A 57,671-nucleotide genomic window follows, 5' to 3' on the forward strand; every position below is an offset into this window, starting at 1 on the left:
ATAATCATCTAAATTCATCAGCATATCGGAATCCAGAAAGCTGGAGTAATTGATCTCCCCGCCGATCCCGATGATGTCTGGCGCGTCCTCCCGGATAAAACGGGTCTTTAAGATTGTCATGGCGTCATTGGGAGAATCAATGTTTAAGCGGATATTATCATGGGTGGCATTGAATTTTTCTTCCAGTTCCTCGAAGATATCCACGGCCTCCATTTTATATTGAACCATATCAATTTGGACCACCTGACTGTCAGCGCCGGCCGCGCCGCAGCCAGCCGTCAGTGCGGCTGTTCCGGCCACTGTGAGCAGCAGATTTCGTTTCCAGCTCTTTTTCATAATACAGGCTCCTTTCTGAGCAAAACCATCATGGCCTCATAGGGACGGAGGAGTTCTGACGGGCGGCTGTCAGGGTAATTGGATATCAGCACTTCGCCGTTTTCCCATTCCCCTGCAAAGGGAACGCCGCAGGGTTCTTCCCGGAAATTGCATAATACCAGAAGCCGGCTCGTCTCATTTTCCCGGATATAGGCAAAAAGGGAATCATCATCTTCCATCAGTGGATAGAAGGCGCCGTCAATCAGTACCGGCTCCTCTTTGCGCAGGGCGATCAGCTTTTGATAGTAATGGAAGACGGAATCCTGGTTGACCAATTCCTCCGCGGCATTGATCATAGTATAATTCGGGTTACAGCGAAGCCACGGTGCGGCAGTACTGAACCCCGCGTTGGCGCTCTCGTCCCACTGCATGGGAGTCCGGGCGTTATCACGGCCTTTGGCATAGATGGAATGCATGATACTGTCTTCCGGACAGCCTTTTTCCTTCCGCTCCCGGTACATGTTGAGAAGTTCAATATCCCGGTATTCTTCGATGTCAAACCGCACGTTTGTCATTCCCAGTTCCTCCCCCTGGTAGATATAAGGGGTTCCCTGCATGCCGTGGAGGACCGTTGCCAGCATCTTGGCTGACTCCACCCGGTATTTCCCGTCATTTCCAAAGTGGGAGACGGCTCTTGGCAGATCGTGGTTGTTGAAGAAGAGGCTGTTCCAGCCCTTGTTGTAGAGAGCCTGCTGCCATTTGGTGAATACTTTTTTAAATGTTACAAACGGCAGCGGCGCTAAATCCCACTTTTCTTTTCCCTCCTGCTGGTCCAGCATCATATGCTCAAACTGGAATACCATGGAAAGCTCGGACCCATCCGGGTTACTGTAAAGCATGGCCCGTTCCGGAGTCGCGCTCCAAGCCTCGCCCACAGTCACAAGGTCGGCTGTCTGAAAGGTCTGGCGGCTCATCTCTTTGATAAAAGGATGAAGCATAGGGCCTTCCTGCATCTGCATGCGGTCCACGTCTTTGCCGATTAAATCAATCACATCCAGCCGGAAACCGCCTACGCCGCGCTTGATCCACCAGTTAATCATATCGTAGATGGCCTGTCGCAGCGCCGGATTCTCCCAGTTTAAATCCGGCTGTTTCACCGAAAACTGGTGTAAGTAGTACTGGCCGCATTCGGGAACCCATTCCCAGGCCGGACCGCAGAACGCGGAGGTCAGTTCATTGGGGTAGACGCCTTCTACTCCGTCCCGCCATACGTAAAAGTCATGGTAAGGATTTTCCCTGCTCTTTTTCGCCTCCAAAAACCAGGGATGCTCGTCGGAACTGTGATTTAACACCAGATCCATGATGATGCGGATTCCCCTATCCATTGCCCTGGCAATCAGTTCATCCATATCAGCCAAAGTGCCAAAAATCGGGTCAATGTCCTGATAGTCAGAGATATCGTAGCCGTTGTCGTCCTGGGGGGAGCGGAACACAGGAGAAAGCCATATAGCGTCCACGCCCAGCGTTTCCAAATAGTCTAATTTTTGGATAATCCCCTGTAAGTCCCCAATTCCGTCCCCGTTGCTGTCATAGAAGCTTCTCGGATAAATCTGGTAGATAACGGCTTTCTTCCACCAGGTTTCGGTCAGTTCTTTCTTCATACATGAATCCTCCTAACATTTCGCAAATCATCTTGTGTGGTTCTTATCTAAAAGGATAGTTGGTTTTGTGAGGTTTTCCAATAAGTAACGGAATAAACCAATAAACTGCATAAAAAAGCCGCCTGTGATTGTACAATCTGCACAATCACAGGCGGTTAAAAGGAACCGATGTTCCTGACGCTTTCCCGCACAATCAGTTCCGTGGGAAGCTGCACCGTATGAAGTGGTTCTTCCTCCCCGCGGATTCGCTGCATCAGCAGTTTGACGGCCATCCGTCCTTTGTCTGTGGGAGACTGCCGGATGGTGGTCAGCATAGGTCTGGAGAGGCGGGCGTAAATGTTGTCGTCAAACCCGGTCACGGATAATTCATCAGGCACGTGAAGCCCCTGGGAGAAGAAAATGTTTATACTCTCATTGGCATAGAAGTCCGAAGTGAAAAACGCGGCCGTGTAACGTTTCCTGGATTTTCTGGCAAACTGCCGCAGAACCTCAAAGCGCAGATTTTTGTCGGACGGAAGGAAGTAGTAGTCCTCGTCCGAAAATGTGATTCCGGACCCAGCCAGGGTATCGCAAAACCCGCGGAAGCGTTCCCCGCTGCTGGCGATGGGCGGTTTCTGGTCGCAGAAAAAAGCGATGGAACGGTGCCCCAGCTTCAGTAAATAGGAGGTCATTTCACAGGCGCCCTCATAATCCTGAAGCCCAATATTGTCATAGCTTTCCTCCCCGTCTCCAAAATAGGAATCAATAAAGACAAGGGGCTTGGAGATTCGTCTCTGCAAAGCCCTGCATTTATCCGGTTCATAGCCTAAAAGAATGCCGCCGCGAACATTCCAGGGAGAAAAAAGACGGTACAGGTCTTCGTCCTCATGTTCGTTGGGCACATCGTAGATCAGGCGGCATCCCGATGCTTTCAGTTCCTGTTCGATGGCGCCAAGCAGTTCTCCGCAGAAGGGGTCCATAAGGACATTCCGGTACCCGCCCATATAAAATGCGGCGGCGACCAGCGTTTCCTCTGAGGTACTGCTGCTGGTTTTTAATGGAATTTCATAATGGTTCTGCCACAGGGCTTCCTCGATCCGCTGTCTCGTTTCCGCCGACATTTTCCCGGCGCGCCCGTTGATTACATTGGATACGGTGGTCGGGCTGACTCCCAGCATATCCGCAATCTGTTTCAAGGTAACCATATGCGCCCCCCTTTTTTGGCCAACTGGTCTTATTTCTTCATTATAACAGACGGGGGATGAATTCGCAAAGACTTATCCAGCGGGAAATGGTAATAGTTGACAAAGAATTTCCAGAAAGTTATAATGATTACGATTCTATTGTTTCGCAGTGAAAGAAAAAGTTGAGGTACGGCATTATGGGAAAACCGTCGATACAGACGATTGAAGAATACATCAGCCAGTTCCCGGACGAGATGCAGCTGAAGCTGAACCGGCTGAGGAAGATTATCAACCAGACAGCGCCATCCGCCGATGAGAGGCTGGCCTGGGGAGTTCCCACTTACTATCAGAGGGGATTTCTGGTGGAGTTTGCGGCATTTAAGAACCATATCGGATTCTACTGCACGCCGTCCACCCTGGAGCATTTTAAAAAGGAACTGGAGCCCTACAAGACAAATACGAAAAACACCATCCAGATTCATATGGACCAGCCTCTGCCGGAGGAGCTGATTGAGAAGCTGGTGCGTTTCCGGTTGAAAGAAAACGGAAGCTGATTCGATTTTGTTCCCATGTCTGTCTGCAGTCACGAATCGCCTGTGACTTGCAGACGGACTTTTGTTTTGTTACAGAGAATGTAATATTGTGAAACAACCCATTCCTGACAGGAAAATGCTGCCTTGCAGAACAGTTCCTGTTACAGGGAAATGCCTCCGAATAAGAAAGGAAACTATAATGACTAGAAGAAAGACCTGCATAACTGTTGCAATGACAATGATGGCGTTAAGCCTTGCCGGCTGCGCCGCGAAAAACACAGGAAACGAAGCTCCGGCTGCCACCCAGGAGGCGGCCATGACAGAAAACAATACCGATACCCAGGCATCTGAAGCTGTCCAGGAAACAGTGGTGGCGGACCAGACGGGGGCTGATACGGCCGCCAATGCCGCCATCACCTTCACCGACGGTCTCGGCAGCCAGGTATCCGTGGAGCCCACGGACCATGCCGCCGTTCTTTCCGGCAGTTTCGCCCAGGCATGGATGCTGGCCGGCGGGCAGCTGGATGCGGTGACCGAGGATGTATACAGTGAGCGGGATGTGGAAATCCCGGACACGGTGGTTGACTTGGGAATGCTGAAATCGCCTAATGTGGAAGCCCTCATCGGCAGTGGCGCAACATTTGCAATATTATCTGCAAATATTGAGGAACATATTGCGCTGCGTGACACGCTGGAGAAGGCCGGGATTACCACCGCCTACTTTGATGTGGAGACCTTTGAGGACTATCTGGGCATGATGAAGATATGCACGGACATCACCGGGCGGGCCGATTTATATGAGGAACAGGGCGCCGGTCTGGAGGCTCAGATCAAGGAGCAGATTGCCCGGGCGGACGGCAGCCATCCGACGGTGCTGTTTCTGAGAGCATTTTCAACCGGGGTGAAGGCCAAGGGGAGCGACAATATGACGGGTCAGATGTTGAAGGACCTGGGCTGTGTCAATATTGCGGACAGCGACAAGGCGCTGCTGGACGATTTGAGCATGGAGTCCATCATTGCCCAGGACCCGGATTACATCTTTGTGACCACCATGGGAAGTTCCGATGAGGCGGCCATGAAATCCGTGGAGGACATGCTGCTCTCCAATCCCGCCTGGAAGGAACTGTCGGCGGTGAAGAATGACAGATACCACGTGCTTCCAAAAGCGCTGTTCCACAACAAGCCAAATAACCGCTGGGGAGAAAGCTATCAGATGTTAGCTGACATATTATATGGAGAAAATAAGAGCGAATCGAACTAAATTGATATTGGGACTGCTGGCAGGCGCCATCCTGCTGTTTCTCGTCAGTGTGAAGCTGGGGGCGGTGAATATCTCCCTGTCCCAGATGGCGGACATTCTGCTGAGGGGCGAACAATCACCCCAGCAGAGAATTCTTCTCTATGTGAGAATTCCCAGGACCTTTGCGGCGGCTCTGGCGGGGATGGGACTGGCGGTGTCCGGCGCCGTGATTCAGACGGTGCTTGGCAATTCCCTGGCCGGCCCCAACATTATCGGCGTCAACGCCGGCGCGGGATTTGCCGTGGTGCTCTGCGGCTCCCTGCTTCCCGGTATGTACGGGATGCTGCCCCTGGCCGCCTTTGTGGGGGCGTTTATCACCGTTATCTTTGTCTACTTCCTGGCCCGCTACACCGGCTCGTCCAAAATCACCCTGGTCCTGTCGGGCGTGGCGGTGAACAGCCTGTTAAATGCGGCCACGGATACGATTTACACCTTTGACGCCGATTCTCTGGTGCGAAGCAGCGGCTTTCGCATCGGGGGACTGAGCGGCGTCAATACCTCCGTGCTGGTTCCGGCCGGGATTGCCATCGTGATTGCGGTGGCGGTGACGGCCAGCCTCCACAATGAGATGGAGATTCTGTCTTTGGGGGACGCGTCCGCCAAGACACTGGGGCTTCCGGTCACCGCCTTCCGGTTCCTGTTTCTGGCGCTGGCGGCGGTGCTGGCCGGGGCCAGTGTCAGCTTTGCGGGGCTGCTGGGATTTGTGGGATTGATTGTGCCCCACATGGCCAGAATGATGGTGGGAGACGAGTGTAAATACTTTATCGTCACCTCCGCCCTGCTGGGGGCCCTGCTGGTGATGGGCTGCGATTTGGCGGCCCGGATGGTGCTGGCGCCCTACGAGCTGCCGGTGGGAATCGTGCTGTCCTTTATCGGAGCGCCGTTCTTCATCTGGCTGTTAATCCATCAGAGAAGGAGGGGCAGCCATGATTGAGTTAAAACATGTGGACGCCGGATATGGCAAACAGGTCCGGGTTCACGGCGTGGATGTGGTGTTCCGCCAGGGTGAGCTGACCGCCGTGGTCGGCCCCAACGGCTCCGGCAAGAGCACCATGATTAAATCCGTGGTGGGGCTCAGCCATATCTTTTCCGGGACCGTACTGATACAGGGGGAAGATGCGGACGTTCTGGGCAATAAAAAGATTGCCAGACTGGTGTCCTATCTGCCCCAGAACCGGAACCTGCCCGCCATCACGGCGCAGAAAATGGTTCTCCACGGCCGGTTCCCCTACCAGTCCTATCCGCGGCATTACACCGACGAGGACAGGCAGTATGTGAAGGACGCCATGGAAAAACTGGGCATCTGGGAACTGCGCCATCAGTATATGGCCAATCTCTCCGGCGGGGAGCGGCAGAAGGTGTATCTTGCCATGGCTCTGGCCGGCGACACGAAGGGATTTCTGCTGGACGAGCCTACTACCTGGCTAGATATCTGCTATCAGATAGAATTTATGAATATCCTGAAGGAACTGCGAAATGAAGGCAGAACCATAGCGGTGGTTCTCCACGATTTGAACGCCGCCCTTCAGTTTGCGGACAGAATCGTGGTGATGGAGCAGGGGAGAGCCGTGGCTGTGGACACGCCGGAGCGCATCTATGAGAGCCGGATTCTGGAGCGGGTGTTCCACATTGACTCCCGCTGTTTCCATGATGAGGACGGGAAATCCTATTATTATTTTCACTAAATTCACGCAAGACAGCTGGCGAAGGCCGGCGGCGCCAGCGATAAAAAAGCTGGGCCGCCGGCCTTTTTGGTAAATTTTTCTAATTTTCCCGAAAGATACGCTTGACATTTTCCGAAAGTTAGCGTATGATAACTATGAAAATGATAACCAATCTCAATAAGAAAAATTGGTTCAAAGGTAATTTAAGTAAAAAATTTAAATAAAAAAATAGAAAGGATGCGATGAGTATGCCGTTAGCGATGGTACTGGAAGGCGAGACGAGGACAATCAAAGATTTCAGAGGTGCGGAGGATATGAAACGACATCTTCAGGACCTTGGGTTTATCAAAGGCGAGAAGGTACGTGTTGCAGGTGAGAACGCCAGTGGGATGATTCTGATGGTGAAGGGTGTCAAGATTGCCCTGAACCGGGGACTGGCAAGTAAAATCATGGTGGAAGACTAGTCGCAGCCGGAGGAGGAAACGCATGACATTAAAAGAATTGAAACCAGGCCAGCAGGGAAAAGTGACATCTGTCGGAGCCACAGGCCCCATGAAACGGCGAATCATGGACATGGGAGTGACCCCGGGAGTGGAGATTAAGGTCATCAAGGTCGCCCCGCTTGGAGACCCGGTAGAGGTGAACGTCAGGGGATATGAGTTGAGCCTGAGAAAAGAAGAAGCAGCCCAGATTCAGATGGAAATGTAGAGAAAAGGGAGCTGCTTTCCTTTTAAATATTGAGTTAGCAGTAACTAACTATGAGGAGAATGAAGAAGATGAGCATAACAATCGCATTAGCAGGCAATCCAAACTGCGGAAAAACCACATTATTTAACGAGATTACCGGTTCCAAACAGCACGTGGGCAACTGGCCCGGCGTCACCGTGGACAAAAAGGACGGCATTTACAAAAAGGACAGAGACGTGACGATTCTGGATCTGCCGGGAACCTATTCCCTGTCGCCCTACTCGGCGGAGGAGATTGTGGCCAGAGATTATCTGGTAAAAGAGCGTCCCGACGCCGTGATTAATATCGTGGACGGAACCAGCATTGAGAGAAATCTTTATCTGACCCTCCAGATAGCGGAGACCCAGATACCCATGGTGGTAGCCATGAACATGATGGATGAGGTGGAGAGCCGGGGAGATAAGATTGATTGCGGGAAATTGTCCGAGGAGCTGGGCGTTCCGGTGGTTCCCATTGTGGCCCGTACCGGAAAAGGTCTGAAGGAGCTGATGGACGCCGCCATAGAAACGGCTAAATCCGGGCGGAAGCCGAAAAAACTGGATGTGTTCGACCCTGAGTTAGCCAATGCTATCTCCGCCATCGCCGATGTGCTGGGCGGGGCCAATGAGGAGAACAACTGGAAAGCCATCAAGCTGGTGGAAAATGATGAGGTTGTCAGGAAAACATTGTCGGAGCGGGAAATAACCTCCGTCGATACCCTGGTAAAAGCGGCCAACAAAAATGCCGACGGCGACGCGGAAGCCAAAATTGCCGACTATCGCTACCAGTACATAGCCGGGATTGTGAAAAACTGTGTAAGGAAGGGAAGAAAAGGACACCAGGAGACCACCTCCGACAAGCTGGATAAGATTCTCACCAACCGTATCCTGGCCCTGCCTGTCTTTGCCGGTATCATGTATCTGCTGTTTGCCTGCACCTTCAGCGAGAATTTCCTGTTCATTGAGGGGCTTCCCAGCCCGGGCGTGTGGCTGGCCGGCATCGTGGAAGAACTTTGGGGCTTCCTCACCGGATTGGTGGAGGGGCTGCTGACGGCGGCCGGCGCTTCCGAGTGGGCATTTTCCCTTGTGATTGACGGCGTGATGGCCGGTATCGGTGCGGTGGCCGGATTCCTGCCGCTGGTGCTGGTGCTGTTTTTGCTGCTTTCCTTCCTGGAGGACAGTGGCTATATGGCCAGAGTTGCCTTTGTGATGGACCGGATTTTCCGCCATTTTGGGCTGTCCGGGCGTTCCTTCATTCCCATGCTGATGGGCTTTGGCTGTTCCGTGCCGGCGCTTATGGCCTCCAGAACCTTGGAGAGCGACAAGGACAGAAAGATCACCATGATGATTACCCCATTTATGTCCTGTGGCGCCAAACTGCCCATCTATGCCATGTTTGCGGTGACCCTGTTTGCGGACAGCAATCAGACGGCCATTGTTTTCTCGGTTTACATGTTAGGAATTGTGGTGGCTATCATCAGCGCCTTGCTGTTAAATAAATTTGCATTTAAGAGTGAAACCTCCAATTTCATCATGGAGCTTCCCCAGTACCGCATCCCCACGTTGAAGAGCGTGCTGATTCACGCGTGGGAGAAGGTCAAAGGATTTGCTATTAAGGCCGGAACCGTTATCTTTGTGTCCACCGTGCTCATCTGGCTGCTGTCCAACTTTAACTTTGGCGGTATGTGCGATATGGAAGAGAGCTTTTTGGCTTCCATTGGAAATGCCATCAAGTGGATATTTGCACCGCTGGGGTTTGCCGACTGGAGAGCCAGCGTAGGCGTGGTAACCGGATGGATTGCAAAAGAAAATATTGTCGCTACGTTTGGACAGCTGTTCGGCGGCGTCAGCGAGGAGACCATCGAGGCTATCTCCGCGGGCGAGCAGGCTCTGCCGGCCATCGGAGAGGTGTTCAACAAGGTATCCGCCTACTCCTACATGGCGTTTAACCTGCTGTGTATGCCATGTTTCGCAGCCGTAGGCGCCATGAAGAGAGAGTACGGCTCCTGGAAATGGACGCTGCGGGCCGTTGGCTTCCAGATGGCAACCGCTTATGTGGTGGCATTGATCATCAATGTTGTCGGAAATCTGATTTTTTAACAAGCAGTCAGAACTACCTGAAAGGAGAGGACTTATGTCAACCCAAGAGAAAAAGAGCTACATTTTACACGAGTTAAAACGGCACGGGTGCAGAATCACCAGTCAGAGACAGATACTGATCGACATCATTTTGCAGGATGAATGCTGCACCTGCAAGGAAATCTACTATCAGGCAGTCAAATCGGACCCCACGATGGGAATGGCCACGGTCTACCGCATGGTGCGGACTCTGGAGGAGGCAGGACTGATAAAGAGGAAGAATCTCTACCAGATTCAGTGCGGGGAACGCTCCGCCTGACAGGACGGCCGGAATGCACCTGGTTTTTCAGTGAAATCCCCACCCTTTTGGGAAATTTCGAAGAAGATGTTGACAATGGGGCGAAAATGCGCCTCGCTCAGGAGTTTCTCAATCACAGTGCTGGACGTAATCCTGATTTTGGGTTACAATAGAACGTAGCAGTGTGCAAGGCGGGAGGGTGAACCATGTACGAATCAGGAGAAAATTATCTGGAGACCATACTGATGTTGAAAGAGCAGCAGGGAACTGTCCGTTCCATTGATATAGCGAGAACCTTGAATTTCAGCAAGCCCAGCGTCAGCCGGGCGGTGAGTATTCTGAAGGAAGACGGATATATCACCATGGAAGCGGGCGGCGATATCGAACTGACGGAGAAGGGGAGAGAGAAGGCGGCGGCCATCTATGAGAGGCATAAACTGCTGACTTCGTTTCTTCAGAAGGTGGCAGGTGTGCCGGAGGAAGTGGCGGAGGACGACGCCTGCCGGATGGAGCATATCATCAGCGACGAGGTATTCCAGGGGATTAAACGGTTTATGAATGAATCATGACGAACAGGGAGGCGGCGCCAGGATGACTGGCAGCCGCCTTCCATTTTGGCCGGATACGGTCATCCGGGAACAGAAATTTCAGGGTTCCTGTATAAGCGGTTGGGAAATGGCACATATTGACAACAAAGGGAGTTTGTGACACAATAGACAATTAGGAAAGAAGGTAGAAAAGCATGACAAAGATAGATATTATTTCAGGATTCCTGGGAGCAGGAAAGACTACATTTATTAAGAAACTGCTGGAGGAAGCCATCGCAGGCGAGCAGGTGGTGCTGATTGAAAATGAATTCGGTGAGATTGGAATTGACGGAGGCTTTTTGAAGGACTCCGGCATTGAAATCCGGGAAATGAATTCGGGATGCATCTGCTGTTCTCTGGTGGGAGATTTTGGAACCTCTCTGGCGGAGGTGCTGACCAAATACCATCCGGACCGGGTGATTATCGAGCCGTCCGGCGTGGGCAAGCTGTCTGACGTGATGAAGGCCGTGCGTGACGTGGCGGCGGAGATTGAGGTGACGCTCAACAGCGCCGTGACGATTGTGGACGCGGCGAAGTGCAAGATGTACATGAAGAATTTTGGTGAATTTTTTAACAATCAGATTGAAAATGCCGGAACCATCGTGATGAGCCGGACCGATGTGGTGGCGGCGGACAAGGTGCAGAAGGCAGTGGAGCTGCTGCGGGAGCACAATGCAAAGGCCGCGATTATCACCACGCCGTGCAGCCAGCTGACCGGCGCCCAGCTTCTGGAGATTATTGAGAAGCCGGATACCATGGAGGAGGACTTGCTGAAAGAAGTGATGGAGCGCCATGAGCATGAGCACGAGCATCACCATGAGCACCACGGACCTCACCACCACGACCATGACGGCGAGTGCGGCTGCGGAGAGCATGGACACGAGCATGAGCACCACGGACCTCACCACCACGACCATGACGGCGAGTGTGGCTGTGGAGAGCATGGACATGATCACGAGCACCATGGACCTCACCACCACGACCATGACCACGCCCACGGTGACGCCTGCGGCTGTGGCTGCGGTCACGACCATGAGGGCCATCACCACGCCGACGAAGTATTCACCAGCTGGGGCGCCGAGCATGTGGCTCCGATTCAGAAAGAGGAACTGGATGCCATTCTGGACGAACTGGCCAACGGCGACGAGTACGGCGAAGTGCTCCGTGCCAAGGGTATGGTACCGGCGGAAGGCAGCGGTGAATGGTTCTACTTTGATCTGGTTCCGGACGAGTATGAAATCCGCACCGGCCAGCCGGAGTACACCGGCAAGGTGTGCGTCATCGGCGCCAACTTAAACGAAGAAGCACTGAAAAATGCATTTGTCAGGAGTTAAAACATGGGACCAGAGATAGAAGACGATATGATGCCGTTGTTTCTGATAAACGGCTTTTTGGAAGCAGGAAAGACGCAGTTTCTCCAGTTCACAATGGAGCAGGATTATTTCCGGACAGAGGGAAAGACACTGCTCATTGTCTGTGAGGAGGGCGATACCGAGTACGATGAGCAGCTGTTAAAAGAGACCAGGACCGCTATCGTATATATTGACAGTCTGGCCGATTTGACGCCGGCGAAGCTGGAAGAACTGGAGCTGTTGTACAACCCGGAGCGGGTGCTGATGGAGTGGAACGGCATGTGGAACCAGGATGATTTACGCCTGCCGAAAGACTGGATCGTCTACCAGCAGGTGACCATCATAGACGGCTCCACCTTCGACCTTTATTTAAAGAACATGAAGCCCTTACTGGGAGCCATGGTGCGAAACTCCGAATTAATCATCTGCAACCGCTGTGACGGCATTGAGGATTTGGAGAGCTACCGCAGGACTCTAAAGGCCATGAATAACCGCTGTGAGATTGTATTTGAGGACGAGGAAGGCGAGATAGAGGAGGTGTCCGAGGCGGACCTTCCATACGACATGTCTGCGGACGTCATCGAGATTGCGCCCAGGGATTACGGCATCTGGTACATCGACACGATGGATAAACCGGACCGCTACCGTGGAAAAGTGGTGGAATTTACCGCCATGGTGTTGAAAAGTCCCAACTTCCCCAAAAACTATTTCGTTCCGGGAAGAATGGCCATGACCTGCTGTGAAGCCGACATGACCTTCTTGGGCTACATCTGCAAAGCCAGGGAAGCTAGAAAACTGGAGACCAAAGAGTGGGTCCGCGTCCGCGCCAGAATCGAATACGAGGAATGGCCCGACTATCAGGGAACCGGCCCGGTACTCTACGCGGAGACCGTGGAGCCGGCGGAGCCAATCAACGAGATCGTGCAGTTTTGATTGAGATTGTGCAGTTCCAATAACAAAATAAAACCGGGAGCATGCCCATGGTTTCAACACCATCCCGCAGCTCCCGGTTTTCTATTTCAGGTCTCATTCAGGTCTCAGCCCCCACCCATAGGCGGCACCGGCGTCGGCCTGTCCTGATCGAACACCTCATTCACATCAAACAAATCATTCAGCTTTAATTTCGATTCATCCGTCTCAATCATATCGTAGTACATCCGATACCCATCCAGATTCCGCCGTCCTTGGCGCAGATGGTCCTCCCCAATCTGAATCCAGTATTTGCTGGAATCCACATTACAGAAATACCGGAATCCCTTGGACTTCAGATAATTGAACCGGTCATTGGTGGACGAATAGGGATGCCAGTCCCCGATATCACTGCCAAAGGGGAACAGAATAATATCCGTAGGCCCAATCAGGGACTCCACCTCCGCCTCCCATTTATCCGTATCCCTCTTAAAATCGGCAAAATCAATGGTTCCCATATTCCGGTGTCCCCAGCTGTGGGAGGCCAGCTCCCAGCCGTTATCCCTCAGACACTGGGCCACGGCCGCCGCCGTTTCCCGGTCCTGCTGGTAGGTCGGTTTGTCGCTGTAAGATTCCGCCGTCCGGTACCCGAGAATTCCGTTGTACCCGGTAAATGCAATCACAGCCCTTGCCCCCTTGTAGGAAAAATCCGGGTGGGACTGGATAAAATTCTCCAGAATGGGAACCAAATCATAATCCCCAACCACAGTGCTGCCATCCTCCAGTTCCATCTCGCAGACCGGTTTCCCGTCCTCCCCGATAATCATCCTGGTGGCAAATCCGTCCCCCTTCATATATTCATAGTAACACACGTCGTCCTGGGACATGACAAAGGCCTTCTTGCCCTCCGGCAGCAGAATGGAATTCTTCACAAATTTGGCATTGCCATTCTCGTCCGTCACCTCATAGGCCAAATCGTGGAGACGCACCAGCACATAACCCCTGTCATACATAGACTGGAGAATCTTCTCGAACTCACTTTTCGTTGTCATCATCTGATTATAGCCGCCTGCTTTACTGTCACCGTCAAAGGCTTTGGAATTGTCCATAATCAGCGTGTGGAAAAACACGTGGGTCACCTGGTTGATATCGTACTCCACTAAAGACGCCTTCGTCTGTTCGTACCCGGTGACAGCCTCCGTAATCCTGGTGTCCAGCCCGTAGATGGGAGCATTCTGAAGGTGTTCTATCGCCCCATCATAATCATACCCGGCCGCGATATCCGCCGCCTCGGCCAGCAGCGTTTCCACCTGGGCATTCAACGCCTGGGCCGCCGCTTCCGCCGCTGAGCTTTCCTGAAATGCCGCATCCTCGGAGGCATCCGCCGCCCTGCCACCCGTCTGTTCCGTGCCGGACGCCGTCACACTGATGGGCATACTGCCTTCCTGTCTCCATTTGCTTCCAAAATAAAAAATGCCGCCCCCAATCGCTCCGACCGTCACGGTCCCGACCAACAAAAACGGAACATTTCTCTTAAACCAGGCTATTCTTCGCTGGCGAATCCGTCGTTTATAATCTGATTTACTCATCTATCTGCACCCACCCTGAATTGAATTAATTTTTAATGATTTACTTTACATAAACCAAAGACTATTTTAGCATATAATTCCATGAAAAGTAAGACAGGAGATGATATTTCAGAATAAATTATGGAAAATGTAATATATAGTAGATTCTCCCTTATATATTAATAAGAGATGAAAGTATGTGAGGGATGTTATGAAGCGAATCATAGGTTTACTGTGTACCTGTTCGATGGTCTTCACCAGCCCGGCCATGTCCGTGCTGGCCGAGGAACCTGCCATGGTGGTGAGCAGTCAGATGATAGTGGGCCAGCAGTCAGAAAATGGAGCTGCTGCCGCCAATACCGAAGGAGAAGAACTGGATGCCGCCAAAGTAGGCGAGGCGGTGGAGACGGAGGCGCCAGTCGCCACCGGAGGAGGTCCCCAGATCGCGGCCCCGTCCGCGGTCCTGATGGAAGCCTCCACCGGCCAGGTGATTTTCGAAAAAGATGCGGACACCAAGCGGAGCCCGGCCAGCGTCACCAAAGTCATGACCCTGATTCTGATATTCGACGCCCTGGAATCCGGCAAAATCAAGATGACGGACGAGGTGGTGACAAGCGCCCACGCCAAGTCTATGGGCGGCTCCCAGGTCTTTCTGGAGGAGGGGGAGGTCCAGACCGTGGAAACGCTCATCAAGTGTATCGTGGTGGCCTCCGGCAATGACGCCTCCGTGGCCATGGCCGAGTATATCGCCGGCGGGGAGCCGGAATTTGTAGCCATGATGAACGAGCGGGCCAAGGGACTTGGCATGACCAACACCAACTTTGAGGACTGCTGCGGCCTCACCGAGTCCCCCACCCACGTGACCACGGCCAGGGATATTGCCATCATGTCCAGGGAGCTTATCAACCGATACCCGCAGATACATAATTATTCAACCATCTGGATGGAAAATATTACCCATGTCACCAAACAGGGCACCAAGGAATTCGGTCTGTCCAACACCAACAAGCTGCTGAAAATGGCCACCAACTTTACGGTGACCGGCCTAAAAACCGGCTCCACCTCCATCGCTAAATACTGTCTGTCCGCCACCGCCGAGAAGGACGGCGTCCGCCTCATCGCTACCGTCATGGCGGCCCCCGACTACAAAGTCCGGTTCGCCGACGCCCAGACCATGTTGAACTATGGCTACGCCAACTGCAAACTCTACGAGGACAAAGAAAAACTTCCCCTGCCGGAAATGCAGGTCAAGAACGGCGTGGAGGAAACCGTCCCCCTGAAATACGACGGAAACTTCTCCTATCTGAGCCTAAACGGCGATGATTTATCCGCCATCCAAAAAGAACTGGCCCTGGAGGAAATGATAGAAGCCCCCATCGAGCCCGGCATGAAAGCCGGCGTCCTGAAATACAGCCTGAACGGAAAACCCCTGGGCGAAGTCCCCATTCTCACCGACGGAACCGTCCGGGAAGCCGGCTTCAAGGATTACCTGAAGAAACTCCTAAACGCCTGGTGGATGGGAAGCGCGGCGGCAAAGGAGAAGACCGGAACGATACCTTCGAACCAGGCCCCGGCAGAAACCGCGGGGGAATCGGACCAGATATCCGAGACACGGCCGGAAGCGAAAAAAGCATCCTAAAACAGACTTAATATTTCCAGAACCAGCAGACCACATTACCATTATCCGGAAGAATTTATGCATAACCATAAACTCTTCCGGATTTTTATGCACTTTTTGTATCTGCCATAAAGACAATCGTCTTTTCCATTCGGACAAAAATTTGGAAAAATATTTCCAAACTCTTGACCAGCCCTGTATTTTAAGGTAAAATAACCCGTACGTATGCTTTTATGTAAAGGAAAAAGTAAAAGGAAAGTCACGAAAGCATAAAGCGAAAATAGAAAAGTAGGATGTGAAGTTTATGGGTAAGTATTTTGTAAAGAGATTGGCAATGGCACTGGTTACCATCTTCCTAGTGACCTGTGTGACATTCCTTTTGATGAACGCGGTTCCCGGAAGCCCATGGCTGAGTGAGAAAACCCCGTCCGCGGCCACTCTGGCGGCACTGAACGCCAAGTACGGTCTGGATAAGCCGGTTATCGTCCAGCTGGGGAAATATCTGGAGAATCTGCTTCACGGTGATTTTGGCGTTTCCTTAAAGATGCAGAAGAACCGCCAGGTTTTGAGCATTATCCTGGAGATGTTCCCGGTTTCCGCAAAAATCGGTGCCATCGCTCTGGGATGGGCTGTGCTGGTGGGCGTTCCTCTGGGATGTCTGGCGGCGTTTAAGCGCGGCAAGGCGACGGACAGCATTCTGCGGGTGGTGTGTACCCTGGGTATTTCCACACCCAGCTTTGTTGTGGCCTCCGTTCTGCTGGTAAGCTTTGCGGGTGGTATCGCGTCACTGAAGATATTCCCGACGATTTTTGACCCTGCCCTTGGGTGGAGGTCCTATGTGTTACCCTGTTTTTCACTGGGATTCTATCCCATGTGCTATACGGCGAGACAGACCCGTTCCGCCATGCTGGATTCCTTAAACCAGGAATACATAAAGACGGCCCGCGCCAAGGGCCTTAAGAATGGCAAGATTATCTTTAAACACGCCCTGAGAAATGCTCTGATTCCGGTTATTACCTATTTAGGACCGCAGGTGGCATTTACTCTGTGTGGCGGCTTCGTTGTGGAGAGCGTATTTTCCATCCCCGGACTGGGACGTTATCTGGTGCAGTCAATCCAGAACAGAGACTACCCGGTTATCATGGGAACCACGGTGTTCCTGGCCAGCTTCATCATCCTGATGAACATGGTGGTGGATATTCTGTACAAGGTGGCTGACCCGAGAATCAACTTAGCGAAAGGTGGAGAGTAGACGTGAGTGAAGATAAGAAGATTAAGCGCTGTATCGTCTCCCTGCAGCCTGATGTGGAGTCCATTCTGGACTGGAACAGTTTGACAGACGAAGATTTTGCTCCGGCCAGCCAGGCGGAGAAGGATAACTTCATGGAGGACCGCCAGAGCGTGTCCTACTGGAAGGACGCGTGGCGCCGGTTAAAGAAGAACACGGTGGCTATGGTTGCGCTGGGCGTGGTGATATTCCTGTTCCTGTTCGCATTTGCGGGACCGCTGTTTATCCCTTACGGATATGAGCAGTTCAACACGGGAGCGGAGGATTTATATCCCTATCACTATTCCAACGAGGACCAGAAACGCCTGGATGATGAGATTGCGGCCCGCACCGCCACGGAAGTGCTGGATGTGGACGCCATGATTGCCAAGGCCGAGGAGGAAGCTGCCGCCAAGGGCGAGAAGCTGTCGCCGGTTGACCGGGCGAAAATCAAGGCCCAGGCCAAGGTGGCATCCCAGAATGCCTCCAAGAAATCCGAAGAACTGGATGTGAAGGCTCTGAGAAAAGAGCTTGGTATTAAGAAGAAACTGTTTGGCTATTCCCCTGCGGAGCTTGACCGGAAAGCGGCCGGGGAGAAGGTATTTCCACATATCTTTGGTACGGATATGTATGGGCGTGATATTCTGGTCCGCGTGATGTACGGGGCGAGAGTGTCCATGACCGTCGGTATCTGCGCGGCCCTGCTGGTGCTTGTCATCGGCGCGCTTTACGGCTCCATCTCCGGTTACTGCGGAGGGAAAGTGGACGCTGTGATGCAGCGGATTGTGGAACTGATTTACGCCGTTCCGGAAATGCTGGTGGTGCTGCTGATTGCCACCGCTTTAAAACCGATTCTGACCGAGTATGTAAACTCGGGAAGCGGCCCCTTAAAGTCCTTTGTGGGCGTGCTGGGACCGAACCTGATATCCCTGTTTATTGCGTTTGGACTTCTCTACTGGGTGACCATGAGCCGTATTATCCGCGGACAGGTGCTCCAGCTGAAGGAGCAGGAGTACGTGACCGCGGCGAAAGCCTTAGGAGCGTCCGGCAGCCGGATTATCCGCCGCCATCTGCTTCCTAACTGTATCGGACAGATTGTTGTGACCACCTGTTTACAGATTCCGTCCGCAATCTTCCTGGAGTCCTTCTTATCCTATCTGGGTGTCGGTGTTTCCGCGCCGCTTCCTAGTCTTGGCTCCATGGCGACGGACGCCCTCAGCGGAATGTATACCTACACCTACCGCCTGATTATTCCGGCTGTGGTGCTGAGTGTGATGATTCTGGCGTTCAACCTCTTTGGCGATGGCCTTAGAGATGCGTTAGACCCGAAATTAAAGAAATAGAAAGGAGGAGGCTATATGGCTGAGAAGTTATTGGAAGTAAAAGATTTGCATGTCTCCTTCTTCACTCCTGCCGGCGAGGTAAAGGCAGTGGGAGGCATCTCTTATGATTTAAATTACGGCGAAGTGATGGGCGTGGTTGGCGAGTCCGGTTCCGGAAAGAGCGTGGAAGCCTACTCCATCATGGGACTGTTGCAGTCCCCAGGCAAAGTGGTGGGCGGTTCCATCACCTTCGAGGGACAGGATGTACTTAGCTTTTCTAAGGAGGAGATGACTAACCTTAGGGGCAACAAGATTGCCATGATATTCCAGAACCCCATGACCTGTTTAAACCCGGTTTACACCGTTGGAAACCAGCTTGTGGAGGCGCTGCGGGCCCACGACAAGAAAATCTCCGCCGAGGACGCGAAAAAGCGTGCCATGGAAATGATGGAGATGGTGGGTATCAACAACGTGGAGAAACGTATGAAACAGTATCCACACGAGTTTTCCGGCGGTATGCGCCAGCGTGTGATGATTGCCATGGGATTAATCTGTCATCCCCAGCTGCTGATTGCCGATGAGCCGACCACGGCTCTGGATGTGACCATCCAGGCGCAGATTCTGGAACTGATGAAGGAACTTCAGAAGAAGACCAACATGGGTATCATTTTCATCACCCACAACTTAGGGGTGGTGGCCGATATCTGTGATAAAGTATCCGTTATGTATGCAGGCAGAATGGTGGAGCAGGGACCGGTGGATGACATTTTCTACCATCCGGCACACCCGTACACCCTGGGGCTTCTCCGCTCTATGCCGCGTGTGGACGCCGAGGAGTATGAGAGACTGATTCCCATCGAGGGAACCCCGGTTGATATGCTGAATCCGCCGGAAGGCTGTCCTTTCGCCCCAAGATGTGAGCATTGCATGAAAATCTGCTTGGAAAAAATGCCGCCCTACGTATACCTGGGGGGGGGTAATCACCGCTCCGCGTGCTGGCTTAGAGTACAGGAACAGTTAAACGAAAAGAAAACATCAGGCAAGGAGGAAGCTATCCATGAATAAAGACGAGAAGATACTCCTTGAGATTAAGAATTTGAGAAAATATTTCCCCGTCAAGGGGATGAAAGGGCCGGGAGTACAGGCGGTTCAGGATGTCTCCTTCTTTATCAGAAAGGGAGAGACCCTGGGACTGGTAGGAGAGTCAGGCTGTGGCAAGACCACCCTGGGAAGAACCATTTTAAGACTCCACGAGCCAACCGGCGGAACCATCATCTATGATGGGGAGCCAATCTATGATAACCCGCTTGACAGCGAGGGAAAACCGGTGGGCAAGGCCGTGATGGCCAACATGCTGCCTTACCGGCGGAAGATGCAGATTATCTTCCAGGACCCCTCCGCCTCCCTGGACCCGCGTATGACGGTCAGCGAGATTATCGGGGAAGCCATTGATATCCACAAGCTGGCGTCCAGCAAGGGCGACCGGGCCGATATGATAAAAGAACTGCTGCGGAAGGTGGGGCTGAACACGGAGCATGGAAACCGTTATCCCCACGAGTTCTCCGGCGGACAGCAGCAGCGTGTGGGCATTGCCCGCGCCCTGGCGGTGAAACCGGAATTCATTGTCTGTGATGAGCCAATCTCGGCGCTGGATGTGTCGATTCAGTCCCAGGTGGTGAACATGCTGGAGGATATGCAGGAGGAGATGGGGCTGACTTACCTCTTCATCGCCCACGATTTGTCGGTGGTGCGGCACATTTCCAACCGAATCGGTGTGATGTATTTAGGTTCTCTGGTGGAGCTTGGCGAGAGCTACGAGCTGAACCGGAACCCGATTCACCCCTATACCAAGACTCTGTTGTCGGCTGTGCCGGTGCCGGATCCGGAACTTTCCAGAACCCGCCAGAGAATCGTGCTGGAGGGCGATATTCCAAGTCCGATTAATCCGCCGAGCGGATGCCGGTTCCACACCAGATGTCCTTACGCCACGGAGAAATGCTCCATGGAGACACCCGTATTTAAGGAGCATGAGCCCGGACACTGGGCGGCCTGCCACCTGTTGGATGAGGGAAAGCTGTAACAAGCGGTATCATTTTCCGAAAGGGAATGTAAGATACAACACATCCGGTGGGGAATTGCTTCAGGGCGCAGGTTTTGGAGTGAAGGGAGCCTGCCGGAAAACAAGGAAAGAAAAGGAGGAATAAGTATTATGAGAAACATGAAAAAAGTACTGTCTCTGACGCTTGCTTCCGCTATGGTACTGTCTCTGGCAGCCTGTGGCGGTAAGACTGCTGCACCGGAGACAACAGCCGCACCTGACGCGGCGACAACCGCAGCTGACGAGACAACGGCTGCTGAGACAAAAGAGGCATCAGGTACCTTTGACATCGCCGTATGTCTGGCATCCGAGCCACAGTCTATCGACCCGGCGTTGAACTCCGCGGTAGATGGCGGTATTATGATTAACCATTTCTTCGAAGGTCTTGCAAAGAGAGTGGATGACGGCAATGGCAACGCGATTCTGGCTCCAGGCCAGGCAGAGTCTTGGGAGAAGAAGCCAAATGATGACGGAACCGTTACCTACACCTTCAAGATGCGTGATGGCATCAAATGGTCCGACGGTAAGCCTGTAACAGCCGGTGATTTCGTATACAGCTGGCAGCGTCTGGCAAAACCGGAGACAACAGCCGATTATACATACATGATTGATATGGTAAAGGGTTATGCAGAGATTGCTGCCGGTGAGGCAGATGCTTCCACCCTGGCCGTAACAGCCATCGACGACAAGACTCTTGAGGTTGTTTTAACCTATGACTGCCCATATTTTGAGGAAGTTCTCGCGTTCCCGGCTACCTATCCAGTACGTGAAGATATGGCAGAGGGCAACGACCAGTGGACTTACGATGTCAACACCTACATCGGCAATGGTCCGTACAAGATGTCCGAATGGTCCCACAATGCTTACATTATGGGCGTGAAGAACGAAGAGTACTATGACTATGACAAGTTAGGTCCGGACAGCATCAAGTTTACGCTGTTAGATGACGCTAACGCAATCCTGGCAGCTTACAAGAGCGGCGAGATTGACTTCATCGAGGAAGTTCCTACCGATGAGATTCCAAACTACTTGGCATCCGGCGAGTTAACCATTGTAGATTACATTGGTACTTACTATGCATGCTTTAACACCGAGGATGAGATTTTCAAAGACCCGTTAGTGCGTAAGGCATTTACTCTGGCTATCGACCGTAACTATATCGTTGACAGCGTTACACAGACCGGCCAGGTTCCGGCTACCGGATTCGTTCCTTCCGGTACTGCTGACGCAGAGGGCGCTTCCGGCGATGATTTCCGTACCGTAGGCGGCGAGTATTACAGCGTGAAACCGGAAGACTATGAGAAGAACTGTGAAGAGGCGCGTGCCCTGCTTGCAGAGGCTGGCTATCCGAACGGTGAGGGCTTCCCAACCGTTGAGTACTTATACAACACCAATGACCAGCATAAGGCCGTAGGTGAGGCATTACAGAACATGTGGCAGGAAGTACTGGGCGTAACCGTAACCCTGAACAACCAGGACTGGAACGTATTCTTAGAGAACCGTAAACAGGGTAACTACCAGATCTCCCGTAACGGCTGGATTGCAGACTACAACGACCCGATCACCTTCCTTGATATGTGGTATACCGATGGCGGTAACAACGATGCACAGTACTCCAGAGCAGAGTATGACGCAGCGATTGACGCGGCTAAGGCAACCTCCGTACCGGCAGAGCGTATGAAAGCTATGCACGAGGCTGAGGATATCCTGATGAAGGAAGACAACGTTCTCTGCCCACTGTACTTCTACACCCAGAAGTATATGTTAAACGACAGAGTTGACGGTATGTACTATACACCACTTGGATTCTTCTACTTTGGAAACTGTACTGAGAAATAAATAGAATTCAAAATGAGATAGAGTTCGCTTGGAAATGAGCGGCTCCGCCTGATTGATGGCGGGGCCGCTTTTTTAATGTCCGCATTATGTCCGTATTCTGTCTGCATGAACCAATACGGTTACATGCCGCTTATCATTTTTTTCATGAAATCAATATTCTCCGCATATCGCAGAGCTGTCTCTTCCGTGATTTTCCCCTCCCGGAACAGCTTTAAGATGCTCTGGTCCATGGTCATCATGCCCTCCGAGGCGGAGGAGGAGATGGCGTTGCTCAACTGGTAGGATTTGGATTCCCGTATCATGGTCCGGATGGCGCTGTTGGACTTCATGATTTCGAAGGCGGGAACCTGGCCGTTGTCCACGGAGGGCATCAGCTTCTGGGAGACCACCCCTTCCAAAACCATGGCCAGCTGGGTCCTTACCGGCTGTTGCTGCTGTGGAGGGAAGGTGTCCACGATACGGTCCACCGTGTTGGCGGCGCCGATGGTGTGGAGGGTGGAGATGACCAGATGGCCGGTCTCCGCCGCTGTCACCGCGGCGCTGATGGTCTCGGCGTCCCGCATTTCCCCCAGGAGAATGATATCGGGTACTTCTCTTAAGGCGGCCCGGAGAGCCACGTGGTAGGACTGGGTGTCCGTGTAAAGCTCCCGCTGGATTACTACGCTCTTTTTGTGGGAGTGGAGGTACTCAATGGGGTCCTCGATGGTGATGATATGGGCTTCCCTGGTGGAGTTGATGGCGTCCACCATGCAGGCCAGGGTGGTGGTTTTGCCGCTCCCCGCAGGGCCGGTGACCAGCACCAGGCCGTGGCGTTTCGACGCAAAGTCCATGACCTCCTGTGGAATGTGGAGGCTGGACGCGTCCGGCAGACCGAAGGAGATCACCCGGATGACAAGTCCCAGAGAACCTCTCTGCCGCAGGGCGTTGGCCCGGAAACGGCAGATGCCGGGCAGGGAGAAGGAGAAATCATCGTCCCCCCGCTCAATCAGTGAGACGATATCCCGCCCTGCCAGACTGTACAGCGATTTGGTCAGCGCGCTGGTGTGTTCCGGGTAGAGTTTGTCCCCCAGCCGCTCCAGCTTGCCGCCGATTTTAAATGACACAGGCATGCCTGCGATGATGAGAATATCCGACGCGTCATGCTGCGCGGCGTATTCCAGTATTTCCTGCAATTCCATAAGGTACCTCCAACGTTTTTAGTCCGGTATGATAATCCCCTCCGCTCCGTCGGAAACCACGTTCCAGGACAGAATCTTCAGGGAAGAATCTTCATTTCTTGTGACATGGACGGACAGAGACTGCCGCTTGGTCATGGGAACCGTGAAAGCCAGTTCCGGTTTCCCGCTGATATCGAACGCCTGAATCTGGCGCACCGCGCTGGTATCGGCCTCATAGTAGGCGGACACCGTGTCGGCATTGATCCGGGACAGGGACAAATCGGCCCTGGCCGAGATAAAGGTGAGAATGGAGAACACGGCCAGCACCAGCACCAGCAGCACGGTAAGCAGGGTCAAAAGCCCGGTTCCCACAGGGGATGCGTTTGATTTCTCACTCATAGGACGCCACCTCCTTCAGGGTATAGACCACGGTCTCCCCTTTTAAGACGGAGATTTCGCAGACAGACAGCCCGTCCTTTTGTTCCAGCGGGGTAATGCTGACGGTATAGCCGTCCTCCCCGGCGGTGGGCTGGCCGCCGGCCTTCCACACCTCGGCGGCGGACTGGGCCAGATAGACGGCCCGGGTCAGTTCCGTGCTCTCATTGCTCATCTGCCTGGCTTTTGCCAGGAAACTTAAGCAGACCAGGGCGCAGAGAACCAGGATGGAGAAGCTGCCTAACAGCTCCAGTATGAGAAGTCGAAATCTGGTAGATGTATTCATAAGCCGTAATCCTCCTTGATCCCGCATCTTGGCGCCAGTGAAACCTGGCGGGTAGCGCCCTGCTCCGGCAGTGTGACAGTCAGTGTCATCACGCCGTCACAGGCGGTGACGGACAGACCGTCGAGAGGCAGCAGCGGCGTTCCGTCGCCGGGCTGAAGCCCGGTGCCTTCCTCCATAAACAGCTCCCGCAGCTGGCCGTCGTAGCAGTACAGCAGGGTCAGAAAACTGCCCCCCTCCAGCTGCTCCCGGATACAGACCGCGTCCTGGCCGCCAAAGCTTGTGACGGCGATGCCGCCATCCGCCCGGTCCCCCTGCCGTATCTGGTTGACCAGGTAGGAGAGGGCGGTGCGGCTCTGGTAGTTGACGCTGCCGGCGTCTGCGGTCTGGGCGTAAAGCCGGCCGCCGCTTAAAGTCAGCGTGGCGCAGAGAAGAAAAAACATGGCGCACAGCAGCAGGGCCATCATATTTTTTATTTTTGTAAAGTCGTGAATGTCAGTCATAACACTCTCCTTCTTCCTGTCAGGATTGTGGCAGTACGGTGATGTCAGGCATTAAGTTGGATGCCAGATAGGTGTAGTCCACGTAATAGAGCTCGCTGTCGTAGGCGACGCCGTAGCGCTGCTTAAGATAGGAGATATCTTCCGGGTAGGCGCCTTCCAGGGCGTAGCACTGCACGGCTCCCCGGCGGATGGACTGCTCCAGGATGGACAGACTTTCCCCGCTGACACGGCGCTCTAAGGGGCCTGCGGCGAGATAGAGGGCCAGCAGAGCCAGGATAAGGATGGATGGCAGTATCATTTTCTTCATAAAAAGACCTCCGAAACGGTTATGTTCAGCCTCCAAGGGAAGCAAGCATCTGAAGCAGCGGCAGCATCACGGTCAGCAGCATGCCGCCCACGGTGACGCAGAGCAGAATCACCAGCCCGTACTCAAAACGGTTCAGGGACTGGTTTAACCGCACGTCCGCGTTTAGCTGGCTTCTTCTGGCCAGTTCCTCCATCACGTTCTCCATGGTGCCGGTGCGAAATCCCATGGTCAGCATCCCGGCCTCCATCCCGGAGAAAATGCCGGAGCCGGTCACGGCCTCGGTAAAGGGGGCGCCATCGTTTACCCGCTTCTGGCAGTCTGCGCACATGGAAGCCAGGGGCGTCTCCTCCAGAAGTTTTCCGGTCTGTTCCAGGGCCTCGTCCATTCCGAGTCCACTGGAAATCATCAGCGACATGGCGGAAGCAAACCGGGCCCGCCCGATGGCCGCCGAGGACTTTCCCCTGGAAAATGCCGCCAGCCCCCACCGGCTGTGAAACAGGATAAGGGCCAGAACCGCCACCAGAAACAGGGCCACGGCGGCGCCTGTCAGGATGGCAAGACCGGCAGGATTTTGTCCCAGCAGAAACGAAGCCGCGGGGGACATTCCGCTGTCAAACAGGGAAAATACCTGTGAGAAGATGGGGAAGATCCGCCGGAGCAGAATCAGAAAAATCAGGGCGGTCAGGGCCGTCATGACGCAGGGGTAGGTCACTGCCCGCTGAATGGTCTCGTTTAAGGCGTGCTCCCGCTTGTAGTAGTCGGAGAGGGCGGCTAAAACGGTGTCCAGCCGTCCGGTCAGCTCCCCGATTTCCAGCATGTGGATGCAGTAGGAGGGGAACAGTTCCGTCGCTTGTAAGACGGCGGTGAAGGAACTGCCATCAGTCGTCTTCAGGCGGAGCGCTTCCAGGGCCAGACGGATGCGTCTGGATGGGTTATCGCTCAGCAGAAGAGAGGCGCTCTCCGTCCAGGAGATACCGGACTGGTTTAACTGGGACAGTTCATAGCAGAGGACAGACAATTCTTCGTCTGTCAGCATATCACGGGTTCGTTTCGTTGTTGTAGAGGCCATAGGGCAATCTCCTTTTTTATGATTTGTATGTGTCAATAGGCATATTTTTGAGTGTAATTGTCAGCGTTGGTCACAAAATTCTTGGCGGCCTTGCTGCGCCCGCCGCTGGACAGGGTGGTGGGGTCCATCAGGGTCCAGGTTTTGCCGTCGAAGTAGATGAACTTGTCCACCCAGCCTTTTCCGCTGACATAGACATTGATCCATGCGTGGTAGGTGGTGCCGGCGTATCCGACCACCAGCTTGCAGGGAATGTTCTGGCTTCGAAGCATGGCGGCCATGACGGCGGCGTAGTCGAAGCAGATGCCGGTCTGTTTTTTCAGCACCTGGTCCAGATTGGGAATGTATCCGCTCTCGGCCGTGGCGGCCAGGGTGTCGTCGTAGGAAATATGATCTACCACATAATCAAAGACGGCGCTGATTTTTTCCAGGTCATCCTTCTTGTTCTCCGTCAGCTCTTTGGCCAGCTCCACGGCTTTGGTATCCTCCGTGTAGTTGACGAACTGATTGGGGTGGAGGAAGGGGGCGAAGCTGTTTGACAGGGCGACTTCCACGGAGACCGAGCAGGCCACAGAGTACCGGTTGCCGGAGACATTTTCCAGAACCTTGACGGAGTAGGTGCCATCCCCTTCCGTCAGCGGGAAGGTCTCGTAGGTGCCGCTGTTGTTTAGATTGTAGGTGTAGATGGTCTTGTCGTCCTTTGTGATCTGCACCTTGATTTTCACCTGTTTGCCGCCGGTGTAACGGATTTTCAGGATGCCCTCGGAGACCTGGGAAATGTCGACGGCAGCCTTGGAATTGGAGAGAATACCGGAGGAAGCGGCCCACGCAGGAAAGTTCCCCATGGACAGCCACAGGGCGGCCCACAGGAAACTGGTGAGTACGATCAGAATTAAGTTGTGTTTTCGCTTGGTTCGAAGCAGCAGCTTCATTTCCGGTGTCCTCCAAAAGTCAGCATAAAACGTGCTCATAAGTACTTTGATTATACCTTTTATTTTGGGAAAAAGAAAGTTTCAATTTTCTTAAGCTGAGTAAGCTGAAAAGCTGGGCCGCATGACCGGTTCGACCGGTTGGCGTCATGACGGTTTATTTGGCCGCCGTCTTGGCAAACTCCGTGGTGACCAGATTCTCATAAGGCACGCGGGTCTCCAGTTCTCCGGCTTCCTCCAGGATGTTCTGGAGCAGTTCAAAGCTTTCTTTCTCAAAGACGGTGTCGTCCTTCCAGGTATCCTGCTGTTTATATCGGTCTACAATCAGCGTGATTTTCTCCAAATCCGTCTCCTTAAACTGGGGCTGGATGGTCTTTGCAATCTCCTCCGCGCTGTGTGAGTTTACATAATCCATGCCCTTCTGGATGGCGTTGGTGAACTTCTGAATCAGCTCCGGGTTTTTCTCCATATAACTCTTCTTTGCGCAGTAGGCGGTGTATGGCACGTAGCCGGATTCCTCGCCCAGGGAGGCCACCACATAACCGCTGCCTTCCACCTCAAGCCCGGTGGCAAACGGCTCAAACTCCACGGTGTAATCCGCGTCGTCGCTGGTAAATGCCGCCGCTGTCAACCCAAAGTTAATGCTCTGGTCGATGGTCAAATCCGTCTTGGGGTCGAGACCATTTTTCTTTAAAATATACTCGAAGACCATCTGGGGCATGCCGCCGGCTCTGCCGCCAAGGACCTTCTTGCCGGCCAGGCTGGACCACTGGAAATTCTCTTCCGGCTGGCGTCCCACCAGGAAGTTGCCGGCCCGCTGGGTCAGCTGGGCGAAGTTGACGGCGTAGTCCTCGGCCCCGTTCATATAAGTATAGATACTGGCTTCCGAGCCCATAAAACCGATATCGGCGTCCCCGGACACCAGAGCAGTCATCACCTTGTCGGCGCCGGCCCCATTGACCAGCGTCAAATCAATGCCCTCGTCCTTAAAATATCCCAGCTCGATAGCCGCATACTGGGGCGCATAGAAAATCGAATGGGCCACTTCGTTTAAGGTGACAGGCGTCAGACTGCTGCCACTGTCCGTCTTCTGGCATCCGGCAAGTGACAGGCAGACCATGGCGGCCGCCGTGGCCATGCATATTAATTTTTTCATGAAAACCTCCTGATTTTGCTTCTAATACTATCATGATATTAAAAAACGGGGAGGGAGTGCCTGGTTCAGTTCGATTTTTTTGGATTATCATATCGGGAATAGAAAAATTATGTTATAATAGGGAACATATGATACAATATCAGATTCAAGGAGATACTATGGACTATCAGATACTGGTGCTGGATTTGGACGGCACGCTGACAAACCGGGATAAAATCATTACCCCGAAGACGAAGATGGCGTTGATGGAGCTGCAAAAGCAGGGAAAGAAAGTGGTGCTGGCCAGCGGCCGTCCCACCTACGGCGTTTTGCCGCTGGCGAAGGAACTGGAGCTGGAGGTATACGGCGGGTACATTTTATCCTACAACGGGGGCGTCATTATGGACTGTAAAACCGGCGAGACCGTGTTCAGCCGCTGCATTCCCGTGGAGTACAATGCCGCCATCATCCGCCTGGCCGTTGATCAGGGGGTTAATATTCTGACCTATGAGGGGGATAAGATTATCACGCTGGACGGCGCCTGCCCTTATGTGGCGAAGGAGTCGGCCATCAACAAACTGGAGGTGGAGGCGCGGGCGGACATGGAGTCCTACGTCACCTTCCAGGTGCCCAAATTCCTGATGCTGGACGACGGCGACTATCTGGCGCTGGTGGAGGCCCAGGTGAAGGCGAAACTCGGCAAGCCCTTCAGCATTTACCGCTCGGAGCCATACTTTCTGGAGATTATGCCAAGGGGCATCGACAAGGCCCAGTCCCTGGGGCGTCTGCTGGAAAGCATCGGCTTAAGCCGGGAGCAGATGATTGCCTGCGGTGACGGCTACAACGATTTGACCATGATTCAGTACGCCGGTCTGGGAGTCGCCATGGAAAATGCTATTCTGCCGCTGAAACAGGCGGCCGGCTACGTGACGTTGTCCAACAATGATGACGGAATCGCCCATGTGGTGGAAAAATTTATGCTTTCTTAAGATTAGAAGGTATGGACTTTAAAAGGTTAATGTGCTAAAATGGGGAAGAGTAAAGGGGATTACGTCATGAATAAAAAGATTAAGACAGATGCAGTAGACCATCTATTTCAGGCCATACTGACATTGAAAGATGCGGACGAATGTTATTCGTTCTTCGAGGATGTGTGCACGGTGAACGAGCTGTTGTCACTGTCACAGCGCTACGAGGTAGCCAGGATGCTTCGGGAGAACAACACCTATCTGGAGATTGCCGAGAAGACAGGCGCATCCACTGCTACTATCAGCCGTGTCAACCGTTCTTTAAATTATGGAAACGATGGCTATGACATGGTATTCGAACGTTTACAGGCGGAGAAATAGAAAGCAGCCATCACGGCTGCTTCCTTTTTTTCCCGGCATTGGGATGTTCTTCACGAATCTGGTCAATCAACAGTTCCATGGTCTGCTTCTTTAGGTAGACATCAAAGCCCAGTTCACAGATGAAGGCAAACAGCTGGAGATAATCCCTGTCTTCGCCCTCACGCTCCGGGAAGGTCTCGGTGGAAGCCTGGTACTTCTGGACAATGTCCTCCTTTAACCGCTCCATCTGCTCCTTCTCCATGGAGAATATCTCCTCATAGATATCCTGCAGGGATAAATCCTCCCCTTCATTAAAATGTACTTCGGTGACAGGGCGGAACAGTTCCTCGATATCGTTGAAAGAGAGCATATTTTTAAAGTAATAGATAAATATCAGTAACAGAATATGCTGTCTGGAATATTTCTTTTTATTAGGGGGCGGAAGCAGGTTGTTCTTGGCATAGTTGTTGATCATGGTTTTTGTCAAAACCTTGTCATCCGGGTAACGCTTGGTTTTCACCAAATGTTCATCCATGAAGGTGGTGACCTGGTCCATGTACAAATCAATGTTGGGAATGCGTTCCGGCTTTACATAAGAGAGAGTATCCAGTCTTGCCAGGATTTCCTGTAACCGTTCTTCGTTGCTTTTCATAATTTCACCTCACCACCTATTATATAGTATTCAATACTAGATGACAAGAGGTAAATGTGGCTTTCTGAAGAAAATGATAGAAAATCTATAATAGTGATTGAAATTTTATCAAAAGTTATGTATAATGGGTGCTACGACAGATTCAAGAAAAAGAGAGGGGAAATTACTATGAAGAAAGTATTTGCAACAGACAATGCACCAGCAGCGATCGGACCTTATTCCCAGGCAGTTCAGGGCGGAGATTACGTATACGTATCCGGCCAGCTTCCTATCGACCCGGCTACCGGCCAGTTTGCAGGGGATGACATCGCGTCACAGACGAGACAGTCACTGACCAACATCAAGAGCATTTTAGAGAGTGAAGGACTTTCCATGGATAACGTGGTAAAGACGACCGTACTGTTAGATTCCATCGCTGATTTTGGGGCGATGAACGAAGTGTACGCAACCTTCTTCACCGGCGCATGTCCGGCCAGAGCCGCATTTGAGGTGGCAGCGCTTCCGAAGGCAGCTCTTGTGGAAATCGAGGCAGTTGCTTACTGCGGAAAATAAGCAGACATCACTGCCCAGATAGGGCAGAACGTTTCAGAGAATAGTCAGACAAGGAGTATGCAGTATGAGATATGAGATGAGACCACAGAATGTATGTCCGTCCAAAATCAGTTTTGATTTGAATGGAAATATTGTTACCAATGTAGAATTTACCAACGGCTGTAATGGCAATCTGAAGGCTATCAGCAAAGTAGTAGATGGGATGACCGTGGACCAGATAGAGGGATTCTTCAAGGGAAACACCTGCGGGCCCAAGCCTACGTCCTGTGCGGACCAGTTAGCCAGGTGCGTGCGGAAAGCATACGACGAGTCGAATCAGCAGTAAAAGCCAAAGGGGGATGCAATTTATTATGTTGCAGCCCCCTTTTATTTTGTGTATAATGCTTACTATGGAATAAAATGCCCTGCGGGGCGGGCTGCGTTTTCGCAGACAAAGGATGAGTAAAGGCGGTAACATAATGAGTGCATATGATTCTTTAAATCCCAATCAGAAAGAGGCGGTATTCTGTACGGAGGGACCCCTTCTGGTGCTGGCGGGGGCCGGTTCCGGGAAAACCAGGGTGCTGACACACCGGATTGCCTATCTGATTGAAGAAAAAGGGGTGAACCCGTGGAATATCATGGCGATTACCTTCACCAACAAGGCGGCGGGGGAAATGCGGGAGAGAGTGGATAAGCAGGTGGGCTTTGGCTCCGAGAGTATCTGGGTCAGCACCTTTCACTCCACCTGTGTCCGGATCCTGCGGCGGCACATTGAGAATCTGGGTTACAGCACCAATTTTACCATCTATGACTCGGATGACCAGAAGACACTGCTGAAGCAGATACTGAAGAAGCTGGACATCGACACGAAGATGTACAAGGAGCGGGCGGTGGCTGGGAAAATATCCAGCGCTAAGGATGAGCTGGTGACGCCGGAGGAATTTCTGCTGAATGCAGGCGGGGATTTCCGGGAGCAGAAGGTGGGGCAGATTTACGAGGAGTATCAGAACCAGTTAAAGAAGAACAATGCCCTGGATTTTGACGATTTGATTGTGAAGACGGTGGAGTTGTTTCAGAACTGTCCGGAGGTGCTTGACTACTATCAGGAGCGTTTTCGGTATATCATGGTGGATGAGTACCAGGATACCAACACGGCCCAGTTTAAACTGATCAGCCTGCTGGCCGGGAAATATAAAAACCTCTGCGTGGTGGGTGATGATGACCAGTCCATCTACAAATTCCGCGGCGCCAACATCGGGAATATCCTGAATTTTGAGGAGTCCTATCCGGGCGCCAAAGTGATAAAGCTGGAGCAGAATTACCGCTCCACCCAGAACATCCTGGATTCGGCCAACGCGGTGATTCGCAACAATAAGGGAAGAAAAGACAAGACGCTGTGGACGGCCAACGGGGAGGGCGGGAAGATTCGCTTCTGCCAGTTTGACCAGGCTTACGAGGAAGCGGATTTTATTGTCAAAGACATCCGGGAAAATGAGTACCCCTACGAGGACTGCGTGGTGCTGTACCGGACCAACGCCCAGTCCCGTCTTTTAGAGGAGAAATGCATCGCCTACAACGTGCCTTACCGGCTGGTGGGCGGGGTGAATTTCTATCAGAGAAAAGAGATCAAGGATATTCTGGCGTACTTAAAGACCATTGCCAATGGGGTGGATGATATTGCCGTTTCGCGTATTCTCAACGTGCCGAAGCGGGGAATCGGGCTGACCACACTGGGGCGGGCCACTATGTTCGCCTCGGCCAACGGGATGAGTCTATATGATGCCCTGCTCCGTGCCAGAGTCATTCCCGGCATGGGAAAGACGGCGGAGAAAATTGGCCGGTTTACGGATTTGATTGAGGAATTCCGAAGAAAGATAAACGAGGAGGGCTGTTCCATCCGGGACTTGATTGAGGCCATCCTGGAGGATACGGGCTACCGGGCGGAACTGGAGGACGAAGGCGAAGTGGAGTCCCAGACCAGACTGGAAAATATCGAGGAATTGATCAACAAGGCGGTCAGCTATACGGAGGACAGCGAGCATCCCACTCTGGATGAATTTCTGGAGGAGGTGGCTCTGGTGGCGGACATCGACCGGATGGACGAATCGGAGAGCCGGGTGACGTTAATGACCCTTCACAGCGCCAAGGGACTGGAATTCCCGCGGGTGTACTTAAGCGGTATGGACGACGGACTGTTTCCGGGAATGATGTCCATCTCCTCCGATGACCCGGCGGAGCTGGAGGAGGAGCGGAGACTCTGCTACGTGGGCATTACCAGGGCGAAAGAAAACCTTACCATGACCAGTTCCAGACAGCGGATGGTGAACGGGGAGACCCGGTACTCCAAGGTGAGCCGGTTTGTGGATGAGATACCGGAAGAACTTTTGGAGACCAGCCGTCTGGAGCCAAGACTTTCCAGCCGGGGAAATGCCGATAAGATGTACGACGGCGGTCTTCCGTGGAATAAGACGGAGAAGCCGGCGGGAGTCAGCAGCTTCGGGACGAAGAGCAACGCCTACGCGTCAAAAACCATGCCGTCCGGCCAGCCGGCCTTTGGGAAGGCATTTACGGTGGAGAAGGCGAAGGGGCTGGACTACCAGGTGGGCGACCAGGTGATGCACATCAAATTCGGCCACGGCATCGTGCTGGACGTGAAGGATGGCGGCAAAGATTACGAGGTGACGGTGTGCTTTGACACGGTCGGCGTGAAGAAAATGTTTGCGTCCTTTGCAAAATTAAAAAAAGCGTAAGGCTGTTGAATGTATAAATTTGCGTAAATTCCATAAAATAGGATAGTAAAAATAGGGATATAATGTTATACTATCGGTGAGAGAGTTTTCAATTTAAAAGAAAGGACGTGGGCGTGATGAATAAATTTGATATGGTCAGCAAGGATGCTATGAACCGGATGGAGGATATCATGAATTCCACCAGACTGAACGAGTTCCTGCACAGAAAAGAAGAAGAGGATAAGAAGAAAAACAATATTCTCTGGGCGCTTGCGATTATTGGAGCCGTTGCAGCGGTAGCCGGAATTGCTTATGCCGTGTACCGTTTCTTTACACCAGATTATCTGGAAGATTTTGAGGATGATTTCGAAGACGATTTTGACGATGACTTCTTCGAGGATGAGACGGAAGATAACGAATAAGATAGGAAAGAGAGCGTGCTCGATATGCTGGGCACGCTTTTTTTGAAGATAGAAAACCAGAAGAAAGTTTTGGAAGATAGAAGGTTAAGACAGGAGTTTAGGATAGATGAAAAAGGGCGAGATTTACGAGGGATATGTGGAGCGGATGGAATTTCCCAACAAGGGAATCGTGGTGGTGGACGGCGAGAAGGCCGTGGTGAAGAACGCGCTGCCAGGTCAGAAGGTGAAGTTTGCCATCAATAAAAAGAGGAACGGGAAATGCGAGGGGAGACTTTTGGAGGTTCTGGAAATGTCTCCGCTGGAGTCGGAGGAAGGACGCTGTGAGCATTTTGGCATCTGCGGCGGCTGCGTGTCCCAGAGCATTCCCTATGAGGAGCAGTTGAAGATCAAGGAGCAGCAGGTGAAAACGCTGCTGGATGGTGTCTGTGACGATTACGAGTTTGAGGGAATAAAGGCAAGCCCTGTGGCGGAAGGATACCGGAATAAGATGGAGTTTTCCTTTGGAGATGAGTACAAGGATGGTCCGCTGGCGCTGGGCATGCACCGGAGAGGGAGCTTTCACGATGTGGTGACGGTGGAGGGCTGCCGGATTGTGCACAAGGACTTTACGGATATTCTGAGGGCTACAAAGGAGTATTTTGGGGAGCTGAATGTAGGGTTCTACAAGAAGCTGCGCCATGTGGGCTACCTGCGCCATCTGCTGGTGCGCCGGGCGGTGAAGACCGGGGAGATACTGGTGGCCTTGGTGACCTCCACTCAGACGGAACTGCTGCCGGGGGAAGAAGACGGGATTCTGGAAGCGTGGAAGAACCGGCTCCTGGCGCTTGAGTTAGAGGGGACGTTCGCGGGGATTCTCCATATTAAAAATGACAGTCTGGCGGATGTGGTTCAGAGCGACGAGACAGTGGTGCTGTACGGACAGGAATTCTTCTACGAGGAACTTCTGGGCCTGCGCTTCAAAATCTCCCCATTCTCCTTCTTCCAGACAAACTCCCTGGGAGCCGAGGTCCTCTACGAGACCGCCAGGGGCTACGTGGGCGACACCAAGGACAAGGTAGTCTTCGACTTATACAGCGGCACCGGCACCATCGCCCAGATGATCGCCCCAGTGGCCGAGAAAGTGGTGGGCGTCGAGATTGTCGCCGAAGCTGTGGAGGCCGCCCGCATCAATGCCGGGCTGAACGGCCTGAATAACTGCGAGTTCATCGCCGGCGACGTGCTGAAGGTCATCGACGACCTCACGGACAAACCGGACATCATCATCCTGGACCCGCCAAGAGATGGCGTCCACGCGAAGGCGCTTGACAGGATTATCAATTTCGGGGTGGACAGGATTGTCTATATTTCCTGCAAGCCTACCAGCTTGGTGAGGGATTTGGTTGTTTTGCAGGAGAGAGGGTATCGGGTGGAGAAGGCGTGTGCGGTGGATATGTTTCCTTCGACGGGGAATGTCGAGACGGTTGTAATGCTTTCCCACAAAAAACCTGATAGCGTAATCAACGTAAAAGTGGAGTTTGGCGAGGGTGAGGGCAAAGTACCGCTTGATAATATCGCTAAAAGAGCCGAAGCGTACAAGCCGAAAGAGCGTGTTACTTACAAAATGATTAAGGAGTACATAGAAGCGAAATATGGCTTCAAGGTACATACCGCATATATCGCAGAAGTAAAAAGAGAGTTAGGATTGCCGATGTATGATGCCCCTAATGCGGTAGAGGAATTAAAACAGCCAAGGAAACATCCGACAGCGGAGAAAATGGAAGCGATAAAGGATGCTTTGAAACACTTTGACATAATTCAAAATAATAAGGTTTGTTGATAGAAAATGTATGAGAGGATGAAGTGTAATGTCAAAAAAACTCACGAAAGTAATTTATTTTGATGAGAGTTCTGTTACTGATTATATTCAGATAATTGAAGGTGGTAAATTGACGAAAACGACAGAACTGCTTAGCGAGGACACCGATAATGGGGGAGCTAATATTGCGGCAGAAGCATCTGTAGGAATAAATGGTCTTTTTAGAAGTTTAATAGGATTTGGTGCGAAAGTACAAACAGAATCAAAATTAGAAACATCGTTTAAAAGCGAATCTCTTGTAAAAACAATATTGCAAAATACGATTTTAACTGACTTTTTAGATATTGTTGAGGACGAAAAAGCACAAGTAAAAGTGTTCAATGATATTAAAATTAAGGTGATTAAGGATTCTCTGAGCTATATAATAATGATTTCACCATATATGAAAATGTTTAAAGGTGAGGGACTGAATGTTAATACAGATTTGGATTTAAGTATAGATATTTTAAAAATGGATGAAAGTATAAAGCTTGCAAAAGGATATTTTGAGTTTGAAGGTGTGAAAGATAACACTTCTGTAATTCTTAGATTTAATATTGATAGTTTTAAAAATAATTATAAAATATCTGATTTATTGAAGATGGACTTAACTATTTATGCTGTACCTGTAGGAAAAGTCGACCGCAAAAATATCTCTATAGTTTCAGAGATAAATGCAGCTACAGTGGATGATGAGGCATCAAATTATGATAATCCCAGATATGGAGACACTGATACAAGAGAGGGAAATAATAGTGGGGATATTTTGACAGTTTTTGATGTCTTATTAGCAGGGGTGTCGCATAATGAATAACAAAATATATATTTATATTGGGTCTAAAAAGGATTTTGAAAAATTTCTTGATGAGAAAATTCCTGAAGGAGATGATATTGCATATTTTATGGAACTTATAAAAGACTATAATGCAAATCTCCGTCAGCAACATGCTTATTTGCATGGAACTATAGATGTAAAAAATCTAATTGTTCATGCGGATGATTATGCTTCTGTCTTTGAGCATGTTATTCAAAATTTTATTACTATTGTAACAACTAACCATGATGTTGATACTACGTTTTTACATAATCCTCCAAAAAGAGTTATTGATGCACTTCGAGTTTCTTATGCAGATAATATAGAGTATGAAGGAACAGAATATAAAGATATAGACAGGGAGGTTTTGAAAGAAATATGGCAAAATCTTAGTGCAAATATCGTTGGACAATCAAAAGCGAAGAGGGAGATTTTATCAAATCTCTTTAGATTATGTAACAAGGCATATAAAAAACCAGTTGTTATTATGTTTCTTGGAGATTCTGGAATCGGAAAAACCGAAACAGCTAAAGTTATTAGCAAAGTGCTAGGTGGCAATTTACTAAGAGTGCAGTTTTCAATGATGCAAACAGCAGAAGGATACAATTATGTTTTCGGTTCTGAGCATTCAAAAAGTAGCTTTGCAAAGGATTTGATGTCAAGAGAATCTAATATAGTTCTTATTGATGAGTTTGATAAGGTTAATCCAAATTTTTACAATGCTTTTTATCAGATGTTTGATGAAGGTGTATATGTTGATACGAATTATAGGGTTGATTTGTCAAGATGTATTTTCATTTGTACTTCTAATTTTATGTCACAAGAAGATGTAATTAGGAGTATGGGAATGCCAATATTTTCTCGTTTTGATGATTTTATATTGTTTGAGTATTTATCTCTTTCAGAAAAAGAGATGATTTTAGACAATATATATCAATCGTATCTTGAAAACTTTACAACTGATGAAAAAAGTTTGATTGAAAATTCTGATATTTATGAATGGCATAAGGATAATCTATCTCGATTTAAGAATGTAAGAATTATAAAAAGTAGAGTTGAAAAAGCGATAAATGATTTGCTGGTTGATAAAATTGTTCTTGATTAGCGATAGATGGAAGTTTGATTTTATATTAGTAATTTATTTACTGTTTTAGTGTGTGAGAAAGGAAATGAAATGGAACTAAACAATATATATAATTTTAAAAATCCAGTTAAACATTTTTTAAATATTGATAATATGATTTTTCCAGCGGATATAGCCACTTTTAAGATTGACAAATTAGATTGGACAGAGCCGTTTAATTTTAGAATACGTAAAGATAATGATAAGTATAGAACGTTGAAAATGCCAAATGTTCTGAATTTGGTTGCTGCATATTACCATTTTAAAGATTTGCCAGAGTTTGAAGATATACAATGTATGGACTGGGGTCATAAAAGGTTATCAGCTAATATTGATACTGGAGATTTTACATCAGGTGAGTATGATGTTCAGCTAGAAGATGATTTTAATAATTTGTGTATTTATGATAATTTGATTCGATTAGATATTAAAGAATATTATGGTAGGATTTACACTCATAAAATTGATTCTTGTAATCATGATGAACGTTATTTATCTAATTTGAATTGTGGTGCAACAAATGGCTTATTAATGGGAAATTACTTGTCATTATATTTTGCTGAAAAAAATCTTGCAGATATTAGTGAAACTCTTGAAAAACAGTTTTTACAAATGGGAGTTGATTGTAATTTTTCATATTTTTCAGATGATTTTTATTTTTTTGTAATAAAGAAGACAATGAGAAAGTAGTGTTAACATTTGATAAAGTCTTGGAAATGTATGATTTAGAAAGAAGCGATAAAAAAGAGATTTGGACGTATGAGAGCTTTAATAATCACAATCTTGTTGCAAGGTATTGGAAGAAATTGGTTGCCCATTGTAATATTCGATTCAAAGCGGAAAAGGACAATAATAAATTATATTTTATTAATCAGATGGTTTATCGTATGTCAAAATTAGATGATGATAAATTGAAAAAAATATTTATAAACAATGTTTTTAAAATAAGATATTTTAGAGAACTGAAATTAGGGCAATTTCAAGTTAAAGAGTATGACTATCATCAGTTATGTTTTCTATTGAAATACTCACCAGAGTCAATGTTATATGCTATTGATAAATTTGCGGATATGGAAGCATTTGATAATCAAAAATTATATTCCTTTTTTCAAATTAGATATAAAGAAAGTCTTAGAAAGAGTTACAATGAGGAACAGTTATATTATTTTTATGCAATATCTATTTTAGGATTTGTTAATATTTTAGAGCAATACAAAGAATTGGTTGTTAAATCAAATAATCAAATTCTTATTTCCTATTACCTTAAGAATGGATTATTTGGACAAGAGGAAATTATTTTTTTAAAGAGTTTAATTGATGAAAAGTATTGGTTTCAAAATTATCATTTGATTTTATACTGTTCAGAATTATTGTCCAATATTGAGGATAGTATTGGAAGAAAGTGAAGAGGCGTTTGAGGACGAGGATGAATAATTAACGAGTGCAAAAAATCATATTTTAAATTGGTTACATGGCAAATAGGGATTTAGTAGCATATAGAATGAACTTAGCATAATGGCATATTATAAGCAATACATAAAAATAATCTATTTATATGGTTCCAAAAACGGATGGAAATTAGCATCGTATGTAAATAATATGTGGTTATGAAATAAGCAATTACTTAACCCAAAATGAAGACACTGATAAATCCATTGCGGAATATGTAGAATTATTTTATGGGCAGGTTGCTAAAGCTTATGAAGAAGTAAAAAGAACCAGAAACAGGTATAGCGGGTGATTTAGTTGAAAGGTTTAAACAACATAATGGAATTTTATCTCTTGAAGAAGGTTCAAAATAGAAGAGTATTTTTAAGAAATGAACGCCTTGGCTATTTTGGATGTCCTTTCGTACCATGTTGAAACCGCCGTGTTGCTGGAGGGCAAAGTCTAGCAAATTATTGGGGTGCAAAAAGGCTACTGTTATCATGGAGGGGCAAGAATTTACCATTGCTATGTAGTATAAAACTCCCGTTTCAACGCGTGTGGAAATGGTATACTTATTGTTAAAAAAGCAACTTACAATTCGAAAAGGAGTAGTGTTTATGAATGCATTAGTTGATTTAAAAAGTACATGTGAGGATTTTGCTGTTGAATTTGAAGTTCTGCCCTCGGTTGATTTTACAAAAAAATATGGATGAACGACAAAAACGGATTATTGAAGGAATGGCATCAATTGATGAGCAATTGGCAGAAAATCAAAAGGTACTAGATCAATTTAATGCTGAAATTGATAAGTTAACCAATAATGGAGATGGAATTGATTACATGGCAGCTGTTTCCAGCGGTGTTCTTGCCGGTATTATTGATATGTTGTTTATTGAAGACTTTTCTATTGAAAAGGCAAATGTGGTCGTTTTGGTCATTTAATGTAAAAGATTTTAATCAAAACTTGACTTTTGTACTACATTAAAATAAAATATGTAGTGTGAAAGTAAGGTGGCGAAATGACAAAGCAAAAAATAATAGAAGATATTTCCAATAAAAATAACGGGACTGTCCGTTTGGCGGAACTGATCGAAGCAGGTATTTCAAGGCAGTATTGTTTAGAGTATTTAAAAAATAAAGAATATGAGAAAATTGCCAGAGGAATCTATCTCTCGCCAGATGCATGGGGAGATGATTTTTATGTGATTCATCTGAAATATCACAAAGCGGTATTTTCCCATGAAACTGCTTTATATTTACTGGAATTGGCAGACAGGGAACCGGTCAAATATACAGTTACATTGCCGCATGGATACAAGGTTGATGTGTTGACGAAATCTGGTATTATGGTTTATACATCGATTGCAGAGAGATACCAGGTGGGCATCAGGCAGATTTTAACACCAGGGGGTCATATGGTGCCATGCTATGATGCAGAAAGAACAATCTGTGATGTTTTCCGTTCGGAAATTGATGCGCAGGATAAACAGGTGGCTGTGAAGGAGTATCTTAAGGAAAACAAAAATATCCCTAAACTCATGGAGTATGCTAAGATATTCAGGGTGGATAAAAAGATAAAACAATATTTGGAGGCACTGTTATGATTCGTACTGCAAGACAGTTAAAGGCATTGGTGAGAAATCAATCCGGTGGAGACAGTAGCAAGGCCAATACGCTGATGCGAAACTATGTTATGGAACGATTTTTGGAACGTGTTTCCTTATCAAAATATAAAGACAAACTGATTTTAAAAGGAGGGATGCTTGTATCTCACCTGGTAGGATTGGATAACAGAGCTACCATAGATATCGATACAACCGTGAAAAATTATAATTTGACTGAAAATGATGCAGAAGTGATGGTTAAAGAAATCGCAGCGATTGAGATAGAAGATGGAATGTCTTTTCACATTAAATCAGTGGAACATATTATGGACGAGGCCGAATATCCGGGTATCCGTATTAAAATGGAGTCAAGATTGGAGAACACAAGGATACCTTTGAAACTGGATCTTTCGACAGGTGATGTGATCTCTCCACGGGAAGTAGAATTTGATTATAAACTGATGTTTGAAGAACGCACGATACGGATTCTTGCTTACAATATAGAAACGGTATTGGCTGAAAAATTGGAAACGATTATTTCGCGGGATATTGCCAATACAAGATTACGAGATTTTTATGATGTAACCATCTTACAGATAGAAAAAGATAATGAAATCGCCGATGATAAATTAAAGCAAGCATTTATGGCTACTGCTCAAAAGAGAAGGTCTGTGAATGTGATGAAGGATGGCAGAAAGGTTTTGGAGAGGATTGAAGCGGAGAAAGGGCTGATAGTGCAATGGACTTCTTATCAGGCAAAATTTGATTATGCAAGAAATTACGACTGGAAAATGGTAATGGAAGCAGTCAATCGACTTTATAGCAGAGCTATGGATAAGTAGTTTGCGGTTGAGATTGACAGAAAAACAATGCTTCCGCCAAGGCCCGACTACGCCTTGCAGTAATCTTTTTCACACACTCAACAAATGTGAAAAAGGTTTGTCTTTTGGAAAAGAGAAATAAGTAAAATTATATTTAAACGCTGTTAATGCGTTGAAGGACGCTAGTTTGCCAATCATTTTCAGGTGGTTGGCAATATCTTTGTATACTAACTGTCTCATGACAGCTTTTGTTGTTTACTTTTGTGCTACATTCAGATGTAATGGTAGCACGAAAGGAAGTGACAGAATGACAAGGTTTGAGCAATTGGAGCAAATGTTAGAAGAACATGGCGGAATGTTGCAGACGGCACAGATTACAGCAGCCGGTATTCCGAAACCGATGTTTTATGATTTTATCAGAGATAAAGAGTTGAGACAGACGGCGCACGGGGTCTATGTGTCGGCAGATGCCTGGGTAGATTCCATGCTTCTTATTCACTTGCGTTGTGGTCAGGCTGTTTTTTTCCATGAAACGGCTTTGTTTTTTCATGATTTAACAGACCGGGAGCCATCCCCTTATTCCATTACGGTTAAGCGGGGGTACAGTCCCTCGCGGCTGAAAGCAGATGGTATCATGGTTTATACAGTAAAACCGGAATTGCATGAAATCGGTATCACCCATCTTCAAACACCATTCGGCCACACGGTACCCGTCTACGATATGGAACGTACAATCTGTGACTTAATCCGCTGTCGGAGCAATATCGAGATTCAAACCCTGCAAGGCGCATTAAAACAATATGCAGTCCGAAAAGATAAGAATCTACGTGTGCTGACGCGCTATGCCGGACTGTTCCACGTTGAAAAGATTTTAGGACAGTATTTGGAGGTGCTATTATGATAAAGACAGCAAGACAACTGAAAGATTTGATACGTAACCTGTCAAAAGAGAAATCTGCGGATGCATAGATTTTAATGAGAAACTATATGATGGAGCGTTTTCTGGAACGCATTTCTCTTTCTGAATATCGGGATAAGTTTATCTTGAAAGGAGGTATGCTGGTGGCCGCAATGGTCGGGCTGGATGCCCGCTCGACAATGGATTTGGACGCAACGCTTAAAGGCGGTAAAACATTAGATAAAACCGTGCTTCATGATGCGTTGATTGCAACGACTCGTAAACGAGGGACAGAGCGCCATCTGGCAGAGGCGGGAGAAGTTATGGACGAAGTGGAGAATAATCCTGTGTTGCAGAAGCTTTGGACTGCTTATCAGAAGAAATTCTCCTATGCAGCGGAGTTAGACTGGAGCAATGTCATAATGTCGGTGCGCGAATTATGTGCTGAATATTGATTGAGATATTTGCAGAAATGGTAGATATAGTAGAAATAGCTGAGGAGGCAGCTATTTTGTTGCCTCTTTTTGAGTTTTATGGAACGATTTTCTTAATTGTATTTGTGTGCAAAATCAAGTAGCTAAAAATAGAATTATTAGGGAAGCCGTGTCAGTTTTTGCTGGTAAAATATTTAGAAAAAACTTAGGAAATCTTCTGTTTATCTTTGTTGAAATAGTTCCATTCTATATAGTATACTTGACGCTATATTTTTTGTAAAAAAATGGATAAGAGGTGCCTATGAAGCAGATGATTAAAAATTCATTCGATATATCGTTGAAGAACTGGCCGGTGCTGCTGGCTTTTAATATGGTGTATAAGATGTTCAGTTACTCGGTTCTTTACTCGATTACAAGTGAACTGCTGGAATTGATACTGAAAACGGCGGGGGTGTCCTATCTGTCGGCGGAGAATTTATCTCTGATACTGCGCAGTCCGATTTCCGTGCTGTTGTGCCTGGGGATCGTTTTTGTGACGGTTTTGTCCGTATTTTTTGAAATTGTGGCATCGTATGTGTACTGTGAAGCCGGGTGGAACCAGCGCCGGATTTCGATTGTGCAGATGCTAAGGCAGACACTGGTTCACTGCAGGAAAATATTTCATTTACAAAATGGACTGCTGTTTCTGGGATTTATCCTGACCACAATTTTATCTGTGCTGCCATTTTCGCCTTATCTGTTGCAGTGGCTTGGAATTCCTGAGTTTGTCATGGATTTTATCAAACATAATAGACTGTTGTTTGTCGGTTTTTTGGTGATTGTTGTAATTGCGAATATTATCTGCTTTTTGTTTCTGTTTTTCCTGCCCAATACGCTGTTTCAGAATCAGTCTATGAAGGATGCGTGGAAAGATGGATTGACTCTGTTAAAAAAGAAAAAAATTGCTTCGATTCTTCGTGTTTTGGTGTCTTTTGTTGTCTTCGGATTTGTGGTCATACTATTTCTTGGGCTTTCGATTCTTGGTTTGGTTTCCTATACGAAATATGTGGGAATTCCGGCTGAGTGGGCGGAAACGTTTATCAGATATTTTTGCCGGGCTGTGCCGGCAGCGGCATTTGTGGTGAATTCCCTCTCCACTATCTGGCTGATTGCAACACTCATTTCCCTGTATCATCAGTATCGGGAGGACGACAGACCGTCCGCCGTGGTTCGGGACAAAAGGAAACCGCTTTTTCTTCTCAAGCAAGCCGCTGTCATCGCATTCGCGGTCATTGCGGTGCTGATATTTAGCGAGTCGGAGCTGGGAGGTTCTTTTGTCAACGAAACCCATATCCCGCCTCAAATCGTTGCCCACCGCGGCGGAGCAGCATTTGCGCCGGAAAACACTATGGCTGCGCTGGACCATGCGATTGCCATGAATCTTGATATGGTGGAGATTGATGTGCAGCAGCTGAAGGATGGGGAACTGGTTCTTTTGCACGACGACAACTTTAAGCGCACCGCCGGTGAGAACAGGAAGGTGTGGGAGGTGGGATACGATGAGGTGAAAAACTATGACGCTGGCAGCTGGTTCTCCCCGGAATTCTCTGGTGAGCCGGTTCCCAGGCTGGATGACTTTTTGAAACGAGCCAGGAACAATATCCGGGTGATGATAGAGCTGAAATCCACAGGACACGAGACCAATCTGGTAGAGGGAGTCATTGCCCTTGTAGAAAAATATGAGATGCTTGACCAGTGCAATATCGGTTCCATGAATCTGGAACTGCTAAAAGAAGTAAAAGCCATCAACCCGGACATGGAAACCGTTTATATCACGCCGCTGATTTACTCCACCCAGTATGATATTGATTTTATTGATGCCTTCAGTGTGGAGACTACCATGCTGACAAGGGAGATGGTCGTGAATATGCACTGGCAGGGCAAAGCGGTCTATGGCTGGACCGCCAACTCAAAAGAAACCATCGAAAAAACATCCGCTGCCAGGTCAATGGGATTGTAACGGATAACCCGGAATTGGTGAATCACTACGTTATGCAGACCTGGAATAGCCGGCTGCTGTCTGGGTTGCTACGGACGTTTTTTAATACTGACTTGAAAGATATTAATATTTAGTGAATGTAAGGAGCAGTGATATTAACAATCTGTTCTTTATATTTTTTATTGTTTGCATAATGGCGTATAGTGTGATAGAATAAAAAGAACAAATGTTCGATGTTTGCATATCATAAGAGACTGTGAGTTATGATAGGTGGTTTTGGTAAATCGGATAAAATAGTACTTTAGTAAAAACGACCTTACTTTATAAGGTTACAGAGGGGGATATTTTATGAGTATTGAAATTTTAGAAATGCAAAAGCTGGTAGGAGAATTATATAGCAAAAAAGTATTAGGTGTTGAATTCTTAAAATTAGAAGATAAATTTTATACTTTAAAAGAAAAATTAGAAGGCCAGAAATTAAACAGTGAGGACTCTTTGGAATTTCAGTGTTTATGTTTTGAATATGAAATTTTATATCGTTATCAAAGGTCGTATAATAGAAATGGAGATACAGAATTATTTCAATCATTTGTTGATTTGTTTGAAAGAATTTATTCGCATGAGTTAATTGAAAGATTGGTTAATAGTATATTTAGTATTGGAAATGATGCTATTATTGATATCAGTAGCTTTATTCTTCCAAAGACAATAATTGTGAAAGGGTTTATATGGGAGACTATTGCAGACAATTATTTTAAAAATAGTAATTATAAAGAGGCTTATTTATATTATTGGAAAGCAATAGATAGTTGTTGTGAGACGATACAAGAGGGGGAGGGATTTTGCGATTTCCTATTTTATGACCAACCTATTATATATGTAAGTGATTTAATTTACAGACTTTATAAATGCTTAGAGTCTTGTAACAGCTACGAAAAGGCGGTTGAAGACTTTAATATCAGGAAACTTGAATTAAGTGATTATACTTATTTTTGGTTTTATTATGCTTTAACTATTTATAAAGTTGCGATAGAAAAGACTGGGAAAGAAAGAAAAAATTAATGCAGGATGCCTGGGAATGCGCTAATAAAGCAGGGGAAGAAAATATAGGATTGTTTGAATTGAAATGTGGTGTTTTGTATGAACTTGAACGGTATACAGAAATAAAATTGGTATGTAAAAAAGCTGTGGAGAAGAATTCGATAATAGATGAATTAAGCAGAACAATGAGTTTTTCCATATTCGCAGATATTCATTTGCTTTATAAGTATATAGAATTGGATAAAAAAGAACTGGTTAGAAAGGTTTTAAATGATGCATCAGATTATATTGATTCTGTTAAGATGGATACTATGGATGGGTATGTATCTTACATGCCAATAATAAAATTATATAAGAAGTATAAGGATAATAAAGATAATATTGTAGATATTATAATAAGTTTAATTAAACTATTATGGGAAACAAATAGTATAAAGGAACAATTACAATTTAAGTCTAAGGAGGAAACGATAGGTTTTTATACTAGTATTGCATCATTATCTCACATCTTAAAAGATGAGAAAAATGAAACAAAATATAGAATGTCGATGTTTGATGCAAGACATATGAATGACCCTAATGAAGGAAAAGTGATTGAAAGATATTTGGATGAAGGATTACCGGTAGGGTGTGTGAATTTAGAGGATTTTACGATATATGGAACTTCATGTACTTTTTTAAAATCGTTTACAACTAAGGTGGATAGTCTTCCTATGTGGGTGCAATATGCAGAAAATGGTACAGGCTGTTTTGTTAAAGTTAATACAGTTATGTTTGAAAAGGCTACGAAAGAACTGAGACGAAAGAAAAACTTTTATTTCAGAAATCTTCCGTTTGAGGAAGATTATCAACTATATAGTGTAGCGTATTATGATGGCGATAAATTTCAAACAAATGATGGGAGTGATATTACAGAAAATTTGAAAAGATTAAAATTGCAATATCAACAGATAAGATTTGAATGGATAGAAAATAATTCAGATAAGTTAGAAAAAAATGATTTTTTGGGGACAGTAAATCACGTTTTATCAACAATAAAATATTTAATTAAACGTAAAGAATACGATAATGAAGATGAAGTTCGAATTATGCTTTATCGCAATGGGAAAGAAAGTGATATTGAACAAGCAGATATGGGAGAAGGGAAAATTCCTCGTCTATATGTGCATCTTAATGTAACAACTGAAATAACTGAGGTAATGTTAGGCCCCAGAGTTAAAAATGGAAATGATTTATGCCCATTTCTATATAGCCAGCTTGGCAAAATAAATAAAGAAAACAAAGCCTTTGTAAGTCGTTCGTCAATAGATTATGTCTAATTGTCGGGATAAGTTTGAAATTCAGAAAGTGAGATTTTTATGCAAAGGAAAGAAATTGTTCTCTTTAAAGCACATGATGGAAATATAAAATTCAATGTTAGCATGAATGGAGAAAATTTAGTGATAGTGAACTTGACCGGGAGAAAACACACAAAAAATGCGTGTTGATGGTGTGAAACAACGGTTCCGTTTATAATTTAAAATGTTATTATTTCGGTAGGATATTGAGCGAAATCAAAGGGAAGCGTTGAATTTTAAAGCAACATTATATATTAATGTATCGTATGTGATGTGAGACGTAGAAATGAGGTATTAGAGGGAGGCAAGGTATTTAAGGGATTGTGTGATGAGAAGCGGATGATCATTCTGAATAGGTTGGATAGTGTGGAAAAATGTACTTATATTTTGCTGGAATAATTGGATATGATGCAGTTAGGGCTGATATTTTTTGTCAAAGTGTAGTAAATATATTTTTGGCCGTTTTCACGGTATCTTCGGCAAGATGGAAAAAGTGGTTGTTTCCATTTTAGAAAATACCACTTACAAATTTTCTATGTAATAGTAGAGCCGCCGATTCCTCTCCCAGGGAGCAATATCACCCTGGGAAGAGGAATCGGCGGCTCTGCGTTTGTCAGTTCACAGACGGATTCACGACACACCCATCACTTACTTTGCCGGATAAAACCCGCTGGGAGCTTCGGACAGATTAATCATGATATTCTTCATCTGCGTATAATGCTCCAGAATCACTTTGTGGGTCTCGCGGCCGATGCCGGATTCTTTGTAGCCGCCAAACGGCGAGCCTTCCGGAATCTGGTTGTATGTATTGACCCACATACGGCCGGTCTCGATGCCGCGGGAGACGCGGATGGCGCGGTTGATGTCCCGGGTCCAGACGGCGCCGCCCAGGCCGTAGGCGTTGTCGTTGGCCATGCGGATGACCTCGTCCTCATCCTTGAATTTGATGATACAGGCCACGGGCCCGAAGATCTCTTCCTGGGCCACGCGCATATCGTTGGTGACGTCCGCCAGCAGGGTGGGGCGCATGAAGCAGCCCTTGGCCAGCTCGCCGTCGGTGATTCTCTCGCCGCCACAGATGACCCGGGCGCCCTCCTGTTTTCCGATTTCGACATAGCTTAAAATCTTCTCCAGCTGCCGCTCGTTGATCTGGCTGCCCATCTGGGTATCCGGCTCCCAGGACAAGCCTACTTTCACATTGTCAAATGCTTTCACCGCGTCTTCCAGGAATTTGTCATAGATATCCTCGTGCACAAAGACACGGGACCCGGCGCAGCAGACCTGGCCCTGGTTGAACAGGATGCCAAGCTGGAGGCCGTCGATGGCCTGCTCCCAATTGCAGTCCGGGAAGAAAATGTTGGCGGATTTGCCGCCAAGCTCCAGGGTTGACGGGATGAGACGGTCCGCCGCCGCAAGGGCAACCTGGCGTCCTACCTCCGTGGAGCCGGTGAAGGCCAGCTTCCGGAATCCCTTGTGGTCCAGCATGTACTGGCCGGATTTTGAGCCGGCGCCTGTGATGACGTTGAAGACGCCCTTCGGAATCACATCCTGAACGAGACGGGCGAATTCGAGAACCGACAGGGATGTATCGCTGGACGGTTTAAATACGGTACAGCAGCCCGCGGCGAGAACCGGGGCCAGCTTCCAGGCCGCCATCAAAAACGGGAAGTTCCAGGGAACAATCTGTCCCACCACGCCAATCGGTTCCCGAAGAATCAGGGAGAGGAACTGCTCATCCAAAATGTTGGCGCTTCCCTCCTCCGCCATGATACAGCCCGCAAAATAGCGGAAATGTTTCGCGCTGAGAGGAATGTCGATGGCCATGGTCTCGCGAATCGGTTTACCGTTGTCCAATGATTCCACCATAGCCAGGTGCTCGGTGTTGGCGTCAATGATGTCGGCAATCCGGTTGAGGATGGCTGCCCGCTCGCTGGTGGGAACCTTCTTCCACGTGCCAAATGCCTCCCAGGCCGCCGCCACCGCATCGTCTACATCTTCCTTCGTTGCCTGAGCGCACTCCGCCAGTTTCTCCCCGTTCGCCGGACATCTGGTAGAGAAAACCGCCCCGTCAGATGCATCCCGCCACTGGCCGCCAATAAAGAGTTGATACCTTTTTTGAAGCTCCGGTTTGTTCATGTAATACCTCCTTTTCATAGTGTTGAAGCGTTTATTAAAAGGCTTCCTAAGCCTTATGTTCCTGTATATGTTAACAATAACATTTTAGAATTAAAATACAATATATGTTATTTTGTTGACATAATTGATTATTTATTAACAAAATATCTGATAATTTTATTTGAAATAAAAATGATGTCAGGCTATAATGGGAGGAGACAGATGGATGTTAAGAACGTCGAATTCAAGAAAGGAAACAAAAATTTATGAAATCAGATGAAGTGGAAAAAGTATGTTTTCAATACGCCTGCCCAAGATATCCCCAGTGCGGCCGCGCCCGCGGAAAAGGCTGCTGCATCGATTACCCGGAGCGGGAAGAAGAACTGGTCCACGACGAGTGCGGACCGGAAAATGGTTTTGTACTGTTTAAGGAGGTGGGGCGCTAATGTAGGCCGCTTCCCGAATAGGTAAAGGCAGATGCAGAACAGATATAGAGCAGGTATAGGACATATATAGAATAGCTATCAGACAGATGCAGAACATAAATAAAACAAATGTAGACCAGACAGCAGACCAGATAGCAAAACAGATAGCAAAACAGATACCCGCCCGGTTCCCATCTGGAACCAGGCGGGTATCTGTTTTCTCATCAATCAAGAATCAGTTATTATCAAACAACGTCAACGCACTGCTCAAAGTAAAATTCTGTATCGGCGCGTCCATATTCTGTATCCGATTGATCATCTGCTGGGCGGCCATCTGCCCCATGCGCTGGGACGGCTGGCTGATTAGGCCAACGGGCTGGGTGATGTAAGTGTCGCGAATTCCCTCCTGATAGCCGATGATATCAATCTTTGCCGGAAGCCGCTCCCGCTCCCGGTACAGGTAATTCATCACGTCAGCCGCCATCACGTTGTTGGAAATGACGATGGCGCTGCAATTCAGCTCCAGCAGCCGGTTTAACGGCTTCAACGCACTCATATACATGGAATCTCCGCATTGAATGAGGGAATCCTTCACATCCAGGCCCTGTTTGATCAGGGCGTCTTTGTAGGCCTGCAGCCGCTCCTTGCTGGTTGACAGCCGTGCCAGTCCCGCGATATATCCGATATTCTGATGCCCCCGGTGAATCAGCGTGGTGACAGCGTCGAACATGGACGCGTAGTTGGAGATGATGACGCTGTCATGCACGCAGTGCTCCGGCGCGCGGTCGATAAACACAACGGGAAATCCCTCCGGGAGGAGGGCGTCAATCTCTCTGGCGTCCGCCACGGTACTGCCGACAATCAGGCCGTCCACAATCCCCGAGGACAAAAGCTTGATGCCGTCCAACTCCTTCTCCGTCGTCTCCTTCGTATTGATAATAATCAGATGATAACCGCAGGACGACAGATAATCCTCGATTTCTTCTATAATAACCGCCCAGAAATAGTTGGAGATATCGGGAATGATGCAGCCTATCATCTTCCTGGTCCCTGTTTTTAAACTTCTTGCGGCGGAATTGATCACATATCCCAATTCCTTTATACTGTTTTCCACTTTTTCTCTCGTGGCCGGTGAAACGTTTTTCGTTTGATTAATCACATGTGATACTGTGGCTATGGAAACTCCTGAACGTTTGGCTACGTCTCGTATGTTAATTTTGTTAACCATTGTTTCCCTCCTGGGCTTACTTGTTTTCATTCTATACGGAAATGGTACCCTTGTCAAGGATTCCAAAGGAGTTAACAAAAATTAGCTGTTTTTTGGCAAATACATACAAAAATTTTGAATAATTATTGTTCATTTATGAACATTGACTATAAATGGGCTATATGTTATATTAGATTTATAGAAAAATTAAACGTTTAACTTTTTGAATCATGTCTTATGGCAAGAAGAGGTGGAATATGAAGGGAACATTTTTTTTAGGGGCGGACAGGACGCCGAAGTTTGAGGTCCGGGAAGTGCCTATTCCCGAACTGGGAGACCATGAAGTGCTGGTCCGGAACATGGCCTGCGGTATCTGCGGTACCGATGTCCATATCTATCACGGGGAGGCCGGTTCGGCCGAGGTGGCTCCGCCGGTGATACTGGGTCATGAGTTCTCCGGCATTGTGGAACGGACCGGCAGCAGGGTGAGCGCGGTGCAGGTGGGGGACCACGTAACCCTGGACCCCAACATGTACTGTGGACAATGCAGACCCTGCCGGATGGGAAGGAAACAGAATTGTGAGCATCTGTTTGCGCTGGGGGTGAACACCAACGGAGGATTTGCCCAGTATACGGTGTCTCCGGAATCACAGTGTTTTAAGGTAAACGATGACATGGATTTCGACGTGGCCGCCATGGCGGAGCCGCTGGCCTGCGTGATTCACGGGATTGACCAGGCGGGAATCCGTCCGGGACAGACCGTGGCCGTGGTGGGAGGCGGAATGATTGGTCTCCTCATGGTGCAGATGGCAAAGCTCTCCGGGGCCGCCACCGTGGTGTTGAGCGAGCCGATTGAGATGAGAAGGCAGATTGGTCTGGAGGTGGGAGCGGATTTCACCATCGACCCCACCAGCGAAGATATCAACGACAGGATGAGGAGAGAGACAGGACGGCCGGGAGCGGATGTGGTGATCGAATGCGTCGGCAAACCCTTCGCCGTGGAGCAGGCCATCCGGCTGGCGGACTTAGGAGCATCGGTGCTGCTGTTCAGTGTGCCGGCGCCGGACGATACGGTGCCCTTACCATTATTTGATGTATATAAGAAGGAATTGAAGATCATCGGCTCCATGATTAATCCTGACACCCACCAGCGGGCGGTGAATCTGCTGAACAGCGGTAGGCTGGAGATAAAGAAGCTGATTACCCACCGGTTCGGATTGAGCCAGCTGGAGGAAGCCATATTGGAGCAGATGAGCAGTGATTCGATCAAGGTCGTTGTCCATCCACAGGAGTGAAAATTTAGGCAAAGGAGAGAAATCAGATGTTTGATGTGACAGCGTTGGGAGAAATCCTGATTGATTTTTACACCCTGCGGCGAGCGGGAAGGTGTGCCGGTCTTTGCGCAGAATCCTGGCGGAGCCCCCCTCAATGTGCTGGTTCAGAATTCACTTCTGGGAGGAAAAACGGCATTTATCGGCAAGGTAGGCAGGGACGGATTTGGAAGCGCGCTGCGAAAGGTCATGGAGGACCACGAGATTGACACCAGGGGGCTGTCGGTTTCGGAGGAGGTACATACCACACTGGCCTTTGTGCAGCTGGACAGTGATGGGGAGCGTTCCTTTTCCTTTTACCGGAATCCGGGAGCGGATATCTTGTTGAAGGAGGAGGACATTGACGGCGGCCTGATCAGAGACAGCCATATCTTCCACTTTGGCTCTCTTTCCGCCACGTCGGAGCCGTCGAGAAGCGCCACCTGTGCCGCCCTGGAGATTGCCAGGAAAGCGGGATGCATCATCACCTATGACCCGAATTACCGGGCGCCGTTGTGGAAATCGGAGAGGGAAGCCGTGGAGACCATGCTGCATTTTATGCCCTATGCGGATATCCTGAAGGTTTCGGAGGAGGAAATGGAACTTTTGATGGGGACCCAGGATATAGAGACGGGCAGCCGGATGCTGGCGGATTACGGAATCACCCTGGTCTGCGTTTCGAGAGGAGCCCTGGGAGCCTGTTTCCGCCGGGGAGATGACTACATGGAAGTGCCAGGATTTGCGGTGAACACCGTGGATACCAATGGAGCCGGGGATTCCTTCTTCGGGGCCATCCAGTACCAGCTTCGGGAGAAAAATCTGGAGGATTTAAAACAGATGCCAGTAGAGCAGCTGGCGGAAATCATACGTTTTGCCAATGCGGCAGGCGCCCGGACCACCATGAAGAAGGGGGCAATTCCCGCGATGGCAGATGGGGAAACGATTGCTCAATTTTTGTATCACTATTGCAGCTAATGTCACTGTTAACAAAGAAGAAAGATGGGAGGATTCAGAATGAAACGAAACGTATTGGCAGTATTAATGGCATCCGTGATGGCGGCATCACTCTTTGGGTGTGGAAGTTCTTCATCACCGGCAACAACGGCTTCCAATGAAACGAAAGCGTCAGGTGAGACAAGCGGGGAAGCAAAGGCAGCGACGGAGGGCAAGACAGAGGATGTCACCATCCGCATGTGGACCTTCCTTGACCCGACGAACAAGGAAAATGGCCGCTCTGTGGCCCTTCAGCAGATGATTGATGAATTCGAGGCGGAAAACCCGGGCGTCAAGGTGGTTGTGGAACCGCAGGACTGGGCGACTATGACAGGCAAATTCCTGGCCGCTTCGGCTACGGGAGACGCACCGGATATTATGTGGTGTGCAAGAGATGAGATGTACGGTGTTCTCAATGCAGGCGCCCTGGAGCCACTGGAGAATCTGTTCCTGGGAGACTGGAGCGCGGAGGAAATCGCCGACGTGGATGACGCCTTCTTCCAGTTCGGCGAGCGGGACGGAAAGCATTACACCCTGACGCTCAACAAAAACTGTACCGGTTTATTCTACCGGGAGGATTTGCTGAAGGAGGCCGGGCTCCAGGTTCCGGAGACCTTCGAGGAACTTTATGATTCGGCGAAAGCCCTGACAGGGACCGACGCTTCCGGTATCCAGCGCTACGGGCTTGGCATGTCCTTCTCCACGGAGACCAACGACGCCCAGGCTATCGTAAACTGGCTGCTTCAGGAAAATGGAGATTTGTTTAATGCGGACGGAACCGCCAACTGGGCCAACGACGCAGGTGTCAAAGGGGTAAACTGGGTGAAGAACTGCATCGACACCGGTGTTACTCCGGCGGAGAGCGTCAATACCACCATCGAGGATATTTACACGGAATTTGCGGCAGGAAAATATGCAATGGCCATCGCCAGCGCGGTTCGTCTTGCCAACTTGAGAAGCACTGCTTCCTTTGATGGAAATACTATCCAGTTCACAACGCTTCCGGGCGGAACCATTATCGACGGCTGGTTTGTAGGCGTGTGGTCCGGTTCCAAGCACAAAGAAGAGGCCGGTAAATTTGTGGAGAAAATGTACTCCCCGGAATCTGACATGAAATGGATTGAGCTTGGCGGACAGGCACCGTGCAGAAAGTCCACTGTGGAAAGCCTTGAGATTACTGACGAAAACAAATATATGGAAGCTATGATTAAAGCCTTTGGAGAGGGCTGGCTACCATCCAACACGGAGGCCTATGTGGGCTGGAAGCTGGATTTGAATTATCCGATCCAGAATGTGCTGACAGAGGGCGTGGAGCCGATGGCTGCATTGAAGGATGCAGAAGAAATCTTCAATACGGATAATAACCGCTGATTTCAGCAGTTGGCAGGCTCCGGCCCTGGGGACTGGAGCCTGCTGCTCTCATAGGAAAGTGCGTCCTATGAGAGCAACTCCCTCCGGGGGATGCGCACTACGCGCTAAGGAAGTATGGCCGCTAAAGCGACCGCGCTCCGGCGCAAGAGTCTGCCAAGTCAGACTCTTATTTTAAAAGAAAATGAACGGAGAGTGATTGCGTGAAGAAAACTACAAGAAAAAACCTTTCAATATTTTATATTGTTCCGGCCATGAGTATTTTACTGCTGTTTCTGGTGATTCCGCTGATATACACCCTTTACTGCAGTCTGTTTAACCTGGACTATCTGGTAAAGGGGGAGTTTTTGGGGCTTGGAAATTATGTCTCTCTGCTGAAAAACAGCCGGGTAATCAAATCATTTAACTTTACCTTTATGATTACCATCGTATCGACGGCATTGTCGGTTATCATCGGTCTGGTTCTGGCATTGTGGATTGACAGAAAAGAGGGGCTGTTTGCGTATCTGATTGAAATGTTCGGCTTAATCCCGTGGGTGATTTCCATGATGGTTGCGGCTCTGCTCTGGAGATGGCTGTTTAACGGGGACCTTGGATTATTTAACATGATTTTGAGAGGATTGGGATTTAACCCAATTTATGTGGTACAGAATAAAACATCGGCAATCATAGCCCTCATATTTGTGCTGGTATGGCGGCTTGTGGGATATGCCATGATTATGATTTTAGCCGGCCTAAAGGGGCTGGACACGACACTGATAGAGGCGGCAAAGATCGACGGGGCCTCCCCGTTACAGCTGCTGCGCTACATCAAGCTGCCACTGATAAAAACTTCGGTTCTGCTGTCCACTATCGTGCTGACAGTGAGCAATTTTACCAACAACACGGTGCCCAAGGTGCTTACCAGCGGCGGGCCAAACGATGCCACAAACGTGATAACCCTGTATCAGTACAATCTGGGATTCCGGTATTATCAGTTTGGTACATCCGCGGCGCTGTCAATTATGATTATGCTGATTACATCACTGATTATTGTGCTCTACATCAAGCTCAGTGATTACAGGATATAGGAGGGATGATGATGAGCAGGGAAATGAAGAGGAAGAAAAGAATTACCACTGCCATAGAAGTTCTGATACTGGCTGCCATGGCATTTATCACCATCACCCCGATTTACTGGGGCATCGTCACATCGTTAAAAAATACCAACGAAATAGCGGCCTATCCGCCGAAGGTGGTTGGTTTTGCGGTGACCTGGAGCCATTACGCCAGGATTTTATCTTCGGGATATTTTAAATGTGTGCTCAACAGCGCCCTGTATTCCATAGCGGCCATCACCATGGGGCTGGGGTTCGGCTATCTGGCGGCGTACGGCTTTGAGCGGCGGAATTTTCCCATGAAAAAGATTCTGTTTTATCTTGTGGTGATCGGGATTCCGCTTTCCACGGGAAGCTCGGTTCTGCTGATCCCCAATTATCTGTTGATGATGAAGTTTGGGCTGGCGAACCACTGGTATACCATGCCGCTGATTTATACCGCCTACAACCTGCCGCTCTGTATCTGGATGATGATATCCGGCATCCGGGGGCTTCCCTATGAGATAGAGGAGGCGGCCAAGATTGACGGCTGCGACCAGTTCTATCTGGTGACACGGCTGATTCCGCCGATGTTAAAGCCATCGTTTGCGGCGTCCAGCCTGTTTATATTTATCGGCGCCTGGAACGAGTATATCACCACTTCCGTGATGGTGAATGGCAATAACTTAAAGAATATTCAGATGGCAATTTACGACTATATCGGATTTTTCGGGCAGGAATGGGGACCGCTGTGCGCGGCGGCTACCGTTGCCATTATCCCGATCCTTCTGGTGTTTACATTTTTGGGAAAACAGCTGGTCAGCGGGCTGACTGCGGGGGCGGTCAAGGGCTGACGATTCGCTGTGAGTGACTGGGACCGGCATCGTTGGTCCGTCATGTGAGAATGGAGAGTATGATGAAAAATTATATCCATGAGATACATAATTGTAAAGAAAAGGCAATCATCCGCAAGGATTACGACGTGCTGGTAATCGGCGGCGGCATGAGCGGACTCTGTGCCGCCATAGCATCGGCCAGACAGGGGGCGGGGACGGCCATCGTCCAGGACAGAAGCGTGTTTGGCGGAAATGCAAGCTCCGAGATGAAAATGCATATCTCCGGCGCTTCCTGCCACTGGGGGAAGAAGGACGCTGCGGAAACCGGGATTTTGATGGAGCTTCAGCTGGAGAACAAGTATTTAAATGACAGCTACAACTATTCCATCTGGGACGGCGTTCTGTGGTCTGCCGCCATGGACTGTGAGAATCTGGATGTGTATATGAATACCACCATGGATATGGTGGATTCTGATGGCTCCTGCATTCACTGCGTCCAGTGCTATCAGATGACGACGGAGAACCGCTACGAGTTTGGGGCGAAGGTATTTGTGGACGCCACGGGAAACGGCACGCTGGGGTATTTTGCCGGGGCAGAGTACAAGATAGGCCGGGAGGCCGCCGCCGAGTATGGCGAGCAGGACGCGCCAGAGCAGGCGGACGGCGAGACCATGGGAAATACCATCTATTTTGTGGCGGAGGACGTGGGACATCCGGTGAAATTTGTAAAGCCGGGCTGGGCCTACACTTTCACGGAGGAGGATTTTGTCCATCGTTACCACGGGGACATCGTGGTCTATCATAATGCGGACGACGTTGTGGTGTTAAAGCCTGGGGAAGATTACCGGGACCACGAGGATGAACTTGTGGAAAAGTATGATGTGAAATCCGGTTATTGGTGGATAGAGCTGGGCGGAGACTGGGACGACATTATCAAACAGTCGGAGGACATCCGCTATGAACTTTACCGCACGGTGTACGGCGTGTGGGACCATATTAAAAATGGCGGAGACCACGGGGCGGAAAACTATGAACTGACCTGGGTTGGAAATCTGGGCGGAATGAGGGAGAGCCGCCGCCTGATGGGGGATTACGTGCTGACGGAGCAGGACATTTTGTCCAACCGGGTGTTTGAGGACGCGGTGGCCTACGGCGGCTGGCCCATGGATGAGCATGTGGCGGCCGGGTTCCGGGCAAAGGGGCAGATTCCCTCCCGGGTGCGCTCCTTCAAGGGACTGTATTCCATACCCT

General features: G+C 48.8%; 56 protein-coding genes and 2 pseudogenes (1 of these 58 only partly in view). 43 read left to right on the forward strand and 15 right to left on the reverse strand.

Features of this window, described 5'->3' with window-relative positions:
- From HMPREF9473_RS27560 to HMPREF9473_RS06870, 3 genes and pseudogenes are all read right to left on the reverse strand, one after another.
- Positions 1–336: pseudogene (locus HMPREF9473_RS27560) on the reverse strand (ABC transporter substrate-binding protein); the annotation flags it as partial.
- A complete protein-coding gene (locus HMPREF9473_RS06865) occupies positions 333–1,976 on the reverse strand; it encodes an alpha-glucosidase (RefSeq protein WP_006779350.1) in 1,644 nt (547 codons plus the stop codon). The pseudogene HMPREF9473_RS27560 and the gene HMPREF9473_RS06865, both read right to left, overlap by 4 nt.
- A 155-nt stretch (positions 1,977–2,131) precedes the next feature.
- A complete protein-coding gene (locus HMPREF9473_RS06870) occupies positions 2,132–3,193 on the reverse strand; it encodes a LacI family DNA-binding transcriptional regulator (protein ID WP_278245532.1) in 1,062 nt (353 codons plus the stop codon).
- A 128-nt stretch (positions 3,194–3,321) separates the two neighbouring features.
- Here HMPREF9473_RS06870 and HMPREF9473_RS06875 point away from each other — a divergent pair, with 128 nt between their 5' ends.
- The 11 genes from HMPREF9473_RS06875 to HMPREF9473_RS06925 all read left to right on the forward strand — a co-directional run bounded on the left by HMPREF9473_RS06875 (position 3,322) and on the right by HMPREF9473_RS06925 (position 12,610).
- Positions 3,322–3,693: an iron chaperone gene (locus HMPREF9473_RS06875; protein WP_242830786.1), complete on the forward strand. Its 372-nt coding sequence runs from the start codon at positions 3,322–3,324 to the stop codon at positions 3,691–3,693.
- A gap of 178 nt (positions 3,694–3,871) precedes the next feature.
- The gene (locus tag HMPREF9473_RS06880) at positions 3,872–4,933 is read left to right on the forward strand and encodes an ABC transporter substrate-binding protein (RefSeq protein WP_006779353.1); all 1,062 of its coding nucleotides are present in this window, start codon (positions 3,872–3,874) and stop codon (positions 4,931–4,933) included.
- The gene (locus tag HMPREF9473_RS06885; RefSeq protein WP_006779354.1) at positions 4,905–5,906 is read left to right on the forward strand and encodes a FecCD family ABC transporter permease; all 1,002 of its coding nucleotides are present in this window, start codon (positions 4,905–4,907) and stop codon (positions 5,904–5,906) included. Before HMPREF9473_RS06880 ends, HMPREF9473_RS06885 begins: the two co-directional genes overlap by 29 nt.
- A complete protein-coding gene (locus HMPREF9473_RS06890) occupies positions 5,899–6,657 on the forward strand; it encodes an ABC transporter ATP-binding protein (protein ID WP_006779355.1) in 759 nt (252 codons plus the stop codon). Before HMPREF9473_RS06885 ends, HMPREF9473_RS06890 begins: the two co-directional genes overlap by 8 nt.
- A 227-nt stretch (positions 6,658–6,884) precedes the next feature.
- On the forward strand, positions 6,885–7,100 hold the full coding sequence (locus tag HMPREF9473_RS06895; RefSeq protein ID WP_006779356.1) for a FeoA family protein: 216 nt from the start codon (positions 6,885–6,887) through the stop codon (positions 7,098–7,100).
- 22 nt (positions 7,101–7,122) lie between these two features.
- Complete coding sequence (locus HMPREF9473_RS06900; protein ID WP_006779357.1) at positions 7,123–7,344, forward strand: FeoA family protein; 222 nt, start codon at positions 7,123–7,125, stop codon at positions 7,342–7,344.
- 68 nt (positions 7,345–7,412) lie between these two features.
- A complete protein-coding gene (feoB, locus tag HMPREF9473_RS06905; RefSeq protein ID WP_006779358.1) occupies positions 7,413–9,461 on the forward strand; it encodes a ferrous iron transport protein B in 2,049 nt (682 codons plus the stop codon).
- 34 nt (positions 9,462–9,495) lie between these two features.
- Entirely contained in the window at positions 9,496–9,759 is a 264-nt protein-coding gene (locus tag HMPREF9473_RS06910) for a transcriptional repressor (protein WP_006779359.1), read from the forward strand.
- A gap of 185 nt (positions 9,760–9,944) precedes the next feature.
- Positions 9,945–10,307: a metal-dependent transcriptional regulator gene (locus HMPREF9473_RS06915; protein WP_006779360.1), complete on the forward strand. Its 363-nt coding sequence runs from the start codon at positions 9,945–9,947 to the stop codon at positions 10,305–10,307.
- 173 nt (positions 10,308–10,480) lie between these two features.
- Positions 10,481–11,659: a CobW family GTP-binding protein gene (locus tag HMPREF9473_RS06920; RefSeq protein ID WP_006779361.1), complete on the forward strand. Its 1,179-nt coding sequence runs from the start codon at positions 10,481–10,483 to the stop codon at positions 11,657–11,659.
- Between the two features lie 3 nt (positions 11,660–11,662).
- Positions 11,663–12,610: a TIGR03943 family putative permease subunit gene (locus HMPREF9473_RS06925; RefSeq protein ID WP_006779362.1), complete on the forward strand. Its 948-nt coding sequence runs from the start codon at positions 11,663–11,665 to the stop codon at positions 12,608–12,610.
- A gap of 104 nt (positions 12,611–12,714) precedes the next feature.
- Here the strand turns inward: HMPREF9473_RS06925 and HMPREF9473_RS06930 are convergent, their stop codons facing one another.
- Entirely contained in the window at positions 12,715–14,175 is a 1,461-nt protein-coding gene (locus HMPREF9473_RS06930; RefSeq protein WP_006779363.1) for a hypothetical protein, read from the reverse strand.
- Between the two features lie 190 nt (positions 14,176–14,365).
- Here HMPREF9473_RS06930 and HMPREF9473_RS06935 point away from each other — a divergent pair, with 190 nt between their 5' ends.
- The 6 genes from HMPREF9473_RS06935 (at position 14,366) to HMPREF9473_RS06960 (ending at position 22,298) form a co-directional block, all read left to right on the forward strand.
- A complete protein-coding gene (locus tag HMPREF9473_RS06935; RefSeq protein WP_006779364.1) occupies positions 14,366–15,793 on the forward strand; it encodes a D-alanyl-D-alanine carboxypeptidase family protein in 1,428 nt (475 codons plus the stop codon).
- A gap of 283 nt (positions 15,794–16,076) precedes the next feature.
- On the forward strand, positions 16,077–17,024 hold the full coding sequence (locus HMPREF9473_RS06940; protein ID WP_006779365.1) for an ABC transporter permease: 948 nt from the start codon (positions 16,077–16,079) through the stop codon (positions 17,022–17,024).
- Positions 17,025–17,026: 2 nt separating this feature from the next.
- Complete coding sequence (locus HMPREF9473_RS06945) at positions 17,027–18,382, forward strand: ABC transporter permease (RefSeq protein ID WP_006779366.1); 1,356 nt, start codon at positions 17,027–17,029, stop codon at positions 18,380–18,382.
- Positions 18,383–18,397: 15 nt separating this feature from the next.
- Complete coding sequence (locus tag HMPREF9473_RS06950) at positions 18,398–19,426, forward strand: ABC transporter ATP-binding protein (protein ID WP_006779367.1); 1,029 nt, start codon at positions 18,398–18,400, stop codon at positions 19,424–19,426.
- Positions 19,419–20,441, forward strand: coding sequence for an ABC transporter ATP-binding protein (locus HMPREF9473_RS06955; protein WP_006779368.1), 1,023 nt, complete (start codon positions 19,419–19,421; stop codon positions 20,439–20,441). The genes HMPREF9473_RS06950 and HMPREF9473_RS06955 overlap by 8 nt, the downstream gene beginning before the upstream one ends.
- Positions 20,442–20,570: 129 nt before the next feature.
- Positions 20,571–22,298, forward strand: coding sequence for a peptide ABC transporter substrate-binding protein (locus tag HMPREF9473_RS06960; RefSeq protein ID WP_006779369.1), 1,728 nt, complete (start codon positions 20,571–20,573; stop codon positions 22,296–22,298).
- A 119-nt stretch (positions 22,299–22,417) separates the two neighbouring features.
- On the opposite strand, the gene HMPREF9473_RS06965 is transcribed toward HMPREF9473_RS06960, so the two are convergent.
- The 8 genes from HMPREF9473_RS06965 to HMPREF9473_RS07000 all read right to left on the reverse strand — a co-directional run bounded on the left by HMPREF9473_RS06965 (position 22,418) and on the right by HMPREF9473_RS07000 (position 28,134).
- A complete protein-coding gene (locus HMPREF9473_RS06965) occupies positions 22,418–23,476 on the reverse strand; it encodes a type IV pilus twitching motility protein PilT (RefSeq protein ID WP_006779370.1) in 1,059 nt (352 codons plus the stop codon).
- An 18-nt stretch (positions 23,477–23,494) separates the two neighbouring features.
- Positions 23,495–23,854 carry a hypothetical protein gene (locus HMPREF9473_RS26050; RefSeq protein ID WP_006779371.1) on the reverse strand — a complete coding sequence of 120 codons (360 nt, stop codon included), beginning with the start codon at positions 23,852–23,854 and terminating at the stop codon, positions 23,495–23,497.
- On the reverse strand, positions 23,847–24,176 hold the full coding sequence (locus tag HMPREF9473_RS06975; RefSeq protein WP_006779372.1) for a type IV pilus modification PilV family protein: 330 nt from the start codon (positions 24,174–24,176) through the stop codon (positions 23,847–23,849). The genes HMPREF9473_RS26050 and HMPREF9473_RS06975 overlap by 8 nt, the downstream gene beginning before the upstream one ends.
- Complete coding sequence (locus HMPREF9473_RS06980; protein ID WP_006779373.1) at positions 24,173–24,676, reverse strand: DUF4860 domain-containing protein; 504 nt, start codon at positions 24,674–24,676, stop codon at positions 24,173–24,175. Before HMPREF9473_RS06980 ends, HMPREF9473_RS06975 begins: the two co-directional genes overlap by 4 nt.
- A 19-nt stretch (positions 24,677–24,695) precedes the next feature.
- Entirely contained in the window at positions 24,696–24,983 is a 288-nt protein-coding gene (locus tag HMPREF9473_RS06985; protein ID WP_006779374.1) for a hypothetical protein, read from the reverse strand.
- A gap of 25 nt (positions 24,984–25,008) precedes the next feature.
- Positions 25,009–26,052: a type II secretion system F family protein gene (locus HMPREF9473_RS06990; RefSeq protein WP_006779375.1), complete on the reverse strand. Its 1,044-nt coding sequence runs from the start codon at positions 26,050–26,052 to the stop codon at positions 25,009–25,011.
- A 32-nt stretch (positions 26,053–26,084) separates the two neighbouring features.
- Positions 26,085–27,020: a transglutaminase-like domain-containing protein gene (locus HMPREF9473_RS06995; protein ID WP_138669951.1), complete on the reverse strand. Its 936-nt coding sequence runs from the start codon at positions 27,018–27,020 to the stop codon at positions 26,085–26,087.
- A 115-nt stretch (positions 27,021–27,135) separates the two neighbouring features.
- Positions 27,136–28,134, reverse strand: a complete 999-nt coding sequence (locus tag HMPREF9473_RS07000; RefSeq protein WP_006779377.1) for an ABC transporter substrate-binding protein — start codon at positions 28,132–28,134, stop codon at positions 27,136–27,138.
- Between the two features lie 158 nt (positions 28,135–28,292).
- Here HMPREF9473_RS07000 and HMPREF9473_RS07005 point away from each other — a divergent pair, with 158 nt between their 5' ends.
- Entirely contained in the window at positions 28,293–29,102 is an 810-nt protein-coding gene (locus HMPREF9473_RS07005) for a Cof-type HAD-IIB family hydrolase (RefSeq protein WP_006779378.1), read from the forward strand.
- 66 nt (positions 29,103–29,168) lie between these two features.
- Entirely contained in the window at positions 29,169–29,462 is a 294-nt protein-coding gene (locus HMPREF9473_RS07010) for a YerC/YecD family TrpR-related protein (protein WP_034858070.1), read from the forward strand.
- A gap of 10 nt (positions 29,463–29,472) precedes the next feature.
- Here the strand turns inward: HMPREF9473_RS07010 and HMPREF9473_RS07015 are convergent, their stop codons facing one another.
- Positions 29,473–30,093: a DUF1836 domain-containing protein gene (locus HMPREF9473_RS07015; protein WP_006779380.1), complete on the reverse strand. Its 621-nt coding sequence runs from the start codon at positions 30,091–30,093 to the stop codon at positions 29,473–29,475.
- A gap of 168 nt (positions 30,094–30,261) precedes the next feature.
- Between HMPREF9473_RS07015 and HMPREF9473_RS07020 the strand changes: the two genes are divergently transcribed.
- From HMPREF9473_RS07020 to HMPREF9473_RS07095, 17 genes and pseudogenes are all read left to right on the forward strand, one after another.
- Entirely contained in the window at positions 30,262–30,645 is a 384-nt protein-coding gene (locus tag HMPREF9473_RS07020; protein WP_006779381.1) for a RidA family protein, read from the forward strand.
- 64 nt (positions 30,646–30,709) lie between these two features.
- Positions 30,710–30,970, forward strand: a complete 261-nt coding sequence (locus HMPREF9473_RS07025; protein WP_006779382.1) for a TIGR03905 family TSCPD domain-containing protein — start codon at positions 30,710–30,712, stop codon at positions 30,968–30,970.
- A gap of 133 nt (positions 30,971–31,103) precedes the next feature.
- Positions 31,104–33,377: a DNA helicase PcrA gene (gene pcrA, locus HMPREF9473_RS07030; RefSeq protein ID WP_006779383.1), complete on the forward strand. Its 2,274-nt coding sequence runs from the start codon at positions 31,104–31,106 to the stop codon at positions 33,375–33,377.
- 116 nt (positions 33,378–33,493) lie between these two features.
- Positions 33,494–33,778, forward strand: a complete 285-nt coding sequence (locus tag HMPREF9473_RS07035) for a hypothetical protein (protein WP_006779384.1) — start codon at positions 33,494–33,496, stop codon at positions 33,776–33,778.
- 106 nt (positions 33,779–33,884) lie between these two features.
- The gene (rlmD, locus tag HMPREF9473_RS07040) at positions 33,885–35,594 is read left to right on the forward strand and encodes a 23S rRNA (uracil(1939)-C(5))-methyltransferase RlmD (RefSeq protein WP_006779385.1); all 1,710 of its coding nucleotides are present in this window, start codon (positions 33,885–33,887) and stop codon (positions 35,592–35,594) included.
- Between the two features lie 28 nt (positions 35,595–35,622).
- Complete coding sequence (locus HMPREF9473_RS07045; protein WP_006779386.1) at positions 35,623–36,426, forward strand: DUF6414 family protein; 804 nt, start codon at positions 35,623–35,625, stop codon at positions 36,424–36,426.
- Positions 36,419–37,531 carry an AAA family ATPase gene (locus HMPREF9473_RS07050; protein ID WP_006779387.1) on the forward strand — a complete coding sequence of 371 codons (1,113 nt, stop codon included), beginning with the start codon at positions 36,419–36,421 and terminating at the stop codon, positions 37,529–37,531. Before HMPREF9473_RS07045 ends, HMPREF9473_RS07050 begins: the two co-directional genes overlap by 8 nt.
- Positions 37,532–37,600: 69 nt before the next feature.
- The gene (locus tag HMPREF9473_RS26055; RefSeq protein WP_006779388.1) at positions 37,601–38,239 is read left to right on the forward strand and encodes a hypothetical protein; all 639 of its coding nucleotides are present in this window, start codon (positions 37,601–37,603) and stop codon (positions 38,237–38,239) included.
- Positions 38,239–38,955 (forward strand): hypothetical protein, encoded by a 717-nt coding sequence (locus HMPREF9473_RS26060; protein WP_006779389.1) that lies wholly within the window; start codon positions 38,239–38,241, stop codon positions 38,953–38,955. The genes HMPREF9473_RS26055 and HMPREF9473_RS26060 overlap by 1 nt, the downstream gene beginning before the upstream one ends.
- Before the next feature lie 727 nt (positions 38,956–39,682).
- A complete protein-coding gene (locus tag HMPREF9473_RS07060; protein ID WP_138669956.1) occupies positions 39,683–39,919 on the forward strand; it encodes a hypothetical protein in 237 nt (78 codons plus the stop codon).
- Between the two features lie 77 nt (positions 39,920–39,996).
- On the forward strand, positions 39,997–40,581 hold the full coding sequence (locus HMPREF9473_RS07065; protein WP_006779391.1) for a type IV toxin-antitoxin system AbiEi family antitoxin domain-containing protein: 585 nt from the start codon (positions 39,997–39,999) through the stop codon (positions 40,579–40,581).
- Positions 40,578–41,423 (forward strand): nucleotidyl transferase AbiEii/AbiGii toxin family protein, encoded by an 846-nt coding sequence (locus tag HMPREF9473_RS07070; RefSeq protein WP_006779392.1) that lies wholly within the window; start codon positions 40,578–40,580, stop codon positions 41,421–41,423. The genes HMPREF9473_RS07065 and HMPREF9473_RS07070 overlap by 4 nt, the downstream gene beginning before the upstream one ends.
- Before the next feature lie 286 nt (positions 41,424–41,709).
- Complete coding sequence (locus HMPREF9473_RS07075; protein WP_006779393.1) at positions 41,710–42,303, forward strand: type IV toxin-antitoxin system AbiEi family antitoxin domain-containing protein; 594 nt, start codon at positions 41,710–41,712, stop codon at positions 42,301–42,303.
- Positions 42,300–42,755: pseudogene (locus HMPREF9473_RS07080) on the forward strand (nucleotidyl transferase AbiEii/AbiGii toxin family protein). The gene HMPREF9473_RS07075 and the pseudogene HMPREF9473_RS07080 overlap by 4 nt, the downstream one beginning before the upstream one ends.
- 280 nt (positions 42,756–43,035) lie before the next feature.
- Positions 43,036–44,733: a glycerophosphodiester phosphodiesterase family protein gene (locus tag HMPREF9473_RS07085; RefSeq protein WP_006779395.1), complete on the forward strand. Its 1,698-nt coding sequence runs from the start codon at positions 43,036–43,038 to the stop codon at positions 44,731–44,733.
- Between the two features lie 327 nt (positions 44,734–45,060).
- Positions 45,061–45,774, forward strand: coding sequence for a hypothetical protein (locus tag HMPREF9473_RS07090; RefSeq protein ID WP_006779396.1), 714 nt, complete (start codon positions 45,061–45,063; stop codon positions 45,772–45,774).
- A complete protein-coding gene (locus HMPREF9473_RS07095; protein WP_006779397.1) occupies positions 45,774–47,072 on the forward strand; it encodes a DUF2971 domain-containing protein in 1,299 nt (432 codons plus the stop codon). Before HMPREF9473_RS07090 ends, HMPREF9473_RS07095 begins: the two co-directional genes overlap by 1 nt.
- A gap of 666 nt (positions 47,073–47,738) precedes the next feature.
- Here the strand turns inward: HMPREF9473_RS07095 and HMPREF9473_RS07100 are convergent.
- Complete coding sequence (locus HMPREF9473_RS07100) at positions 47,739–49,226, reverse strand: aldehyde dehydrogenase family protein (RefSeq protein ID WP_006779398.1); 1,488 nt, start codon at positions 49,224–49,226, stop codon at positions 47,739–47,741.
- A gap of 245 nt (positions 49,227–49,471) precedes the next feature.
- Here HMPREF9473_RS07100 and HMPREF9473_RS07110 point away from each other — a divergent pair, with 245 nt between their 5' ends.
- Complete coding sequence (locus tag HMPREF9473_RS07110) at positions 49,472–49,651, forward strand: hypothetical protein (RefSeq protein WP_006779399.1); 180 nt, start codon at positions 49,472–49,474, stop codon at positions 49,649–49,651.
- A gap of 214 nt (positions 49,652–49,865) precedes the next feature.
- Here the strand turns inward: HMPREF9473_RS07110 and HMPREF9473_RS07115 are convergent, their stop codons facing one another.
- Positions 49,866–50,858 carry a LacI family DNA-binding transcriptional regulator gene (locus tag HMPREF9473_RS07115; protein WP_006779400.1) on the reverse strand — a complete coding sequence of 331 codons (993 nt, stop codon included), beginning with the start codon at positions 50,856–50,858 and terminating at the stop codon, positions 49,866–49,868.
- Between the two features lie 236 nt (positions 50,859–51,094).
- Between HMPREF9473_RS07115 and HMPREF9473_RS07120 the strand changes: the two genes are divergently transcribed.
- The 6 genes from HMPREF9473_RS07120 to HMPREF9473_RS07145 all read left to right on the forward strand — a co-directional run.
- Entirely contained in the window at positions 51,095–52,132 is a 1,038-nt protein-coding gene (locus HMPREF9473_RS07120; protein ID WP_006779401.1) for a zinc-dependent alcohol dehydrogenase family protein, read from the forward strand.
- Positions 52,133–52,192: 60 nt separating this feature from the next.
- On the forward strand, positions 52,193–53,122 hold the full coding sequence (locus HMPREF9473_RS07125) for a carbohydrate kinase family protein (protein ID WP_006779402.1): 930 nt from the start codon (positions 52,193–52,195) through the stop codon (positions 53,120–53,122).
- A 39-nt stretch (positions 53,123–53,161) separates the two neighbouring features.
- Positions 53,162–54,511 carry an ABC transporter substrate-binding protein gene (locus tag HMPREF9473_RS07130; protein ID WP_006779403.1) on the forward strand — a complete coding sequence of 450 codons (1,350 nt, stop codon included), beginning with the start codon at positions 53,162–53,164 and terminating at the stop codon, positions 54,509–54,511.
- Between the two features lie 251 nt (positions 54,512–54,762).
- On the forward strand, positions 54,763–55,578 hold the full coding sequence (locus HMPREF9473_RS07135; protein WP_138669967.1) for a carbohydrate ABC transporter permease: 816 nt from the start codon (positions 54,763–54,765) through the stop codon (positions 55,576–55,578).
- 11 nt (positions 55,579–55,589) lie between these two features.
- Positions 55,590–56,438, forward strand: coding sequence for a carbohydrate ABC transporter permease (locus HMPREF9473_RS07140; protein WP_006779405.1), 849 nt, complete (start codon positions 55,590–55,592; stop codon positions 56,436–56,438).
- A gap of 59 nt (positions 56,439–56,497) precedes the next feature.
- Positions 56,498–57,671, forward strand: the 5' portion of a protein-coding gene (locus HMPREF9473_RS07145) for an FAD-dependent oxidoreductase (RefSeq protein ID WP_080568798.1). It continues 731 nt past the right edge of the window; 1,174 of the gene's 1,905 nt are visible here — the first part of the coding sequence; its start codon is at positions 56,498–56,500; the stop codon falls past the right edge of the window.

The sequence above is a fragment of the Hungatella hathewayi WAL-18680 genome (genome assembly GCF_000235505.1).
Lineage (GTDB): Bacteria > Bacillota > Clostridia > Lachnospirales > Lachnospiraceae > Hungatella_A > Hungatella_A hathewayi_A.

Coding starts and splice junctions, on each gene's coding strand:
- HMPREF9473_RS06865 (WP_006779350.1), bottom strand. CDS start 1,976: ATGAAGAAAGAACTGACCGAAACCTGGTGGAAGAAAGCCGTTATCTAC.
- HMPREF9473_RS06880 (WP_006779353.1), top strand. CDS start 3,872: ATGACTAGAAGAAAGACCTGCATAACTGTTGCAATGACAATGATGGCG.
- HMPREF9473_RS06885 (WP_006779354.1), top strand. CDS start 4,905: ATGGAGAAAATAAGAGCGAATCGAACTAAATTGATATTGGGACTGCTG.
- HMPREF9473_RS06890 (WP_006779355.1), top strand. CDS start 5,899: ATGATTGAGTTAAAACATGTGGACGCCGGATATGGCAAACAGGTCCGG.
- HMPREF9473_RS06895 (WP_006779356.1), top strand. CDS start 6,885: ATGCCGTTAGCGATGGTACTGGAAGGCGAGACGAGGACAATCAAAGAT.
- HMPREF9473_RS06900 (WP_006779357.1), top strand. CDS start 7,123: ATGACATTAAAAGAATTGAAACCAGGCCAGCAGGGAAAAGTGACATCT.
- feoB (WP_006779358.1), top strand. CDS start 7,413: ATGAGCATAACAATCGCATTAGCAGGCAATCCAAACTGCGGAAAAACC.
- HMPREF9473_RS06910 (WP_006779359.1), top strand. CDS start 9,496: ATGTCAACCCAAGAGAAAAAGAGCTACATTTTACACGAGTTAAAACGG.
- HMPREF9473_RS06915 (WP_006779360.1), top strand. CDS start 9,945: ATGTACGAATCAGGAGAAAATTATCTGGAGACCATACTGATGTTGAAA.
- HMPREF9473_RS06920 (WP_006779361.1), top strand. CDS start 10,481: ATGACAAAGATAGATATTATTTCAGGATTCCTGGGAGCAGGAAAGACT.
- HMPREF9473_RS06925 (WP_006779362.1), top strand. CDS start 11,663: ATGGGACCAGAGATAGAAGACGATATGATGCCGTTGTTTCTGATAAAC.
- HMPREF9473_RS06930 (WP_006779363.1), bottom strand. CDS start 14,175: ATGAGTAAATCAGATTATAAACGACGGATTCGCCAGCGAAGAATAGCC.
- HMPREF9473_RS06935 (WP_006779364.1), top strand. CDS start 14,366: ATGAAGCGAATCATAGGTTTACTGTGTACCTGTTCGATGGTCTTCACC.
- HMPREF9473_RS06940 (WP_006779365.1), top strand. CDS start 16,077: ATGGGTAAGTATTTTGTAAAGAGATTGGCAATGGCACTGGTTACCATC.
- HMPREF9473_RS06950 (WP_006779367.1), top strand. CDS start 18,398: ATGGCTGAGAAGTTATTGGAAGTAAAAGATTTGCATGTCTCCTTCTTC.
- HMPREF9473_RS06955 (WP_006779368.1), top strand. CDS start 19,419: ATGAATAAAGACGAGAAGATACTCCTTGAGATTAAGAATTTGAGAAAA.
- HMPREF9473_RS06960 (WP_006779369.1), top strand. CDS start 20,571: ATGAGAAACATGAAAAAAGTACTGTCTCTGACGCTTGCTTCCGCTATG.
- HMPREF9473_RS06965 (WP_006779370.1), bottom strand. CDS start 23,476: ATGGAATTGCAGGAAATACTGGAATACGCCGCGCAGCATGACGCGTCG.
- HMPREF9473_RS26050 (WP_006779371.1), bottom strand. CDS start 23,854: ATGAGTGAGAAATCAAACGCATCCCCTGTGGGAACCGGGCTTTTGACC.
- HMPREF9473_RS06975 (WP_006779372.1), bottom strand. CDS start 24,176: ATGAATACATCTACCAGATTTCGACTTCTCATACTGGAGCTGTTAGGC.
- HMPREF9473_RS06980 (WP_006779373.1), bottom strand. CDS start 24,676: ATGACTGACATTCACGACTTTACAAAAATAAAAAATATGATGGCCCTG.
- HMPREF9473_RS06985 (WP_006779374.1), bottom strand. CDS start 24,983: ATGAAGAAAATGATACTGCCATCCATCCTTATCCTGGCTCTGCTGGCC.
- HMPREF9473_RS06990 (WP_006779375.1), bottom strand. CDS start 26,052: ATGGCCTCTACAACAACGAAACGAACCCGTGATATGCTGACAGACGAA.
- HMPREF9473_RS06995 (WP_138669951.1), bottom strand. CDS start 27,020: ATGAGCACGTTTTATGCTGACTTTTGGAGGACACCGGAAATGAAGCTG.
- HMPREF9473_RS07000 (WP_006779377.1), bottom strand. CDS start 28,134: ATGAAAAAATTAATATGCATGGCCACGGCGGCCGCCATGGTCTGCCTG.
- HMPREF9473_RS07005 (WP_006779378.1), top strand. CDS start 28,293: ATGGACTATCAGATACTGGTGCTGGATTTGGACGGCACGCTGACAAAC.
- HMPREF9473_RS07010 (WP_034858070.1), top strand. CDS start 29,169: ATGAATAAAAAGATTAAGACAGATGCAGTAGACCATCTATTTCAGGCC.
- HMPREF9473_RS07015 (WP_006779380.1), bottom strand. CDS start 30,093: ATGAAAAGCAACGAAGAACGGTTACAGGAAATCCTGGCAAGACTGGAT.
- HMPREF9473_RS07020 (WP_006779381.1), top strand. CDS start 30,262: ATGAAGAAAGTATTTGCAACAGACAATGCACCAGCAGCGATCGGACCT.
- HMPREF9473_RS07025 (WP_006779382.1), top strand. CDS start 30,710: ATGAGATATGAGATGAGACCACAGAATGTATGTCCGTCCAAAATCAGT.
- pcrA (WP_006779383.1), top strand. CDS start 31,104: ATGAGTGCATATGATTCTTTAAATCCCAATCAGAAAGAGGCGGTATTC.
- HMPREF9473_RS07035 (WP_006779384.1), top strand. CDS start 33,494: ATGAATAAATTTGATATGGTCAGCAAGGATGCTATGAACCGGATGGAG.
- rlmD (WP_006779385.1), top strand. CDS start 33,885: ATGAAAAAGGGCGAGATTTACGAGGGATATGTGGAGCGGATGGAATTT.
- HMPREF9473_RS07045 (WP_006779386.1), top strand. CDS start 35,623: ATGTCAAAAAAACTCACGAAAGTAATTTATTTTGATGAGAGTTCTGTT.
- HMPREF9473_RS07050 (WP_006779387.1), top strand. CDS start 36,419: ATGAATAACAAAATATATATTTATATTGGGTCTAAAAAGGATTTTGAA.
- HMPREF9473_RS26055 (WP_006779388.1), top strand. CDS start 37,601: ATGGAACTAAACAATATATATAATTTTAAAAATCCAGTTAAACATTTT.
- HMPREF9473_RS07060 (WP_138669956.1), top strand. CDS start 39,683: ATGGATGAACGACAAAAACGGATTATTGAAGGAATGGCATCAATTGAT.
- HMPREF9473_RS07065 (WP_006779391.1), top strand. CDS start 39,997: ATGACAAAGCAAAAAATAATAGAAGATATTTCCAATAAAAATAACGGG.
- HMPREF9473_RS07070 (WP_006779392.1), top strand. CDS start 40,578: ATGATTCGTACTGCAAGACAGTTAAAGGCATTGGTGAGAAATCAATCC.
- HMPREF9473_RS07075 (WP_006779393.1), top strand. CDS start 41,710: ATGACAAGGTTTGAGCAATTGGAGCAAATGTTAGAAGAACATGGCGGA.
- HMPREF9473_RS07085 (WP_006779395.1), top strand. CDS start 43,036: ATGAAGCAGATGATTAAAAATTCATTCGATATATCGTTGAAGAACTGG.
- HMPREF9473_RS07090 (WP_006779396.1), top strand. CDS start 45,061: ATGAGTATTGAAATTTTAGAAATGCAAAAGCTGGTAGGAGAATTATAT.
- HMPREF9473_RS07095 (WP_006779397.1), top strand. CDS start 45,774: ATGCAGGATGCCTGGGAATGCGCTAATAAAGCAGGGGAAGAAAATATA.
- HMPREF9473_RS07100 (WP_006779398.1), bottom strand. CDS start 49,226: ATGAACAAACCGGAGCTTCAAAAAAGGTATCAACTCTTTATTGGCGGC.
- HMPREF9473_RS07110 (WP_006779399.1), top strand. CDS start 49,472: ATGAAATCAGATGAAGTGGAAAAAGTATGTTTTCAATACGCCTGCCCA.
- HMPREF9473_RS07115 (WP_006779400.1), bottom strand. CDS start 50,858: ATGGTTAACAAAATTAACATACGAGACGTAGCCAAACGTTCAGGAGTT.
- HMPREF9473_RS07120 (WP_006779401.1), top strand. CDS start 51,095: ATGAAGGGAACATTTTTTTTAGGGGCGGACAGGACGCCGAAGTTTGAG.
- HMPREF9473_RS07130 (WP_006779403.1), top strand. CDS start 53,162: ATGAAACGAAACGTATTGGCAGTATTAATGGCATCCGTGATGGCGGCA.
- HMPREF9473_RS07135 (WP_138669967.1), top strand. CDS start 54,763: ATGAGTATTTTACTGCTGTTTCTGGTGATTCCGCTGATATACACCCTT.
- HMPREF9473_RS07140 (WP_006779405.1), top strand. CDS start 55,590: ATGAGCAGGGAAATGAAGAGGAAGAAAAGAATTACCACTGCCATAGAA.